Origin of the sequence: Rhizobium sp. TRM95796 (genome assembly GCF_025779995.1) — a bacterium.
In the GTDB taxonomy this organism is placed as follows: domain Bacteria; phylum Pseudomonadota; class Alphaproteobacteria; order Rhizobiales; family Rhizobiaceae; genus Rhizobium_E.
In genome coordinates this window covers 229233-286570 of record NZ_JAOXHE010000004.1, presented here as the reverse complement: position 1 = coordinate 286570, position 57338 = coordinate 229233, and the positions used below count along the sequence as shown (strand labels likewise).

At 63.5% G+C, this 57338-nt stretch carries 48 protein-coding genes and 1 tRNA gene (1 of these 49 only partly in view); 26 read left to right on the top strand and 23 right to left on the bottom strand.

Features of this window, described 5'->3' with window-relative positions; all coding sequences use genetic code 11:
* The first annotated feature begins 97 nt into the window (after positions 1 to 97).
* The 5 genes from OCK01_RS10060 to OCK01_RS10040 are packed head-to-tail and all read left to right on the top strand — an operon-like array spanning position 98 to position 3859.
* Positions 98 to 526 (top strand): lysozyme inhibitor LprI family protein, encoded by a 429-nt coding sequence (locus OCK01_RS10060; RefSeq protein ID WP_263823808.1) that lies wholly within the window; start codon positions 98 to 100, stop codon positions 524 to 526.
* 16 nt (positions 527 to 542) lie between these two features.
* Complete coding sequence (locus tag OCK01_RS10055) at positions 543 to 1172, top strand: Urease operon accessory protein (RefSeq protein ID WP_263824022.1); 630 nt, start codon at positions 543 to 545, stop codon at positions 1170 to 1172.
* A 4-nt stretch (positions 1173 to 1176) separates the two neighbouring features.
* Positions 1177 to 2889 carry an urease subunit alpha gene (ureC, locus tag OCK01_RS10050; protein ID WP_263823807.1) on the top strand — a complete coding sequence of 571 codons (1713 nt, stop codon included), beginning with the start codon at positions 1177 to 1179 and terminating at the stop codon, positions 2887 to 2889.
* A 56-nt stretch (positions 2890 to 2945) separates the two neighbouring features.
* Complete coding sequence (locus OCK01_RS10045; protein ID WP_263823806.1) at positions 2946 to 3188, top strand: hypothetical protein; 243 nt, start codon at positions 2946 to 2948, stop codon at positions 3186 to 3188.
* Positions 3185 to 3859, top strand: coding sequence for a TIGR02117 family protein (locus OCK01_RS10040; protein WP_412178993.1), 675 nt, complete (start codon positions 3185 to 3187; stop codon positions 3857 to 3859). The genes OCK01_RS10045 and OCK01_RS10040 overlap by 4 nt, the downstream gene beginning before the upstream one ends.
* Before the next feature lie 18 nt (positions 3860 to 3877).
* Here the strand turns inward: OCK01_RS10040 and OCK01_RS10035 are convergent, their stop codons facing one another.
* Entirely contained in the window at positions 3878 to 5677 is a 1800-nt protein-coding gene (locus OCK01_RS10035) for a glycosyltransferase (protein WP_263823804.1), read from the bottom strand.
* A 183-nt stretch (positions 5678 to 5860) separates the two neighbouring features.
* On the opposite strand from OCK01_RS10035, the gene OCK01_RS10030 reads away from it, so the two are divergent.
* The 6 genes from OCK01_RS10030 to ureG all read left to right on the top strand — a co-directional run bounded on the left by OCK01_RS10030 (position 5861) and on the right by ureG (position 9657).
* Positions 5861 to 6718 (top strand): transporter substrate-binding domain-containing protein, encoded by an 858-nt coding sequence (locus OCK01_RS10030; protein WP_263823803.1) that lies wholly within the window; start codon positions 5861 to 5863, stop codon positions 6716 to 6718.
* Positions 6719 to 6866: 148 nt separating this feature from the next.
* On the top strand, positions 6867 to 7406 hold the full coding sequence (locus OCK01_RS10025; RefSeq protein WP_182828386.1) for a peroxiredoxin: 540 nt from the start codon (positions 6867 to 6869) through the stop codon (positions 7404 to 7406).
* A gap of 142 nt (positions 7407 to 7548) precedes the next feature.
* Entirely contained in the window at positions 7549 to 7845 is a 297-nt protein-coding gene (locus OCK01_RS10020; protein ID WP_263823802.1) for a putative quinol monooxygenase, read from the top strand.
* 1 nt (position 7846) lies between these two features.
* Positions 7847 to 8308 (top strand): urease accessory protein UreE, encoded by a 462-nt coding sequence (locus OCK01_RS10015; RefSeq protein WP_182828384.1) that lies wholly within the window; start codon positions 7847 to 7849, stop codon positions 8306 to 8308.
* Positions 8298 to 8969, top strand: a complete 672-nt coding sequence (locus OCK01_RS10010) for an urease accessory protein UreF (RefSeq protein WP_263823801.1) — start codon at positions 8298 to 8300, stop codon at positions 8967 to 8969. Before OCK01_RS10015 ends, OCK01_RS10010 begins: the two co-directional genes overlap by 11 nt.
* A 70-nt stretch (positions 8970 to 9039) precedes the next feature.
* Positions 9040 to 9657, top strand: coding sequence for an urease accessory protein UreG (gene ureG, locus OCK01_RS10005; protein WP_263823800.1), 618 nt, complete (start codon positions 9040 to 9042; stop codon positions 9655 to 9657).
* A 50-nt stretch (positions 9658 to 9707) separates the two neighbouring features.
* On the opposite strand, the gene OCK01_RS10000 is transcribed toward ureG, so the two are convergent.
* From OCK01_RS10000 to galU, 4 genes are all read right to left on the bottom strand, one after another.
* Complete coding sequence (locus tag OCK01_RS10000) at positions 9708 to 9914, bottom strand: hypothetical protein (RefSeq protein ID WP_263823799.1); 207 nt, start codon at positions 9912 to 9914, stop codon at positions 9708 to 9710.
* A 159-nt stretch (positions 9915 to 10073) separates the two neighbouring features.
* Positions 10074 to 10211 (bottom strand): hypothetical protein, encoded by a 138-nt coding sequence (locus OCK01_RS09995; protein ID WP_182828382.1) that lies wholly within the window; start codon positions 10209 to 10211, stop codon positions 10074 to 10076.
* Entirely contained in the window at positions 10208 to 10816 is a 609-nt protein-coding gene (locus OCK01_RS09990) for an RBBP9/YdeN family alpha/beta hydrolase (RefSeq protein WP_263823798.1), read from the bottom strand. The genes OCK01_RS09995 and OCK01_RS09990 overlap by 4 nt, the downstream gene beginning before the upstream one ends.
* Positions 10817 to 10963: 147 nt before the next feature.
* The gene (gene galU, locus OCK01_RS09985) at positions 10964 to 11851 is read right to left on the bottom strand and encodes a UTP--glucose-1-phosphate uridylyltransferase GalU (protein WP_263823797.1); all 888 of its coding nucleotides are present in this window, start codon (positions 11849 to 11851) and stop codon (positions 10964 to 10966) included.
* Positions 11852 to 12022: 171 nt separating this feature from the next.
* On the opposite strand from galU, the gene OCK01_RS09980 reads away from it, so the two are divergent.
* The gene (locus OCK01_RS09980) at positions 12023 to 13261 is read left to right on the top strand and encodes a lytic murein transglycosylase (RefSeq protein WP_412178992.1); all 1239 of its coding nucleotides are present in this window, start codon (positions 12023 to 12025) and stop codon (positions 13259 to 13261) included.
* A gap of 76 nt (positions 13262 to 13337) precedes the next feature.
* Positions 13338 to 14522, top strand: coding sequence for a DUF459 domain-containing protein (locus OCK01_RS09975; RefSeq protein WP_263823796.1), 1185 nt, complete (start codon positions 13338 to 13340; stop codon positions 14520 to 14522).
* 37 nt (positions 14523 to 14559) lie between these two features.
* Here OCK01_RS09975 and OCK01_RS09970 read toward each other — a convergent pair whose 3' ends face one another.
* Genes OCK01_RS09970 through gltB form a run of 4 tightly spaced genes read right to left on the bottom strand, consistent with a single transcriptional unit; the run spans position 14560 to position 21502 of the window.
* Complete coding sequence (locus OCK01_RS09970) at positions 14560 to 16014, bottom strand: glutamate synthase subunit beta (RefSeq protein WP_182828378.1); 1455 nt, start codon at positions 16012 to 16014, stop codon at positions 14560 to 14562.
* A 39-nt stretch (positions 16015 to 16053) separates the two neighbouring features.
* Entirely contained in the window at positions 16054 to 16452 is a 399-nt protein-coding gene (locus OCK01_RS09965) for a type II toxin-antitoxin system VapC family toxin (RefSeq protein WP_263823795.1), read from the bottom strand.
* Positions 16449 to 16718 (bottom strand): antitoxin, encoded by a 270-nt coding sequence (locus OCK01_RS09960; protein WP_182828376.1) that lies wholly within the window; start codon positions 16716 to 16718, stop codon positions 16449 to 16451. The genes OCK01_RS09965 and OCK01_RS09960 overlap by 4 nt, the downstream gene beginning before the upstream one ends.
* A gap of 59 nt (positions 16719 to 16777) precedes the next feature.
* Complete coding sequence (gene gltB, locus OCK01_RS09955) at positions 16778 to 21502, bottom strand: glutamate synthase large subunit (RefSeq protein ID WP_263823794.1); 4725 nt, start codon at positions 21500 to 21502, stop codon at positions 16778 to 16780.
* Positions 21503 to 21925: 423 nt separating this feature from the next.
* Here gltB and OCK01_RS09950 point away from each other — a divergent pair, with 423 nt between their 5' ends.
* Positions 21926 to 22981 carry a threonine aldolase family protein gene (locus OCK01_RS09950; RefSeq protein ID WP_263823793.1) on the top strand — a complete coding sequence of 352 codons (1056 nt, stop codon included), beginning with the start codon at positions 21926 to 21928 and terminating at the stop codon, positions 22979 to 22981.
* Positions 22982 to 23065: 84 nt separating this feature from the next.
* On the opposite strand, the gene OCK01_RS09945 is transcribed toward OCK01_RS09950, so the two are convergent.
* Complete coding sequence (locus tag OCK01_RS09945) at positions 23066 to 23536, bottom strand: Hsp20 family protein (RefSeq protein ID WP_182828374.1); 471 nt, start codon at positions 23534 to 23536, stop codon at positions 23066 to 23068.
* A 394-nt stretch (positions 23537 to 23930) separates the two neighbouring features.
* On the opposite strand from OCK01_RS09945, the gene OCK01_RS09940 reads away from it, so the two are divergent.
* Positions 23931 to 24896, top strand: a complete 966-nt coding sequence (locus OCK01_RS09940; RefSeq protein WP_263823792.1) for an alpha/beta fold hydrolase — start codon at positions 23931 to 23933, stop codon at positions 24894 to 24896.
* Positions 24897 to 25016: 120 nt separating this feature from the next.
* Here the strand turns inward: OCK01_RS09940 and OCK01_RS26545 are convergent, their stop codons facing one another.
* The 3 genes from OCK01_RS26545 to OCK01_RS09930 form a co-directional block, all read right to left on the bottom strand.
* Entirely contained in the window at positions 25017 to 25412 is a 396-nt protein-coding gene (locus tag OCK01_RS26545; protein WP_412178991.1) for a type II toxin-antitoxin system PemK/MazF family toxin, read from the bottom strand.
* A 91-nt stretch (positions 25413 to 25503) separates the two neighbouring features.
* The gene (gene hisN, locus OCK01_RS09935) at positions 25504 to 26277 is read right to left on the bottom strand and encodes a histidinol-phosphatase (protein ID WP_263823791.1); all 774 of its coding nucleotides are present in this window, start codon (positions 26275 to 26277) and stop codon (positions 25504 to 25506) included.
* Between the two features lie 279 nt (positions 26278 to 26556).
* Positions 26557 to 27441 (bottom strand): N-formylglutamate amidohydrolase, encoded by an 885-nt coding sequence (locus OCK01_RS09930; RefSeq protein ID WP_182828371.1) that lies wholly within the window; start codon positions 27439 to 27441, stop codon positions 26557 to 26559.
* A gap of 244 nt (positions 27442 to 27685) precedes the next feature.
* On the opposite strand from OCK01_RS09930, the gene cpdR1 reads away from it, so the two are divergent.
* From cpdR1 to OCK01_RS09915, 3 genes are all read left to right on the top strand, one after another.
* Entirely contained in the window at positions 27686 to 28051 is a 366-nt protein-coding gene (cpdR1, locus tag OCK01_RS09925) for a response regulator CpdR1 (protein ID WP_182828370.1), read from the top strand.
* 331 nt (positions 28052 to 28382) lie between these two features.
* On the top strand, positions 28383 to 28850 hold the full coding sequence (locus OCK01_RS09920) for a YccF family protein (protein ID WP_182828369.1): 468 nt from the start codon (positions 28383 to 28385) through the stop codon (positions 28848 to 28850).
* A gap of 105 nt (positions 28851 to 28955) precedes the next feature.
* A tRNA-Val gene (locus OCK01_RS09915) sits at positions 28956 to 29030 on the top strand.
* A 185-nt stretch (positions 29031 to 29215) separates the two neighbouring features.
* Here the strand turns inward: OCK01_RS09915 and OCK01_RS09910 are convergent.
* The gene (locus OCK01_RS09910; RefSeq protein ID WP_263823790.1) at positions 29216 to 30142 is read right to left on the bottom strand and encodes a 1-phosphofructokinase family hexose kinase; all 927 of its coding nucleotides are present in this window, start codon (positions 30140 to 30142) and stop codon (positions 29216 to 29218) included.
* 351 nt (positions 30143 to 30493) lie between these two features.
* On the opposite strand from OCK01_RS09910, the gene OCK01_RS09905 reads away from it, so the two are divergent.
* Positions 30494 to 35953 (top strand): alpha-2-macroglobulin family protein, encoded by a 5460-nt coding sequence (locus OCK01_RS09905; RefSeq protein ID WP_263824020.1) that lies wholly within the window; start codon positions 30494 to 30496, stop codon positions 35951 to 35953.
* Between the two features lie 66 nt (positions 35954 to 36019).
* The gene (pbpC, locus tag OCK01_RS09900) at positions 36020 to 38041 is read left to right on the top strand and encodes a penicillin-binding protein 1C (protein WP_263824019.1); all 2022 of its coding nucleotides are present in this window, start codon (positions 36020 to 36022) and stop codon (positions 38039 to 38041) included.
* Between the two features lie 923 nt (positions 38042 to 38964).
* Here pbpC and OCK01_RS09895 read toward each other — a convergent pair.
* Positions 38965 to 40053, bottom strand: coding sequence for a putative zinc-binding metallopeptidase (locus tag OCK01_RS09895; protein WP_263823789.1), 1089 nt, complete (start codon positions 40051 to 40053; stop codon positions 38965 to 38967).
* A gap of 9 nt (positions 40054 to 40062) precedes the next feature.
* Positions 40063 to 41157: an AI-2E family transporter gene (locus OCK01_RS09890; protein WP_182828366.1), complete on the bottom strand. Its 1095-nt coding sequence runs from the start codon at positions 41155 to 41157 to the stop codon at positions 40063 to 40065.
* 173 nt (positions 41158 to 41330) lie between these two features.
* Between OCK01_RS09890 and OCK01_RS09885 the strand changes: the two genes are divergently transcribed.
* From OCK01_RS09885 to OCK01_RS09875, 3 genes are all read left to right on the top strand, one after another.
* Positions 41331 to 42320, top strand: a complete 990-nt coding sequence (locus tag OCK01_RS09885; protein WP_263823788.1) for an MBL fold metallo-hydrolase — start codon at positions 41331 to 41333, stop codon at positions 42318 to 42320.
* Positions 42321 to 42484: 164 nt separating this feature from the next.
* Complete coding sequence (locus OCK01_RS09880; RefSeq protein ID WP_246697409.1) at positions 42485 to 42811, top strand: nucleotidyltransferase domain-containing protein; 327 nt, start codon at positions 42485 to 42487, stop codon at positions 42809 to 42811.
* Positions 42792 to 43289, top strand: a complete 498-nt coding sequence (locus OCK01_RS09875; protein ID WP_263823787.1) for a hypothetical protein — start codon at positions 42792 to 42794, stop codon at positions 43287 to 43289. The genes OCK01_RS09880 and OCK01_RS09875 overlap by 20 nt, the downstream gene beginning before the upstream one ends.
* Positions 43290 to 43400: 111 nt before the next feature.
* Here the strand turns inward: OCK01_RS09875 and OCK01_RS09870 are convergent, their stop codons facing one another.
* Genes OCK01_RS09870 through OCK01_RS09850 form a run of 5 tightly spaced genes read right to left on the bottom strand, consistent with a single transcriptional unit; the run spans position 43401 to position 49314 of the window.
* Complete coding sequence (locus tag OCK01_RS09870; RefSeq protein ID WP_263823786.1) at positions 43401 to 45611, bottom strand: FAD-dependent oxidoreductase; 2211 nt, start codon at positions 45609 to 45611, stop codon at positions 43401 to 43403.
* A 15-nt stretch (positions 45612 to 45626) separates the two neighbouring features.
* Positions 45627 to 46835: an acetyl-CoA C-acetyltransferase gene (locus OCK01_RS09865; RefSeq protein WP_263823785.1), complete on the bottom strand. Its 1209-nt coding sequence runs from the start codon at positions 46833 to 46835 to the stop codon at positions 45627 to 45629.
* A gap of 43 nt (positions 46836 to 46878) precedes the next feature.
* Positions 46879 to 47208 carry a type II toxin-antitoxin system PemK/MazF family toxin gene (locus OCK01_RS09860; protein WP_263823784.1) on the bottom strand — a complete coding sequence of 110 codons (330 nt, stop codon included), beginning with the start codon at positions 47206 to 47208 and terminating at the stop codon, positions 46879 to 46881.
* Positions 47208 to 47465 (bottom strand): AbrB/MazE/SpoVT family DNA-binding domain-containing protein, encoded by a 258-nt coding sequence (locus OCK01_RS09855; RefSeq protein WP_263823783.1) that lies wholly within the window; start codon positions 47463 to 47465, stop codon positions 47208 to 47210. Before OCK01_RS09855 ends, OCK01_RS09860 begins: the two co-directional genes overlap by 1 nt.
* Before the next feature lie 55 nt (positions 47466 to 47520).
* Positions 47521 to 49314 carry an acyl-CoA dehydrogenase C-terminal domain-containing protein gene (locus tag OCK01_RS09850; RefSeq protein WP_263823782.1) on the bottom strand — a complete coding sequence of 598 codons (1794 nt, stop codon included), beginning with the start codon at positions 49312 to 49314 and terminating at the stop codon, positions 47521 to 47523.
* A 504-nt stretch (positions 49315 to 49818) separates the two neighbouring features.
* On the opposite strand from OCK01_RS09850, the gene OCK01_RS09845 reads away from it, so the two are divergent.
* The 3 genes from OCK01_RS09845 (at position 49819) to OCK01_RS09835 (ending at position 55498) form a co-directional block, all read left to right on the top strand.
* On the top strand, positions 49819 to 53574 hold the full coding sequence (locus tag OCK01_RS09845; RefSeq protein ID WP_263823781.1) for a peptidoglycan-binding protein: 3756 nt from the start codon (positions 49819 to 49821) through the stop codon (positions 53572 to 53574).
* Positions 53575 to 53780: 206 nt separating this feature from the next.
* The gene (locus OCK01_RS09840; protein WP_182828357.1) at positions 53781 to 54704 is read left to right on the top strand and encodes a sulfite exporter TauE/SafE family protein; all 924 of its coding nucleotides are present in this window, start codon (positions 53781 to 53783) and stop codon (positions 54702 to 54704) included.
* Complete coding sequence (locus tag OCK01_RS09835) at positions 54701 to 55498, top strand: TIGR02186 family protein (RefSeq protein WP_263823780.1); 798 nt, start codon at positions 54701 to 54703, stop codon at positions 55496 to 55498. Before OCK01_RS09840 ends, OCK01_RS09835 begins: the two co-directional genes overlap by 4 nt.
* Before the next feature lie 4 nt (positions 55499 to 55502).
* On the opposite strand, the gene pdeM is transcribed toward OCK01_RS09835, so the two are convergent.
* Entirely contained in the window at positions 55503 to 56225 is a 723-nt protein-coding gene (pdeM, locus tag OCK01_RS09830) for a ligase-associated DNA damage response endonuclease PdeM (protein WP_263823779.1), read from the bottom strand.
* Between the two features lie 190 nt (positions 56226 to 56415).
* Positions 56416 to 57338, bottom strand: the 3' portion of a protein-coding gene (locus tag OCK01_RS09820) for a ligase-associated DNA damage response DEXH box helicase (RefSeq protein ID WP_263823778.1). The gene runs 1588 nt beyond the window's last position; the window shows 923 of its 2511 coding nt (coding positions 1589-2511); its start codon lies off the right edge, out of view; its stop codon occupies positions 56416 to 56418.

The following is a 57338-nucleotide window of genomic DNA, read 5'->3' as shown; positions in this document are numbered from 1 at the left end:
GGGCATGCGCCACGGTGACTGACCGAGTGTAGACTAAAGGTTTGGACAGAGGCGACCGTTCGACGCCAATGGATGAACAGGAATGGGAGGAAACAAAATGAAAATCACCACACTCATGGTGGCCGTCTCGAGCCTCTGGGCGGCAATGCCCGCTCTGGCGCAGGACGCGCCGGACGTGGATTGCGAGAACGCAGAGACGCAGATGGAGATGAATTTCTGCGCCGAGCAGGATTTCGACAAGGCCGACGCCGCGCTCAACAAAGCCTATAAGCGCGCCATGGCGTCGCAGAAGAAAGCGGACGCCGACGTCGAGGAAACCATGGGCGCGAACTCCGTCGGCGCGGTCGCCGCGCTCAAGAAAGCCCAACGCGCCTGGATTGATTATCGCGACGGCCATTGCGAAGGCGTAGGCTTCCAGGCCCGCGGCGGCACGATGGAGCCGATGCTGATGATGGGCTGCAAGGCCGAGCTTTCCACAGCCCGCGCCAAGGAACTGAACGAACTGGCGCAAGGCATGGGGAACTGAGATGACGCGGCGGGTGATGATCGTCGGCAATGCCGATCTCGGCGAGGGCGAACAGGCCCTAACCGAGACGGCGGACGTCGTCATCCGCTTCAATGATTGCCGTTCGGCCGGCCCTTCGGGTGGACGCACCGACATCGTCGCCGTCTGCAACACCGGCCGTCCGGGCAAGAAGATGCTGGAGGACCCCGCCTGGCGCGCCAACCCTTGCGTCGCAGCGGCCTCCGAGATCTGGAGCATACGGGACCCTGCGAAGTTCGAGAGCCTTAGGGCGCCGCTGGCGATCAGCCATCCCGAACTCGATGATTTTTGCGACGACTATACGGATGGTTTTGCGGCGTTTTGCGCGGCTTCCGGCAAGACCCATTACGTGCTGCCCGCCGCCACCCATGACCGGCTGGACGCCGAACTCTCAGCCTATGATCCGTCGCCCTATGTCACGCCCTCGACCGGCCTGATCGTCATCGCCGAATTTCTGGCGAGCCGCGCCGGCGCGGGCGACTCGATCCTGCTCATCGGTTTCGGCCATCAGGGCTGGGAATGGCACCCGTGGGACGCCGAACGCCAGTGGATCGACGCCCGCATCCGCGAAGGCTATCTCACCCGCTATCACGACACTTCCTCCCTCCGCATCGCCTCAGGAGCTTGACGCCATGTCCTTTAAAATGTCCCGCGCGGCTTACGCCTCCATGTTCGGTCCCACCACCGGCGACAAATTGCGCCTGGCCGACACCGAACTCTTCGTCGAGGTGGAGAAGGATTTCACCACCTATGGCGAAGAGGTGAAGTTCGGCGGCGGCAAGGTCATCCGCGACGGCATGGGCCAGAGCCAGGTGACGCGCGCCAACGGCGCGGTCGACACCGTCATCACCAATGTGCTGATCATCGATCACTGGGGCATCGTCAAGGCCGATGTCGGCCTGAAGGACGGCCGCATCGCCGCCATCGGCAAGGCCGGCAATCCCGACACGCAACCCGGCGTCGACATCATCGTCGGTCCCGGCACCGAGGCCATCGCCGGCGAGGGCAAGATCCTCACCGCCGGCGGCATGGACGCCCATATCCACTTCATCTGCCCGCAGCAGATCGAGGACGCGCTGATGAGCGGTCTGACCACCATGCTCGGCGGCGGCACTGGCCCGGCGCATGGCACGCTCGCCACCACCTGCACCCCTGGCCCCTGGCATATCCAGCGCATGATCGAGGCCGCCGACGCTTTCCCGATGAACCTGGCTTTCGCCGGCAAGGGCAACGCCTCGCTGCCCGCAGCGCTCGAGGAGATGATCCTCGCCGGCGCTTCGGCCCTGAAGCTGCACGAGGACTGGGGCACGACCCCCGGCGCGATCGATTGCTGCCTCTCCGTCGCCGACGACTATGACGTGCAGGTGATGATCCACACCGATACGCTGAACGAATCCGGCTTCGTCGAGGATTCGCTCGCCGCCATGAAGGGCCGCACCATCCACGCTTTCCACACCGAAGGCGCCGGCGGCGGTCACGCGCCTGATATCATCAAGGTCTGCGGCTCGCTCAACGTCATCCCCTCGTCGACCAACCCGACCCGGCCCTACACGATCAACACGCTGGCCGAACATCTGGACATGCTGATGGTCTGCCACCATCTCAGCCCGTCGATCCCGGAAGACATCGCCTTCGCCGAAAGCCGCATCCGCAAGGAGACCATTGCGGCCGAGGATATTCTCCACGACATGGGCGCCTTTTCGATCATCTCCTCCGACAGCCAGGCCATGGGCCGCGTCGGCGAAGTGGCGATCCGCACCTGGCAGACCGCCGACAAGATGAAGCGCCAACGGGGCGCGCTGCCGGAGGAAAAGGGTGACAACGACAATGTCCGCGTCAAGCGCTACATCGCCAAATACACCATCAACCCGGCCGTCGCCCATGGGCTGAGCCATGAGATCGGCTCGATCGAAGTCGGCAAGCGCGCCGACCTCGTGCTGTGGTCGCCGGCCTTCTTCGGCGTCAAGCCCGACATGGTGCTGCTCGGCGGCATGATCGCGGCAGCCCCGATGGGCGATCCGAACGCCTCGATCCCGACGCCGCAGCCGGTGCATTACCGCCATATGTTCGGCGCCTATGGCAAGGCCCGCACCAATTCGTCCGTGACCTTCGTCAGCCAGGCGGCGCTGGACGCCGGCGTGCAGGGCAGGATCGGAACGGCCAAGCAGATGGTCGCCGTCAGGAACACCCGCGGCGGCATCTCCAAGAAGTCGATGATCCACAACGATCTGACCCCGCATGTCGAGGTTGATCCCGAAACCTACGAAGTCCGCGCCGACGGCGTGCTCTTGACCTGCGAACCGGCGACCGTGCTGCCGATGGCGCAGCGCTATTTCCTGTTCTGAGTTGCAATTTCCGAGATCGCGCCTATCCTTTGGGGCGCGATCCAAGGGAGCCAGACATGGCGGAAGAGATCAACAATTTGGTTCTGGAGCATCTGCGGGCCATCCGCACGGACATACGCGACATAAAGGAAACGCTTTGGGATCATGGTCACCGGCTTGGGCGCCTTGAGATCAGCTTGGCCGGCATGAGGCGCGAACAGTCGGGCGACGCCGAAAACGTCGCGTTGATGGGGCTTCGGGTCGACCGTCTTGCCGAGGACGTCGAACGCATCAAGCATCGCCTTGAACTGGTCGATTGAAGACGACGGTGAGATTGTTTTTCCGGGCGTTGCTGAGCATCCTCGCATTTGTTGTGCTCGGCACGCTGATACCCAGACCACTTTTCACGTCGCCAGAGTTCGACCAGCCGCACACAACGATCCTCGTCCTCTCAAACCCGATCCACACCGACATCGCCATCCCGCTCGACGGGGCCATCCGCGCCCGGTTCGGCTTTGTCGAGACCGCCGGCGCGCCGATCTTCCATCCCGACGCCGCCTGGCTGATCCTCGGCTGGGGCGGTCGATCCTTCTATCTAGAGACGCCGGACTGGTCGGACCTCAAGCCTATGCCGGTCATCAGGGCGCTGACCGTGGATCGCGCCGTGATGCATGTCGGCGTGGCGCGGAGCTCGCTGTCGGCGGCTCCGGATGTTCGCGCCATTGCGCTCGACGCCGAGGGCTATGCGCGTCTTCTCGATCATATCGAGCAGAGCTTCACGCGAATAGACGGCCAGCCCATCGCCATCCCCGGCGCAGGCTACGGGCAGAGCGACGCCTTTTTCGAAGCCGACGGCTGGTTCAATGCGCTGGTCGGCTGCAACACCTGGACGGCGGCGGCGTTGCGCGCGGCCGGGGTCTCGACCGGCTGGTGGACGCCCTTGCCGCAATTGCTGACCCTCTCGCTCGACCTGCACAACCGGGAGCCCTGATCACCAAAATATCCGCCGTCACGTCTTGCCGCGCCGTACATCCGCTTTCGCCTCATGCGGCGTCTTCGCCCAGAAAAACGGTCGGTCGCGCAATTCCCGCATCGCCTTCCACGCGGCCCAGGACATCATCAGCCAATAGACCGGCACGAAGAAGCGCGCAGTCCCCAGCCGCCTGCGCTCCTCCTTGGGCATCGCGCCCCAGCCCATCAGCGTGAAGACCATGTAGGAGCCGAACAGATTGGCGAGGTCGATCGCAAACAACGCCTGCTCCCAATGCGAATAGGGCTCCGACGTCGCGACATGGGCGATGGAGGAGGCGACCAACAGCAACGTCAGCGGATGGGCGAGCGCCGAAAGAAGCTGTCCCGTCACCACCAGATGAAAGGCGAGAAAGCCTCGAAAGCCGAGATCGCGGTAGAGACGGGCGGGGTCGCGCATATGGGCGAGCCAGGTCTGCATCCAGCCCTTGTGCCAGCGGCTGCGCTGGTTGATCCAGACGCGCTGCCGGGTCGGCGCATCCTCGACGGTGGGCCGCGTCAGCATTTCCGTTGCATGGCCGGCGCGATGGAGCCGCATGCCGAGATCGGCGTCTTCGGTGACGTTGTAGGGGTCCCAGCCGCCCACCGCCCTCAAGACGTCGGTGCGAAAATGATTTGACGTTCCTCCGAGCGGCAGCGGCAGGCCACGCTCGGCGAGAAACGGCAGCAGTCGACGAAACAGCGCCGAATATTCGAGCGCGAACAATGCGGGCAGCGCCCCCTCCCCGCCATTGCCGATCACCAGAGGCGACTGGAAGCAGGCGGTCCGAGGCGCGGCGCGAAAATGATGCCAGGCTTCGATCAACTGGTCGGCATGGGGCCGGTCTTCGGCGTCATAGATCACCAGGAATTCGCCTCGGGCTTCGATCAGGCCGTAATTCAGCGCTTTCGGCTTGGTGCGCGGGCCGATGTCGGGGACGACGACCACCTCATATTCGGGACCGAGATCGATCGCTCTCAACGCCGTTATCGTCGCGTCGTCCCGCTCCTCGCAGAGCAGTTTGATGTCGAGCCGTGATCGCGGCCAGTTCAGCCCGTTCAACCGCTCGATCAACTGCCCGACGACGGCGGCTTCGTCATAAAGGGCGGCGAGAACGGTATAGACGGGCGTCGGTCCGGGATCGGCCGGGAAGTTCTGTCGGCGATTGAGCGGCGCGCCGGCCTTCAGCGCCGCCAGCCGCAGCAGGAGCATGATGCAGAACAGCATCGAGAACAGGAGATGCAGACCGTAGGCCGTGCTCACGGGATGGACGGCCAGCATGACGAAGACAAGCGCCAGAAGAATGGCAGCCGCGACCTTCTGGCCTTTCGACAGCACTTCATGGGCGCTGATGTCCGGATGAGCCCGCGCCAGACCGAAGGCAGCCTGCTCCGCCCGCCGCAGACGCCCGGTCTCGCGCACCGCCGCCCGTAGGGCGCTGGGCGTGGTGACCGCAAACTGCTCCCTCAATCTCGGCGCGCGCTCGAACTGCGCTCTTTCTTCGAAGAGGCGCAACAGTTCCGGCACGATCACGGTGAGCGGCGATCCATCGGGTCTGCGGCAACGGATGATGCGCGGCCGGGTCAGTTGCGTGTCGATCGCCGCACAATCGGCCAGCAAGGCAGGCGGGACATTGTCCATGAACGGCAGGCCGAGCCCGCGCGCCAGAGCGCCGTAATAGGCGTCTTCCCGCACCCGCCCGTCCGACAGAAGTTCCTGCTCCAGTGTCGCCCCGCTCAACGTCGCTCGCCTTTCGAGTTCGTCGAGCCATGGCTTGGAAAGGCCGAGCTTTGCAAGCACCGCTCTTTCTTTCGCGAGATGAGCTTTTGCGAAATCCGGCGGGTTTCCCGCTTCCGGCGGATGCGGCTTCGGCTTGTCGTGTCTTCGCCGGCGCCAATGCTCGAAATGAAACCGTTCCCCGTCCAGCATGACTCTGATACATCCGATGAAAGAGAAAATTCGATATAAAACGGATCCATCATAATGAAGCCTGGGGTTGTGTCACGTTGTTTTTTGCTGCTGGCCGCTCTCGCTGTCGGCGCGCCGAACTCCGCGCCGGCCGCGCCTCCGGCCGGTCAGGGCATGCTCTATCCGTTCGACCCGCGCGAAAAAGTCGCCAAACCCGATCTCCGCGCCATTCCCCGCCTGCGGTTTCTGACAACCGTGGATTTTCCGCCCTTCAACTTTATCGACCAGTCGGGCAAGTTGTCGGGTTTCCACGTCGATCTCGCCCGCGAAATCTGCGCTGCGCTGGACATGATGGAGCGGTGTCAGATCGAAGCGGCGCCCTATGCGGAACTCGTCACCCGCCTCGACAAGGGTGAAGGAGAGGTCGCCGTCGCCGGCGCCCGCATTACGCCGGACTTGCGCGACAGCCATGAATTCAGCCGTGTCTATCTGCGCCTGCCGGCGCGTTTCGCCGCCCGTCGCGCCGATGCAGGCCCGCAGCGCGCGCCCGCCGATCTCGGCGATCGTCCGGTCGGCGTATTGAAGGGCTCTGCGCATGAGGCCATGGCCAAGGCCTTCTTCCCGACCCTGTCGCTCGTCGGCTTTGCAGATCGCCCGACCATGCTGGCGGCTCTGCGCAAGGGAGAGGTCAAGGCCGTGTTCGGCGATGCGCTGCAACTGTCCTTCTGGCTGGACTCCAAGGACGCAGACAATTGCTGCGATTTTCTCGGCGGCCCGTATTACTCCTCGCATTTCCTCGGCGAAGGCATGGCGGCGATGACCGCTCCCGCCAATCCGGTGGTGGCCCAGGCTCTCGATCACGCCTTGATCGCCATCGCCCGCAATGGTCGCCTGGCCGATCTCTACCTCAGGTATTTTCCGAAGGGCTTATAAGCCAGCCATGTATCAGACGCAAAGCAGGCATGCGACGTCCCGCCGCGCTGTATTTTATGCTGCATTGCGGCATAAAATTCCTTAGTGTGAAAAACACAAGAATTGAGCGGCGGCGGCTGCGCCGCGCCGGACCTGACGGAGACTGCATATGATCGGCAAGAAAGTTCCAAACGTCACCTTCCGCACCCGCGTGCGCGACGACTCCATCGGCGGACCTAATCCGTTCCGCTGGGAAGACAAGACCAGCGCCGACTATTTCAAGGGTAAGCGCGTGGTTCTGTTCTCGCTGCCGGGCGCGTTCACCCCGACCTGCTCCACCTATCAGCTGCCGGATTTCGAAAAGCTCTATCCCGATTTCCAGGCCGAAGGCGTCGACGAGATCTACTGCATCTCGGTCAACGACGCTTTCGTCATGAACGCCTGGGGCAAGAGCCAGGGCGTGGCCAACATCAAGCTCATTCCGGACGGTTCGGGCGATTTTACACGCAAGATGGGCATGCTGGTCGCCAAGGACAATCTCGGCTTCGGCATGCGCTCCTGGCGCTACGGCGCCGTGATCAATGACGGCGTGGTCGAGCAATGGTTCGAGGAGGAAGGCTTTTCCGACAATTGCGAAACCGATCCCTACGGCGTCTCTTCGCCGCAGAACATCCTCGAAAACCTGCGCGGTCTGAGGCAGGCCGCCTGATCGACCGTCAAGGTCGTCGTCCTGCGAGTATCACCCCGGAAATCCTTGCGATTTCCGGGGTGTTTTTATGGGGCAAAGCAGGCGAAAGACATTGCGCCGCGATGGAAAATCGCTTCAGATGCGGTCACGCAGGAGAGAATGAATGATCTACGTCATCGCTGTACTCGAGACCGAACCGTCCGAAACCGCCCGCGTGATCGCGGCCGCCGAACCGTTGATCGCGGCCACCCAGGCCGAAGCCGGTTGCGTCTCCTATGAGCTCCACGCCGATGTCCGCAAGCCGAGCCGGCTGGTCTTCGTCGAGACCTGGGAGAGCCGCGATCATCTCGAGGCGCATTTCAAGACGCCCCATATCGCCGCCTTCGGAGCCGCCATCTCGGGCGCGGTGTTGAAGCAGCGGCTGGAGATTATCGACGCGGCCGATGTGGAGGTGAGCTGACATGCCCTACCGCTCCACCCGCGTCTCCAAGGAAGCAGAAGCCGGAGATCCCGTCGGCCTGGTCGTTCTGACCCATGACGAACGGCATCTGCGCCGTAAGCTCCTGCATCTCACCAATGGCGACGTGATCATGCTCGATCTCAAGGAGCCCGTGGTGCTGGACCATGGCGACCTGCTGATGATCGATGGCGGAGACGGTTTCGTCGAAGTCGTCGCTGCGGACGAGAAACTTCTCGAGGTCAAGGCGCGCGACGCGCTCCACCAAATGCAGATCGCCTGGCATCTCGGCAACCGTCACCTCGCCGCGCAAATCGAATCCGACCGTATCCTGATCGAGCGCGATCATGTCATCAAGGCGATGCTCGAAGGGCTCGACGCCGCGGTGACCGAAGTCGTCGAGCCGTTCAGCCCCGTTCATGGCGCCTATCACGGTCATGGCGGACATGGGCATCATGGCCACTGAGACCTCGTCGCGCGCGCTCATCCGGCTGATGGCATGGCTGTCGCCGGCTTTTCCCGTCGGCGGCTTCGCCTATTCGGGCGGCTTGGAAAGCGCGGTTCACGATGGCGCAGCGAACGATCCCGCGGCGCTTCGGCAATGGTTCGAAACGCTTCTCACGCGGGGCGCCTGGCGCAATGACGGGGTGCTGCTCGCAGAAGGCTGGCGGAGCGTCGACGATCCCGAAAGGCTCGCCGCCGTCGCGGCGCTGGCGGAAGCCTTGGCGGGCTCGGCGGAGCGACATCTCGAGGTCCTCACCATCGGCGAGGCTTTCGCCGCCGCCGCCGCCGCATGGCCGCATCCCGCGCTCGACAGCCTCGGAAGCCGCCCCCCCTATAGCGTCGCCGTGGGCGTCGTCGCTTCGGCGCAGGCGATTCCGCTCGAAAGCTGCCTTGCCGCCTTCTACCATGCGCTTCTCTCGCAGGGCGTTTCCGCAGCCATCCGCTTCGGCGTCATCGGGCAGCGCCAGGGCGTCGCGCTTCTCGCCGAACTGGAGGAAACGATCCTGATCGCCGCCCGGCAAACCGCTTGCTCGACCCTGGACGACCTGGGCTCGGCTGCGATTGGCGCGGACATTGCTTCGCTTCGCCACGAGACCCAACACACGAGACTGTTCCGTTCCTGATAGCCGTCCACGCCCGCCGTGAAGAAACCGCGAGCAGGGCGCGGCTGAAGACTGAAGAAGGATTTTGAAGATGACGTCGAGAAACGGTCCCTTGCGAATCGGCATCGGCGGACCCGTGGGGTCCGGCAAGACCGCGTTGACCGAAAAGCTCTGCAAGGCCATGCGCGAGGAGTTTTCCGTCGCCGTGGTCACCAACGACATTTATACGCGGGAAGACGCCGACGCGCTGGTGCGGATGCAGGCTTTGCCGTCGGAGCGCATCGTGGGCGTCGAGACCGGCGGCTGCCCGCACACCGCCATCCGTGAGGACGCGTCGATCAATCTCGCGGCCATCGCCGATCTCAATCGCCGCTTTCCCGACTTGGACATCGTGTTCATCGAATCCGGCGGCGACAATCTCGCCGCCACCTTTTCCCCGGATCTGGCCGACCTCACCATTTATGTAATTTCGGTTTGCCAGGGGGAGGAGATCCCCCGCAAGGGCGGACCCGGCATCACGAAGTCGGATCTGCTGTTGATCAACAAGAAGGATCTCGCGCCCTATGTCGGCGCCGATCTCGACGTCATGGAAAAAGATGCGACGCGCATGCGCGCCGGCAAACCCTTCGTTTTTTCGGACCTCAAACGTGGAGACGGGGTCGACGACATCATCGGATATGTCAAACGGTACGGCGGACTGGCGGCCTGAGGCGCCGCTTCCCGATCATGGGCCGGGCGACCGCCCGGCTCAGCATGCGCTCACTCGAACCAGTCGTCGTGACGAATGCTCTCAATCAATTCCTGGCGCTCGGCTTTGTCGAGTTTGCGAATGCTTCGCTTTTTCTTGCGCATGCGTTCGGCCATGGGATAACGGTGGCTCTTCACTGCAGAGCGTGAGGCCGGTTCGGCGCCGAGTTGCACGGCGATGCCGGAGAAGAAATTCCAACTGGCGTTCAACGTGGACATGATGGCCTCCTTGGCCAACAACGCGATCGTCTTTCCCTCCTACACGACCGCAGTTAATATTTAAGGCGCTTCTTTGTTTCAATGCTAGAATTGGGGCAAAGTTCCGACGCTTCAAGCGGCATCTGCCTCTTTTTCGCCCGCCCGGGCCTCACGATTTCGTCAGATGAAACCGAACAGCACGATGGCGACAAACACGAACGCCGCGAGCGTCGATGCGGCCATCACCGTTTTTTCAACGGCCGACGCGGCGGAAAAGGCGCGCATCGGCCTCTGGGCGGACTTGCTGGCGATCGTCATGAAGGACTCCTGAGATAGGCCGATGAAATGTGTGAAGGGGCGGCGGCGAAGGTTTGGGCGATCCTGCGGCCATCGCTGTTTTCCAAACGATGCGCCAGCCTGTAGCCGGCCGGCCAGCGACCATGACCGCTGTCGATATTGACATGCCCCGCATGGCCGAGATCGACAAAGCCGCCGTTCAGCCGCTCGGACAGCGCCTTTGCATCCGCGAACCGCATATAGGGATCGTTGCGGCTGCCCACGACGAGAGTCGGAAAAGCGGCTCCGGCGCATGGCAGCGCGGCTGCGCCGACGGCGCCGGGGTGGAGGCTGCGCACCCGATCCGGATCGCAGGGCGCGACCAGAAGCGCTGCGCCGACCTTGGACGCGGCGGGCCGACCCGCGAGATTGGCCGCAACCAGAGCGCCGAAACTATGCGCCACCAGCGTCGCGCCGGGGTGTTCGTAAATCGCCCGCTCCAGCCTGACCAGCCATTCGCCGAGATCGGGCCGAGCCCAATTGCGCTGCTCGACCAGCACCGCATCCGCATCGTCCTCGAGCCAGTGCTGCTGCCAATGGCCGGGACCGGAACCGTTCATGCCGGGAATGATCAATCGGGTCGACATCGCTTCTTCGCCTCGCCGCTCCATGCGACGACAGAAGATTGCCATAGCGCAAAGCCGAACCGAAGAAAAGATATTCTATAATTTCTATAGGAAATAAAAATCGAAAACCGCAGCGCGCCGAAGCGCGCCGCAGAAAGCGCAAAGACCTTACTTCAGCGCCGCCACCAAAGCCTTGAGATCGGCCTCGACGAGCGGCCGGATGTCGTCTCGCGACAAGGCGAAAGCGATGTTGGCCATGATGAACCCGTCCTTGGCGCCGGTGTCGTAGGTGGCGCCCCTATAGTGATAGCCGGTGAACGACTGCTGCTTCACGAGCTTGAGCATGCCGTCGGTCAACTGGATTTCGTTTCCGGCGCCGCGCTCCTGGGTTTCGAGAATCTCGAAGATCTCGGGCTGCAGGATGTAGCGGCCGTTGATGAAGAAGTTGGAAGGCTGCGTCCCCGGCGCGGGCTTTTCCACCATATCGGTGATGCGGAAACCTTCGCCGACCGCCTCGCCCGTGGCCACGATGCCGTAGCGATGGGCGAGTTCCGGCGCGCATTCCTCCACAGCGATCACATTGCCGCCGGCGACCTCATAGAGCTCCATCATGCCCTTGAGGCAGCCTTTCTCCGATTTCATGATCATGTCGGGCAAAAGAAGCGCAAAAGGCTCCTGTCCGACGATGTCGCGCGCGCACCAAACGGCATGGCCCAGACCCAGGGGCTCCTGCTGGCGCGTGAAGCTGGCCGTTCCGGCCTTGGGAAGGATGGATTCGAGCAGCGAAAGCTCGGCCTTCTTGTTGCGCGCCTTCAACGTCGCTTCCAGTTCGTACTGGATGTCGAAATAGTCTTCGATCACGCCCTTGCCGCGGCCCGTGACGAAGACGAAGTGTTCGACCCCGGCCTCGATCGCCTCGTCCACGACATATTGGATCACCGGCTTGTCGACCACAGTCATCATTTCCTTGGGCACCGCCTTGGTGGCCGGAAGAAAACGCGTGCCGAGGCCGGCGACCGGAAAAACAGCCTTCTTTACTCTGGCGTGACCCACCACTGATCTCCATCTCTAGGTTCTGGATTGTGTGCGATATTTGAACGCATTTTTCCGAGGTTGCTACTTTTTTTTAAAGAAGTGACGAGAGGCGCGGCTGATGGTAAAGAATTTGTTGACCACAGCTCTGTATTTTGTCGCATTAACCGGCAGCGCCGGTGTCCAGGAACATGAATGAACCGGATGATTGCCATGAAGCATAGAGAGATCCTCGCCCGTATCCGCAGTTTCGCCCCGGCGCTCGCCGTGATGGGAGCGCTGTTTGCTGGTCCAGCTCACGCAGACAAAGGCTTCGTCAACTGGATCAACAACTTCTATCCAGTCGCGGCCGAAGCCGGCATCAGCCGGGACACCTACGTGCGCGCCTTCCGCGGCGTGAGCGAACCCGATCCCACCGTCATCGAAAAAGCCAATTATCAGCCCGAATTCAAGCACCGAATCTGGGAGTATCTCGACAGCCGGGTCAATCCCTACACGGCCGGCATCGGGCGCGACATGCTGAGAAAGCACGGTCGCACTTTGGCGGCGGTCGAGAAACATTTCGGGGTGGATCGTCATATCCTGCTGGCGATCTGGTCCATGGAGAGCAATTACGGCGCGGTTCTCGAAAAACCCGACAGATTGCATAATGTTCCGCGCGCGCTGGCGAGCCTCGCCTATATCGACAAGAAGCGCGCGAAATTCGCGCGCACGCAGTTGATCGCGGCTCTGAAGATCCTGCAGCGCGGCGACGTCGCGCCCGAGGGCCTGACCGGCTCCTGGGCGGGCGCCATGGGCCACACCCAGTTCATTCCGACCAGCTATCTGCTCTATGGCTACGACGCCGACGGCAATGGCCGCCGCGACATCTGGAATTCGATCCCCGACGCGCTCGCGACGTCGGCAAATCTGCTCGCCAAGAATGGATGGCAGCAGGGCAAGACCTGGGGTTACGAAGTCGTGGCGCCGGCCGGCGCCGACAATTATATCGGCCGCACCAAGACGCTCGGCGAGTGGCAGAAACTCGGTTTCCTGCGTCCGAACGGCAAAGGCTTCAAGTTCGGCAAGGACCGCGCCACGCTGAAAATGCCGGCTGGAGCCAATGGCCCCGCATTTCTGATGACCAAGAACTTCTTCGTCATCAAGAAGTACAACGCCGCCGATTCCTACGCGCTCGCCGTCGGCATGCTGGCCGACGAGATCGCCGGCTATGGCGGTCTGCAGCAGAACTGGCCACGCCCGGCCGGCACGCTCGACGTCAAGCAGAAGTTCGAACTGCAGGAGCGCATGAAGGCGCTCGGCTATTACGACGGCGCCATCGACGGGAATTTCGGGTCGGGCTCCAAGGCCGCCATCTCCGCGATCCAGTCGCAGCTCGGCATGCAGCCGGATGGCAAACCGTCCGAAGCGCTTCTCAACGCCTTGCGCCGCTGACGGGCCTCGCATACATCTGAGGAGGGAAGCCGGGCCCAGCCCGGCTTTCGCATTTCCGCCGGCAAGGGAGACGCCGATGGCCGCACAAAGCCACACTCAATCCGGAGCGTCCAGCGTCAAGCGCCTGATCGTGCTGGTTCTCGCGCTCCTGATGATCCCCCTGTCCGATTTCGCGATGTCGGCCGCTCAGGCGCAGGAGTTTCGCCAACGGCGGTCCATCCTCGACGTCATTCTCGGTCGGCCGCAGGCGCGCCAGCGTGATGTCGAACGACCCCAACGTGTCCGTCCCCGCCGCAACGCCTCCAAGAAACGCAACGTCCAATCGGTGAAAACCGCACCCGCGGCGGTGCTCGCGAAGAAGGACGACGCCCGGAAGATCGTGGTGATCGGCGATTTCATGGCGTCCGGACTCGCCGACGGCCTCGCCGCTGCTTTCGCCCAGGATCCGACGATCAGTGTGGTCAAGGAGACCGACGGCGCATCGGGCCTGGTCCGCACGGATCATCTCGACTGGCCGAAAACGCTTCTCGAGAAGATCGACAAGCACAAGCCTTCGTTGATCGTCATCATGCTCGGCTCGAACGATCGCCAGGAAATCCGCACCGGCGGCGTCACCGAGAGATTTCGTTCCGAGGGGTGGGACCGCGAATATCAGCGCCGGGTCGACGACCTCGCAGCCACAGCGACCCGCGCCGGCATCCCGTTCATCTGGACCGGCCTGCCCTCCTTTCAGTCATCCTCCCTGAGCGCCGACGCCGCCACGCTCAACAATGTCTACCGCACAAGAATGGAAGCGGTCGGTGGAACCTTCATCGACATCTGGGACGGTTTTGCCGACGAGAGCGGCAAATTCATCGCCACCGGTTCCGACATCAACGGCCAGCCGGTCCGACTGCGCGGCTCCGACGGAGTGAGCCTCACCAAGGCGGGCAAGCGCAAGATGGCGTTCTACCTCGAAAAGGACATCATCCGCCTGCTCGGCGGCGACGCCATGTCCACGCTCGTCCGCCTGGACGCCACCGGCCTGCCGCTCGACGCCGCACCGAAGACGGAACTTCACGAGATTACCGCTTTGCCTCCGATCAGCCTTTCGGATCCGGATCTGGATGGTTCGACGGAACTGCTCGATCAGACGCTTCTGCCTCAAACGGCCGGCAAGACGCCGCGCGATCTTCTGATCGAAAGAGGCGAGACGGCCCCCGCCCCGGCAGGTCGCGTCGACGATTATCGCTGGCCTGCGAACGCAAAGCCCGCGGGCTGAGCCGCGGGCTTCAAATCTTCCGAAGTGTTACGCTTTGTCAGCGCGGCAGCGTCGTGGCGCCCATCAGAGCCTCGTCGATGGCGCGGGCCGCCTGACGGCCCTCGCGGATCGCCCAGACCACCAGCGACTGGCCACGGCGCACATCGCCCGCCGTCCAGAACTTGTCGACCGAAGTCTTGTAGCTCTTGTCGTCGGCCACCACGTTGGTCGAGCCGCGCCGATCGGTGTTGAGCGTCAGCTTCTCGCCGAGATCGGCGATCACGCCATTCATATAGGGTCCGCGGAAACCGATGGCGATGAAGGCGAGATCGGCCTTGATGATGAACTCCGTGCCGGCGATCGGCTTGCGGCGCTCGTCGACCTGGCAGCATTTGACGCCGGTCAGAATGCCATCTTCGCCGACGAATTCCAGCGTCGCGACCTGGAATTCGCGGATCGCGCCTTCGGCCTGCGAAGAGGAGGTGCGCATCTTGGTCGCCCAATAGGGCCAGACCGCGAGCTTGTCTTCCTTCTCGGGCGGCATCGGGCGGATGTCGAGCTGGGACACCTTCACCGCGCCCTGACGGAACGCAGTGCCGACGCAGTCCGACGCCGTGTCGCCGCCGCCGACGACCACGACATGCTTGCCGCCGGCCAGGATCGGCGCGGACGGCCAGCCGACGCTGTCGATATTCTCGCGGCCGACGCGACGGTTCTGCTGCACCAGATAGGGCATCGCGTCATGCACGCCATGCAGGTCGACGCCGGGAATGCCGGCGTCGCGCGGGGTTTCCGAGCCGCCGCAATAGAGAACCGCGTCATACTTCGCGAGCAGTTCTTCCACCTTGACGTCGACGCCGACATTGACGCCGCACTGGAAGGTCACGCCCTCGCCCTTCATCTGCTCGACGCGGCGATCGATGAAGTTCTTTTCCATCTTGAAGTCGGGAATGCCATAGCGCAGCAGGCCGCCGGGCTTGGTTTCCCGCTCGTAGACGGTCACGTCATGGCCGGCGCGAGCAAGCTGCTGCGCCGCCGCCATGCCGGCAGGGCCTGAACCGATGACGGCGACGGTCTTGTTGGTCTTGGTGGTGGCCGGCTGCGGCACGATATAGCCCATTTCATAGGCCTTGTCGGCGATCGCCTGTTCCACGGTCTTGATCGCCACGGGCGCGTCTTCGAGATTCAGCGTGCAGGCCTCCTCGCAGGGAGCGGGGCAGACGCGGCCGGTGAATTCCGGGAAGTTGTTGGTGGAATGGAGGTTGCGGATCGCCTCTTCCCACTTGTTGTTGAACACCAGATCGTTCCAGTCTGGGATCTGGTTATGCACCGGACAGCCGGTCGGGCCATGGCAGAAGGGAATGCCGCAATCCATGCAGCGGGCGGCCTGTTTCTCCACTTCCGGATCCGACATCGGAATGGTGAATTCGCGGAAATGGCGAATGCGGTCCGAAGCCGGCTGATACTTGCCGACCTGTCTGTCGATCTCGAGAAAACCCGTAACCTTGCCCATCTTCCCTTGCCTGCCCTCTTCTCGCCGTTCTCCGGCTCGTTACCTGACCCAATTCTCTAGCTTCAATCCCGGCACCCGGGAAAATTCTCTCTCATTGTCCGTCACCAGCACCGCATCCAGCGCCAGCGCATGCGCCGCGATCCAGAGATCGTTCGGCCCGATGTTTTGCCCCTGGCGAAGCGCATGGCGTATTTCAGCGTAATGCGAAGCGGTGGCCTCATCGAGAGGCCACACGACTATAGCCCCCAGCAGAGCCTCCAGAGCCGCCTTTTTGCGAAAACCGGGATTCCCGCGAAGGCCGAACAAGAGCTCTCCCTTAACGACGATACTCGTCCCGATCTCCTCTTGCGCATGCCGCTCCAAAGCCTCCGACGCTATACCCTTTGGATTTCGAATGGCGTCTGAGATCACATTCGTATCCAGAAGATAGCGCATCACAGATCCACGTCGTCCAATTCAGCAAGACCCTCATCACCCGGATCGCCCGGAAAATCCTCGATCGGCCCAATATGCCGCAACCAATCCAGGACTTCGATCAGCGTCTTCTTCCGTTCGACCGGACTGAGATGGACCACGCCATCTCCATCCTTCCAGATCGTCACTTTGTCGGTATCGAACTCGTACTCCTTCGGAATTCGCACCGCCTGGCTCCGACCGTTGCGGAATACGCTGATTTCCTTCTTTACGTGCCCTTGGTCGTCCATAAGAGCCTCCATAGCCGTCATATGCCAATGTCATATCACAGCTATGGCCGGCCGCCAACTTACTCGGCGGCCTCCTGCGTCTGCATCCGCTCCATGTCCTCCAGCGCGCGGCGATATTCGACCGGCATCACCTTGCGGAATTTCGGACGGTAGTCGGCCCAGTTGTCGAGGATCGCCTTGGCGCGGGTCGAGCCGGTATAATGGGCATGGTTGGAGATCAGCTGGAACAGCCGCTCCTCGTCATGCCGCGTCATGTCGCCGGAGACGTCGACCATACCCTTATGCGCGATGTCGCCGCCATGGTGATGCAGCTTTTCGAGCAGTTCGTCCTCTTCCGGCACCGGCTGCAATTCGACCATGGCCATGTTGCAGCGGCGGGCGAAATCGCCGCTCTCGTCGAGCACATAGGCAACGCCGCCGGACATGCCGGCCGCGAAGTTGCGGCCCGTCTCGCCGATGACCACGACCACGCCGCCGGTCATATATTCGCAGCCATGGTCGCCCACGCCTTCGACGACGGCGATCGCGCCCGAATTGCGCACGGCGAAGCGTTCGCCGGCCACGCCGCGAAAATAGCTCTCGCCGGCGATGGCGCCATACATCACGGTGTTGCCGACGATGATGGAGTCTTCAGCCACGATCTTCGAGTTCTGCGGCGGCCTGACGATGATGCGGCCGCCCGAGAGGCCCTTGCCGACATAATCGTTGCCGTCGCCTTCGAGCTCGAAGGTCACGCCGCGCGCCAAAAAGGCCGCAAAACTCTGCCCGGCCGTGCCCTTCAGCCTGACCGTGATCGTATCGTCCTTGAGGCCTTTGTGACCGAAGCGCTTGGCGACCTCTCCCGACAGCATGGCGCCGGCGGATCGGTCGACATTCTTGATCTCCGCGTCGATCACCACCGGCTGGCGGCTTTCGAGCGCGGGCTTGGCGGCTTCGATCAGCTTGCGATCGAGGATGTCGTCGATCGGATGCTTCTGGCGCGATGTCCAGCGCGTTTCCTCTTCGGCGGCCTCGACCTTGTGGAAGATCTTGGAGAAGTCCAGACCCTCCGCCTTCCAATGGCTGATGGCCGCATCCTTGGCGAGATATTCGCTGTGGCCGATGATCTCGTTCATGCTGCGGAAGCCCATCGAGGCCAGGATCTGGCGGACATCGTTGGCGATGAAGAAGAAATAGTTGATCACATGCTCGGGCGCGCCCTTGAAGCGCTTGCGCAGCACCGGATCCTGGGTGGCGACGCCAACCGGACAGGTGTTGAGATGGCATTTGCGCATCATGATGCAGCCGGCGGCGATCAGCGGCGCAGTGGAGAAGCCGAATTCGTCGGCGCCGAGCAGCGCCCCGATGATCACGTCGCGGCCAGTCTTGAGGCCGCCGTCGACCTGCAGCGCCACGCGAGAGCGCAAGCCGTTCAGCACCAGCGTCTGCTGGGTCTCGGCCAGACCGATTTCCCAGGGGCTGCCGGCATGCTTGAGCGAGGTGAGCGGAGACGCGCCCGTGCCGCCGTCATAACCAGACACGGTGATATGATCGGCGCGCGCCTTGGCGACGCCGGCCGCGACCGTGCCCACGCCCACTTCCGACACCAGCTTGACCGAGATGTCGGAGGTCGGGTTGACGTTCTTGAGATCGTAGATCAGCTGCGCCAGATCCTCGATCGAATAGATGTCGTGATGCGGCGGCGGCGAGATCAGGCCGACCCCCGGCGTCGAGTGACGGGTCTTGGCGATGGTCGCGTCGACCTTGTGGCCGGGCAGCTGGCCGCCTTCGCCGGGCTTGGCGCCCTGCGCGACCTTGATCTGCAGCATGTCGGCGTTGACGAGATATTCCGTCGTCACCCCGAAGCGGCCCGAAGCGATCTGCTTGATCGCCGAACGCTCCAGCGGCAGCGTGCCGTCCGCCTTGGGCAGATAGCGCTCGGCTTCCTCGCCGCCTTCGCCGGTGTTGGACTTGCCGCCGATCCTGTTCATGGCGATCGCCAGCGTCGTATGCGCCTCGCGGCTGATCGAGCCGAAGGACATGGCGCCGGTGGCGAAGCGCTTGACGATGTCGGCCGCGGGCTCGACCTCGGAGATATCGATCGGTTGACGGCCGAGTTCGGTCGCCGACTTGATCGAGAACAGCCCACGGATGGCGTTCATCCGCACCGAGGATTCGTTCACCAGGCGGGCGAATTCCTGATAGCGGTCTTCGGCGTTTCCGCGCACGGCGTGCTGAAGTTCGGCCACCACGTCGGGCGTCCAGGCATGGCTTTCGCCGCGCATGCGATAGGCGTATTCGCCGCCGATATCGAGCGAGGCGGCAAGGACAGGATCGCGACCGAAGGCCGACTGGTGACGATTGAAGGTTTCGCGCGCCACTTCCTTGAGGCCGACGCCCTCGATCTGGGTCGCGGTGCCGAAGAAGAACTTCTCGACGAAATCCGAGGCCAGGCCGACGGCGTCGAAGATCTGCGCGCCGCAATAGGACTGGTAGGTCGAGATGCCCATCTTGGACATGACCTTGAGGATGCCCTTACCCACGGCCTTGATATAGCGATAGACGACTTCGTCCTCGGAGACTTCCTTGGGGAATTCGCCGCGCTTGTGCATGTCGATCAGCGTGTCGAAGGCGAGATAAGGGTTGATGGCTTCCGCGCCATAGCCCGCCAGGCAGCAGAAGTGATGCACTTCGCGCGGCTCGCCCGATTCCACCACGATGCCCACCGAGGTGCGCAGGCCCTTGCGGATGAGATGGTTGTGCACCGCCGCCGTCGCCAGAAGCGCCGGGATCGCCACGCGGTCGGGGCCGACCTGACGGTCGGACAGCACGATGATGTTGTAGCCGCTCTTCACCGCCGTTTCGGCGCGGTCGCACAGCCGCTCCAGCATTTCCGGCATGGCTTCTGCGCCGCGTTCGACGTCATAGGTGAAGTCGAGCGTCTTGGTGTCGAAGCGGTCTTCGGTATGGCCGATCGAGCGGATCTTTTCGAGATCGCCGTTTGTCAGGATCGGCTGGCGCACTTCCAGACGCTTGGCGCGCGAGGCGCCGGCGTGATCGAGAATGTTCGGGCGCGGGCCGATGAACGACACCAGGCTCATCACCAGTTCCTCGCGGATCGGGTCGATCGGCGGGTTGGTGACCTGGGCGAAGTTCTGCTTGAAATAGGTGTAGAGCAGCTTGGCCTTGTCGGACATGGCCGAGATCGGCGTATCCGTGCCCATCGAGCCCACGGCTTCCTGACCGGTGGTCGCCATCGGCGACATCAGGATCTTGGTGTCCTCGATCGTATAGCCGAAGGCCTGCTGGCGATCGAGCAGCGACACGTCGCGGCGCAGCGCGCGCGGCTCCACCGGATCGAGATCTTCGAGGATCAGCTGGCTGCGGTCGAGCCAATCCTTGTAGGGATGCGCGCCGGCGATGCTGGCCTTCATGTCCTCGTCGGAAATGATCTGGCCCTTTTCCATGTCGATCAGCAGCATCTTTCCGGGCTGCAGACGCCACTTCTTGACGATCAGCTCTTCATCGACGGGCAGCACGCCGGCTTCCGAGGCCATGATGACGCGGTCGTCGGAGGTGACGACATAGCGGGCCGGGCGCAGGCCGTTGCGGTCGAGCGTCGCGCCGATCTGACGGCCGTCGGTGAAGGCCACGGCGGCGGGGCCGTCCCACGGCTCCATGAGCGCCGCGTGATATTCGTAGAACGCCTTGCGCTCGGGGCTCATCAACTGGTTGCCGGCCCAGGCTTCGGGGATCAGCATCATCACGGCATGCGCCAGCGAATAGCCGCCGCGCACGAGGAATTCGAGCGCGTTGTCGAAGCAGGCGGTGTCCGACTGCCCCTCATAGGAAATCGGCCAGAGCTTGGAGATGTCGTCGCCATAGAGCGGCGAGGACACCGACGCCTGGCGCGCCGCCATCCAGTTCACATTGCCGCGCAGCGTGTTGATTTCACCGTTATGGGCGACCATGCGATAGGGATGCGCGAGCTTCCAGGACGGGAAGGTGTTGGTGGAGAAGCGCTGATGCACGAGCGCGACGGCCGATTCGAAGCGCGGATCGGCGAGGTCCTTGTAGTAGGCGCCCACCTGATAGGCGAGGAACATGCCCTTGTAGACCACGGTCGTGGTCGACAGCGACACGATGTAGAAGCCGTTGTCGACGCCCTGCGTCTCGGCATAGATGCGGTTGGAGATGACCTTGCGCAGCGTAAACAGGCGGCGTTCGAACTCGGCGTTGTCGGCCACGCCTTCGCCCGCGCCGATGAACACCTGCACATGGAAGGGTTCGGTGGCGGCGATCGCCGGGGCCTTGGACAGCGACGAATTATCCACGGGCACTTCGCGATAGCCGATCAGCGTCTGGCCTTCGGCGGCGACGACCTCGTTGATGACGCTCTTGATGTGTTCGCGCAGTTCGGCGTCCTGCGGCATGAACAGGAAGCCGACGGCATACTGGCCGGCCGACGGCAGCGTCACGCCCTGGGCCGCCATCTCCTCGCGGAAGAAGCGGTCGGGGATCTGCACGAGAATGCCCGCGCCGTCGCCCATCAGGGGATCGGCGCCGACGGCGCCGCGATGGGTGAGGTTTTCGAGCATGAACAGGCCGTCGCGCACGATCTGGTGCGACTTGACGCCCTTGAGATGACAGGTGAAGCCGACGCCGCAGGCGTCGTGTTCGTTGCGCGGATCGTAAAGGCCTTGTTTCTTCGGCAGACCCATAGCGTGAGAGGGCGTTTTCAGCGCAGCATCGGCCGAAAGACCGGTGAGCTGTCCGAATGCATGCGATGGCGTATGGTCCGTCATCTTCTTTCCTCCTGCCATGGGCCCGTCCCGGCGCCCGCGTGATCTCGCTGAGAGCGCGCAAGACAGCGCGCTGACGCGAATGATGAATGTCTTCGCATTTTCCTGTACGAGCTGCAATTCCCGGGCCAGTTCGACCCCGCGTCCACGCAGCTGCCGGCTTCTGCCCCTGGCCGCTTTCCCCGGCGGATCAGGAGGCTGGACCGCTTGTTTAAAGACCGTGTGACGGGCCTTCAGGATCCATGCAGCAAAATAGGACAGCATGACTGTCCTAATTCCCTTATCCTATGGCAGAAAGGCGTTTTCACCGCAAGGGGCGAGGCCCAAAAAATGGTTCGATTTGGCGATCCGCCTCTTGCAAAATCAAATTCGCCACATTCATGTCTGCCGCACAACATATCCGAACAAACGCAAAAGGTGGATTTCTTGATTTTCGCTTCCGACAACTGGGCCGGCGCGCATCCCGCCATCGCCGCCAGCCTCTCCGCAGCAGCCGACGCCTATCACGCGCCCTATGGAACGAGTGAGATCGACGACCGGGCCGCCGCCGCCCTCTCGGCGCTTTTCGAGCGCGAGGTGGCGGTGTTTTTCGTCGCGACGGGCACCGCCGCCAATTCTCTGGCGCTCGCGTCCCTCGCCCGTCCCGCCGGCGTGATGTTCTGCCACAGCGAAGCCCATGTCATTCACCATGAAGGCGGGGCCGTGGAGCTGCAAACCGGTGGCGGCAAGCTGGTTCCGGTTCCGAGCGCTCCCGGCGCGCATGGCAAGATCGACCCGGATTCGCTGCGCCGCGCCATGGCGCTGTTTCCGGACGACGACGTTCATGTGGGTGAAAAGACCGCGCTTTCCCTCACCCAGACCACCGAAGCCGGCACGGTCTACAGCCTCGATGAAATCAAGGCCTTGAGCGCGATCGCCCGGGAAGCCGGACTCAAGACCCATATGGATGGCGCGCGCTTTTCCAATGCGGTTGCCGCGCTCGGCTGCACGCCGGCGGAGATGACCTGGAAGGCGGGCGTCGACATCCTGTCGCTGGGCGGCACCAAGAATGGCTGCTGGTGCGCCGAAGCGGTGATCTTCTTCAATCCCGACGACGCCCGCGCCATGCCGCGGCTGCGCAAGCGCGGCGCCAATCTCTTCTCGAAATCGGCCTTCGTCGCGGCCCAGTTCGAGGCCTGGCTGAAGAATGACCTGTGGATAGACCTTGCCCGCCATGCCAACGCGATGACGCAAAGGCTGTCCGACGCCGCCCAAATGTCCGCACAAACGCGAATCGCTTGGCCGACTCAGGGCAACCAGATCTTCCTGATCATGACCGACGAGAAGGCCGAGGCGTTGCGCCGGGCCGGCGCCCGCTTCTACGATTGGGAAACCCCACGTGGCATGGAGGCGGCGCTCGCCCCAGACGAGAAGATCCGCCGCTTCATCGCCAGTTTCGCCACGCGCGAAGAGGATGTGGCGGCCATCGCCGCCCTGCTCTGAGACCAATGAAAAGCCCCGCCGCGACAGTCGCGACGGGGCTGGACCACTGCGCCCTCGGGGCGCCTCGATTTTAGGCAGCGAGATTTAGCCGTTGATGACCTGGGCCTCGATGGCCTTGGGCGCTTCGGCGCCCGCCGGAGCTGCGATCTCGATCCGGCGCGGCTTCATCGCCTCCGGGATCTCGCGGACGAGGTCGATATGCAGCAGGCCGTTCTTCAGATGCGCGGCGCGAACTTCGACATGATCGGCGAGCTGGAAGCGGCGCTCGAAAGCGCGCTTGGCGATGCCGCGATAAAGGAGTTCGGAGCCTTCGGTCTTGTCGTCGGACTTTTCGCCCTTCACCGACAGAAGATGCTGGTTGAGCTCGATCGACAATTCGCTCTCGTCGAAGCCGGCGACCGCCATCGAGATCCGATAGGCGTTCTCGCCCGTCTTCTCGATATTATAGGGAGGATAGGTCGGCTGCTCCGGCTGCGACAGGCTGTCGAGCATCGTGAAGACGCGGTCGAAACCGACGGTGGAGCGATAGAGCGGAGAGAAATCGAAGTGACGCATGGTGTCCTCCTTGAGAGCAACGTTTGCGATTGTGTCGTTCAGGCGTCCGGTCCGTTCCTCGGCCCCGCGCGCCCGGTTCGGGGACCCGTCATCGGCGTCCCGCAGGGCTTAGGTGGGAGAGCTTTTCTCCGCTTTCAAGACCCGGCATACGCGAGCCGAAAACATGAATGACGGATGAACGGGGAGTTCGGCGCGCGTTCACCCGGGGCGGCGTAAGAACATGGCCATGGGAGCATCCCTCCCGTGACCGGAGCGATGACGTCCCTTCCGCTCCGGTCGACTTCCAGCCGGAGCCGCCCCTGTCCCCATCCAGCGGTCTCCGGCCTTTTTTTGTTTGCCGCCGCAGCCGTGCGAATCGTGCTAGCGTCGCACCACAATCGCATTTCCGGACGCCATGCCCCCAGTTCTCCGCGCCACGCCTGACAATCTTCCGCCCGACAATCACGTCGCCGGCTTCTTCGACAGTTTCGACGGCGTGAAGCTGCGCTACGCGATCTTCCGCTCCACCCAGTCTCCCTCGGCGGGAACCGTCATCCTGCTGCACGGCCGCAACGAAACGATCGAAAAATACTACGAAACCATCCGCGATCTCACCGAAGCCGGTCTCTGGGTCGCCACCTTCGATTGGCGCGGCCAGGGCGGCTCGCCGCGGCTGCATCCGCAGGCGCGCAAGGGACATCTGCGCCGCTTCGGCGATCTCGAACGCGATCTCGACGCCTTCATCGAGAAAGTCGTGCTTCCCGACGCCAAGATGCCCTTCTTCATTGTCGCGCATTCGATGGGCGCGCTCGTGGCGCTCAGGGCCGCGCCCTGGCTCTCCAATCGCATCGATCGCATGGCGCTCTGCGCGCCGTTCGTGGGCGCCGCGGGCATCGGCATCCCCAATGGCCTGTTGAAAGTCCTCGCAAACGCCGCCCACTACACCGGTTTGGGCGCGGTGCAGTTTTCCAAGGACGTGCTGGAACGGCCGTTCGACGGCAATGTGCTGACGTCGGATCCGGTCCGCTATCGCCGCAACCGCGCCATCCATGACGAGCATCCCGACCTGTTCATCGGCCCGCCCACCGCGAGCTGGATCGCCTCTATGATCCGCGCGATCGAAACGGTCACCCGCATGGAGCATCTTCACCGCATCGAGATCCCGACGCTGGTGATCGCGCCCAGCGCCGACAAGATCGTGCCCTACCCATATTTCGAGGCGCTGTCGCAATGCTTCCGCGCCGGCAAGCTGGTGACGATCCCCGGCGCCGCCCATGAACTGCTGCAGGAGCGCGACATCTTCCGCGACCAGACGCTCGCCGCCATCAAGGCCTTCATTCCCGGCTCGGACGCCGATCCGCTGATCTATTCGGGGGACTGAGAAACGAATAAGGGGGTGCATTTCTGCTCCCCCAGTAGTTCCCTTTCGGGAAGCGGACACCGTTTCCGGGCCGTATGTGAGCTTAATATAGTAAGTTGTCGTGTCCTTTTCAAGAACAAGTCAGGTGCTGGGTCTTGGTAGCCAATCGAGAACCATCTTCAGCACCTCGTTGAATTCCTCCTCCGGCAAGCGAGGAATTCCGCTCTTATCTGGCACCAACCGGCTGATGGCTACAGTTGTGGGCTTGTCACAAATTGCCCAACCAATCCTCCCATCAATTGTCGTCTTGAAGAGGGTTGCTTTCCTCGGATCTTGATCTTGCAAAGAGGAGCAAGGGACAACAACAACGGTGCCGAAGAGCGTATTCCGAAAGGATAGAATTATGACCGGCCTTCGCTTCCAAAATTCCGGAAGTTGGGCGTCTTTAGGGAAATCACACCAATACAACTGTCGGACTTTCGGGGCCGACTTTAGCCGCGGCTGAACTCTCGGAGGCTTTTCGTGCTCCTCAACCATTAAAAACCCCTGGCAAAGCGTCGCCAGAGATTAATGCCTAAGCACGAAGTTACAACCCGTGGATGCGCGTACTACGAAGATATGATTTCGCTCACGCGTTCAGTATTTCCAGCGCCTCGCGATGCAGCGCCTCCGTGGCCGCAGCCACGATATAGCCGCCCATTTCCGGCCGCCCGCCCTGCCAGTCGGTCATCACGCCGCCAGCCTGCTCGATCACCGGAATAATGCCGCCGACGTCATAAGGCTTCAGCGCGCATTCGACGACGAGATCGACATGGCCCGCGGCGAGCAGCGCATAGGCGTAGCAATCGACGCCATAACGGAACAGCCGCGCCTTTTTCTCGATCGCGCGATAGACCGTCTCGTCGCGGCCTTCGAACAGATGCGGCGAGGTGGTGAACAGCTTGGCGTCTTCGATGCGGGTGCAGCCGCTGGTGCGGATCACCCGCTCGCCGTCGGGACCGCGATAGAAGGATTTCTCGCCGTCGGCGAAATAGCGTTCGCCGGTGAAGGGCTGGTCGATCAGCCCCATCACGGCGCGACCCTTGTGATAGAGGCCGACCAGCGTGCCCCAGACGGGAACGCCGGAGATGAAGGCGCGCGTGCCGTCGATCGGGTCGATCACCCAGACATAATCGCGATCGAGGCCGACCGAACCGTGCTCCTCGCCGAGAATGCCGTGATCGGGAAATTCCGCCTCGATGAGCCCGCGAATGGCGGCTTCGGCCGCCTGGTCGCCTTCGGTGACAGGATCGTAATGCTGCCCGCCCTTGTCGACCACCGATAGGCCGGACCGGAATCGCGGCAGAGTTTCAGCCCGCGCGGCGTCGGCGAGGCGGTCGAAAAAGGCGCGGTCGGGCGTCATCACTCACTCCTGTCGGGGAATTATCAACGGATCATCGGGCTTGTGCGCGACAAAGGCATGAAAAATCAAGCCGCTCGATTCCTGAGGCAATAAAATTTCCGCAGATGCAAATTATGTCATTTTTCGTTCATCATTTCTGTTGACTTTTTTGCGCTGCAGCAGTTATCTTTTTCTTACAGTCCTTACCGGCTGTAAATGCCCTCCTTGGGTGTTTCCTCCCTAGACTTGACCGCGCTCACAGCGCGGTTTTTTTTGAGCCCTGGACGTGATGGAGCAATGTCACTCCGCAGCGTAAGCCGTGGAAACCTGGGGAACGCTGACTTCCGTCGCGAGATTTTCGAGAAACTGCCGCATCGCTCCGGCCACCTTTGCGAAGTCTGGACGCTTCTCCAAAGTCGTCTCGTCGATATACAGCGAGCGGTTGATTTCGATCTGCAGCGCATGCAGGCCGCGCGCCGGCCGGCCGTAATGTTCGGTGATGAAGCCGCCGGCATAGGGTTTGTTCCGCACTGCGGCAAAACCGAGATCCTCGAGCAGCTTCAGCGCCAGCCGAGACAGCTCGGACGAGGCGGAGGTGCCGTAGCGGTCGCCGATGATCACGTCGGGCCGCATGCCGCTGCCGGTGATGCGGATATTGCCCGGCATAGAATGGCAGTCGATCAGGATGGCGCGGCCGAAACGCGCATGCGTGCGGGCTATCAGCCGGCGCAACGCCGTATGATAGGGCTTGTAGATATGCTCCACGCGATCGAGCGCCGTGTTCACCGGCAGTTTCCGTCCATAGATCTCCATGTTTTCCGCGACGATTTTCGGCACCGTGCCCAGCCCGCCGGCCACGCGCACCGACGCCGTGTTGGCGTAAGGCGGCAGCGGCCCGTCGAACATGCGCGGGTCGAGCTCGTAGGGCTCACGGTTCACGTCGACATAGGCTCGCGGAAAATGCGCTTTCAGCATCGGCGCGCCGAGCGACACCCCGCCCGAAAACAATTCGTCGACGAAGTGATCCTCCGAGCGGCGCAGGCTCAGAGTGTCGAGGCGTGAACCTTCCACGAATGCGCGCGGATAGATGCGGCCGCTATGGGGAGAATTGAGGACGAGCGGAATCTGATGGTCGTCAGGCTCCCGGATCTCGAATAATTCCCCCTCCCGAAAATCCCATACCATGCGAAAAATCGGCCCTCGACCCAAATCATCATTCTGTCATGTTGCCAGCGCCGACGGGACAAGTCCAGCCGCAGCGCCAAGTCCTCGTCGAACCGGCGGCAAAATCGCGTCATCCACAGGCGCGGCGCGCCGATTTGACAAAGACCCGTGAAAGGCGAAACATTCACGGGATTTTTACTCCGGCGCCCCTAGAGTCCGGGTAGAAAAAGCGTTCGAGTTTGAGTGACAACGGGTACACAAAAATATGAGCCAGAAAATCCTTCTCGCCGAAGACGACAACGACATGCGCCGTTTTCTGGTGAAGGCGCTGGAGAAAGCCGGTTACAAGGTGATCTCCTACGACAACGGCGCCAGCGCCTATGACCGTCTTCGGGAAGAACCCTTCTCGCTGCTTCTGACCGACATCGTGATGCCGGAGATGGACGGCATCGAATTGGCGCGCCGCGCCACCGAACTCGACCCCGATCTCAAGGTCATGTTCATCACCGGCTTCGCCGCCGTGGCGCTCAATCCGGACTCCAACGCCCCCAAGGACGCCAAGGTCCTGTCCAAGCCCTTCCACCTTCGCGACCTCGTCGACGAGGTCAACAAGATGCTGACGGCCGCCTGAGGGTTTCGTCGCAAGAATTCACGGATGCGGATAAAGGCTGTCGTCGCGCGAAGACTATGCGGCCCATGCAACGAAACTGCGTGGACGCGTCGCTCGGCGGTATAGACCCTATGTTGCGATTGCAGGCCGATCGTGCTCGCAAGAGTTCGATCCCCCAATGTGCGCCGTGTACCGGCCACGACCAGTTATTCCGATCTGAGCAGGCCGCCTTTGAAATGAGGCGGCTTTTTCGGTTTGGCGATATTTGAATTCGACACGAACCCGACGCTTTGGCGCTTGCCTGCCCCTATGAGGTTGACCTAGAACGCAGCCTCAACCTCTGGGGGATGAAATGAGATTTGCCGGAAACGTGATCTGGTTTGTATTTGGCGGCGCGGTGACAGCGCTCATTTGGCTCGTTGGCGCGTTGGTCTTCGCCATATCGATTGTTGGGCTGCCCTTGACCCGCGCCGCGATTGAAATGGCCAAACTGTCGGCATGGCCATTCGGCAAAGACGTGGTTCATATCCGCGATCTCGACAACAAGACGCTTTCCACGGGAACGGCGATAACGGGCGCGATCGGCTTCCTGTTCAACGTCATTTGGGCGTGTACGTTTGGACTGGCTCTTTTCCTCGCTTATGTGCTGCACGGCATCGTCTATTGCATGACCATCATCGGGATTCCGTTCGGATTGCAGTGCTTCAAACTGGCGGCGATCTCGCTTTGGCCCGTGGGCCGGCGGGTCGTCACCTTGGAGCTGGCGAAAGCGGTGCGGGAAGACAAGGCTGCAAGAGTGCTGGCGGCCTATAGGGCTTGAACCAAGAGGAAGGCCGCCTGAGGGTTTCGTCGCAAAGAATTCACAGGATCCGAAAAAAGCTATTGACGCGCAAAGGGTACTGTGGTCTATGCGCCGACATCGGATGGGCGTGTAGCTCAGCGGGAGAGCACTACGTTGACATCGTAGGGGTCACAAGTTCGATCCTTGTCACGCCCACCATCCTTATTACTGAAAACGTTGAGAAGCCCGCCCTGTGCGGGCTTCTCCGTTTCCGGGCCCAGGTTCAAAAAAGCCAAGAGCCTGGGCTGCAGCGGCTTCAGGCATCCGCATGTTTCTCGACGTCGGATCCGCAATCTCCCAACTTTTCTTCCGCCGGACGGGTCGAGACGAATCCGACAGCCGAATCACGTCGTCGTCGTGATTCGCTTCATCAGTGATTCGATGTCGCCCTTGCTGCAGAGATCGGTTCCCGACGTCATCGCCGTCGCCGCGCCGGCGGCGATCGCCCAGCGAAACGCCTCGCCTGCATCTTTTTTTTCCGACAACGCCCAGACGAAAGCGCCCACGAAGGAATCGCCCGACCCGACCGCCGAGCGCACCTCCACCTTAGGGCTCGCGAGCCGGAGCGCGCCTTCGGGACCGGCCAGGATGGCGCCCTCCGCGCCGAGCGTCACCGCCACATAGCGGGCGCGGCCTTTGCCCACAAGTTCCAGCGCCGCGGCCTCGGCGTCGGCTCTTTCCAGCCTGGCGCCCATCAGCCCCTCCATTTCACTGAGGCTCGGCTTGACGAAGAAGACCGGCTCGCCCGAAAGGCCCGCCGCGAGCGCCGGGCCGGACGTGTCGAGCACGAACCGGCTGCCGTTCCCACCGGCGATCGCGGCCATGCGCGCATAAGTGTCCACGGGCGCTCCCGGCGGCAGGCTGCCGCTCGCCACGATGAACGCGTCTCTCACCGTTTCGAGCCTTTGCAATGCCGAGAGCGCTTCGTGTTCGCTGAGCGGGTCGCCCTCGGGCACGAAGCGGTATTCGAGCCCCGTCTCCTCCTCATGCACCATCGTCGCGATGCGGGTCGGGCTTTTGACATGCACAAGGTCGAGAGGGATCGGCAACCGCCCCAATGCATCTTCGAGCAGAGCGCCGGTCGCTCCGCCGGACAGGATCATCAATTCGGGCGCGCCGCCGAGCTCCAGCACGACGCGGGCGACATTGACGCCGCCGCCGCCGGGATGGAGACGCTGATTTCGCGTCCGGACCTTGTGGGTCGGCACGACGCGGATCGCGTCGCTCGACACGTCGAGTGTGGGATTGAGGGCGATGGCGAAAATGCGCATGCGGCGCTCCTGAAGAGGCGTTGATGAAAGCTGACACGATCCCTGCGCCTGCAGTCTGGCGGGGACGGGCCACAGGCTTCCTTGATTCTGGTCAAGACGAACGGGGCATTACCGCTCCCGATCAATTATTTTTGGGTGGGCCGGCGAATATATTAGAACCGTTGGCCGTCTGTGCTACGAAAGATCGGAAACTGTCGACGAGGGGGACGACGACGATCTGCCTGTTTCGGATGAGCCGCGACTGAAAAGCCTGCGCAATCCTGATCGGCCCGTCACATCTCTCCCTTCGAACTCGACTGACTGACCGCCTCGAACACTGCGCCCCCTCCAGGGCTCTTGATGGGAGAATAGATCGTGACCCGCGCGCTTCTCTGGACGTCCCTTCTCATGTCAACGCTCCTCGTCGCGCCTGCGCCGTCCATGGCGGCGGAAACGCGAGAGGTGGTCACCGTCAAGGACGCCGACTATTTCGGCTTCGACCTTCGCACCGTGCAGAACGTCTCGCTGGACGAATGCAAGCAGGTCTGCGTCGACGACGAGCAATGCAAGGCCTTCACCTTCAACACCAGAGCCAAATGGTGCTTCCTGAAGTCCGATTTCAAGAAGATGAACGCGTTTCCCGGCGCGGTGGCCGGCAAGATCGTCGTGACCGAGACCCAGGCGCAAAGCGAGCCCGATCTCGGCGCGGCGCCCAAGATGCCGTTCATCACCACCCAGCAGGAAAACGACGCCGCTCGCCAGAAGGAGCAACTGGCCGTGGCCGAGGGCCAGTCGGGCCTGAGCGTCGAGGCGCTTCTGGTGATCGCACGCCAAGATGCGGCGAACGGCGTCTATCCGCACGCCATGGCCACCTTCAAGAGCGCGCTCATCCAGCAGCCCGACAATATCGATCTCTGGCTCGAAATGGCCGGGATCGCCGGCCGCTCCAATCAGGACTGGTCGGTCAATGCCGACGGCCTGTCGGCCTCGGTCAACGCCTACCAACTGAGCCGCACCCGCACCCAACGCGCCCAGGCGCTCGCAGCCCTCGCCAAGGCCTATGAAAACAACCAGCTGTTCCGCGACGGCATCAATGCGCTGAAGGCCAGCCTCGCGCTCGTCGAGGATCCCGCCGTCAAGCTGGCGCTCGCCGATTATATCGAGCGTTACGGCTTCCGCGTCACCGGCAACACCACCGACGCCGACAGCGCCGATCCGCGCGCCTGCGTTCAGTTTTCCGAGCCTCTGGTCAAGGCGGGCGTCGACTACACGTCCTTCGTCACTCTCAATGGCGCGGCGCCCAAATCCGTCGACGCCAAGGGGTTGGAAATCTGCGTCGGCGATCTCAAGCATGGCGAGCGCTACAAGCTGGCGCTGCGCCAGGGATTGCCGTCCTCGGTCGAGGAAGCGCTGCGCCAGCAGGTCGATCTCGACATCTATGTCCGCGACCGCGCCCCGACCGTCCGCTTCACCGGCGACAGTTTCGTGCTGCCCTCTACCGCCCGCCGCGGCATTCCGATCGTCTCGATCAACACCGACAGCGCCCAGCTGAAGCTCTACCGGATCGGCGACCGCAACATCGCCTCGATCCTCTACAATTCCCAATTCCTGACCCAGGTGGACGGCTACCGCGCCTCTCAGATCGAGAGCGAACAGGGCCAGCTGGTCTGGAGCGGCGACATCGTCATCGCTCCCGAGCTCAACAAGGAAGTCGTCACCTCCTTCCCGGTCGACGAGGCGATCCCCGAACGCAAGCCCGGCGTCTATGTGCTGACCGCGACCGCCAGCCAGGCGCAGACCAACGACTGGGACAGCAAGGCCACCCAATGGTTCGTGGTCTCCGACACCGGCCTGACCACCTATGCCGGAACCGACGGGCTGCATGTCTTCGCCCGCTCGCTGGCCTCCGCCAAGCCGCTGGCCGGCGTGACCCTCAATCTGCTCGCCCGCAACAATGAAGTGCTGGGCAGCGCCACCACCGACGCGCAGGGCCAAGCCGTGTTCTCCGCCGGCCTGATGCGCGGCTCCGCCGCCATGGCCCCGGCCATTCTGACCGCCCAGAACGGCGCCGGCGACTATGTCTTCCTCGACATGACCCGCGCCGGCTTCGACCTTTCCGACCGCGGCGTCACCGGCCGCACCGCGCCCGGCGCCGTCGACGTGCTGACCTGGACCGAACGCGGCATCTACCGCGCCGGCGAAACCGTGCATCTCGCCTCGCTGGCCCGCGACATCGAAGGCAAGGCGATCGAGAAACTGCCGCTGACCTTCATCGTCGCCCGCCCCGACGGCGTCGAGGACCGGCGCCTGGTGGAAACCGGCGGCGCGCTGGGCGGCTACGCCGTCGACCTGCCGATGCTGGAGACCGCGATGCGCGGCGCCTGGACGGTGCGCGTCCATACCGACCCGAACCAGCCGTCGATCCGCGAGCAGACTTTCCTGGTCGAGGATTTCACGCCCGACCGGATCGAATTCGACATGACCACCGCCGACAAGGCGATCGAGCCCGGCAAGCCCGTCACCGTCGATATCGACGGCCGCTATCTCTATGGCGCACCCGGCGCCGGCCTCGAGCTGGAAGGCGAGATTTCGCTGAAGCCGACCCGCACCAGCGAAGCCTTCCCGAAATACCAGTTCGGCCTCGCCGACGAGGAAGCGATCGACGAAAGCCGCAACACCCTGGAGGGTCTGCCTGTTCTCAACGAGCAGGGCAAGGCGGCGATCCCCGTGGATCTGCCGGCGCTGCCCTCGACCACCCAGTTCCTCGACGCCAAGATCAGCATTCGCATGCGCGAAGCCGGCGGCCGCGCCGTGGAGCGCAATCTGACGCTGCCGGTTCGGACCGGCGACGAGATGATCGGCGTCAAGCCGGAATTCGACGGCGAAGTGCCGGAAAATTCGCTGGCCAAGTTCCATGTCGTCTCGCTCGACCGCGACGGCCAGAAACAGGCGGCCACCGGCCTGATCTGGAAACTCGTGCAGATCGAGCGGAATTACCAATGGTATCGCGACGGCTCCGGCTGGCGCTATGAGCCTGTCACCAACACCAAGCAGGTCGCCAACGGCAAGCTCGACCTGACCGCCGAGGGCGGCGAGATCGGCGTGCCCGTGGCCTGGGGCCGCTATCGCCTCGAAATCGAAAGCGCCGCCGCCGAAGGACCCGCGAGCTCCGTCGAATTCGACGCCGGCTGGTTCGTGGCGGCGACATCGACCGAGACGCCCGACGGCCTCGAAATCGCGCTCGACAAGGAGAGCTACAAGGTCGGCGACACCGCCAAGCTGCGCGTCTCCTCGCGTTTCGCCGGCGAAGCGCTGGTCAATGTCGGCACCGAAAGCCTCGTGACCTCCATGACCGCCACGATCGGCAAGGACGGCGGCGAGATCGACATTCCCGTCACCGCCGAGATGGGCGCCGGCGCCTATGTGACCGCCACCCTCTTCCGCCCCGGCGACAGCAGCGAAAGCCGCATGCCCATGCGGGCCATCGGCGTCAAATGGCTGGCGGTGGACCCCGGCGATCGCAAGCTCGCCATGACCCTCGACGCGCCCGAAAAGACGCTGCCGCGCCAGCCGCTCGACATTTCCGTCGCCGTTCAGGGCGCCGGTATCGGCGAGGAGGCCTATGTCACGGTCGCCGCCGTCGATGTCGGCATTCTCAATCTCACCGGCTATGAGCCGCCCAACCCCGAAGACTGGTATTTCGGCCAGCGCCGCCTCGGCGTCGAAATTCGCGACCTCTATGGCCGGCTGATCGACGGCTCGCTCGGCGCGACCGGACGCCTGCGCACCGGCGGCGACGGCGCGGAAACCGCGCTGCAGGGCAAGCCGCCGACCGAAAAGCTGGTCGCCTTCTTCGCCGGCCCCGTGACGCTGGACGCCGACGGCAAAGCGAAGGTCAGCTTCGACATTCCGCAGTTCAACGGCACGGCCCGCGTGATGGCCGTGGCCTGGACCAAGACCGGCCTGGGTCACGCCAGCCGCGACGTGATCATTCGCGACCCCGTCGTGGTGACCGCCGCCATGCCGAAATTCCTCGCCCCCGGCGATCAGGCGGAACTCCGCCTCGACATCGCCAACACCGATGCGCCGGCTGGCGACTATACGCTCGACGTCGATGGCGGCGCGCTGGTCTCCGTCCTGTCCAAGGCGGATCAGGCGCCGATTTCGCTCGCATCAGGCGGCAAAGCTGATGTCACGCTGCCGATCACCGGCGGCGAGCCGGGAACCGGCCAGATCGACATCGCGCTCAATGGCCCCAATGGCGAACGCTTCACCCAGGCGCTCGATATCACCGTGCGGCCCTCGACACCGCCGATGACCGAAAGGCGCATGGTGCGGATCGAGCCGGGCCGGCAATTGCTGGTCGACGACCAGCTGCTCGCCAATTCGATCATGCAAGGCGCCTCCGTCTCGGTGAACCTGACCCGCAACCCGACATTCGACATCGCCTCGCTGCTGATGACGCTCGACCGCTACCCCTATGGCTGCGCCGAGCAGACCACCAGCCGGGCTCTGCCGCTGCTCTATCTCAGCGAGCTCTCCTCCGCCTCCGGCATCACCGACGACGGCGAGGTCAAGAAGCGGGTGCAGGACGCCATCCAGCGCGTTCTGTCCTACCAGTCGTCCTCCGGCAGCTTCGGCCTGTGGTCGCCCGGCTCCGGCGATTTCTGGCTCGATTCCTATGTGACCGACTTCCTGACCCGGGCCCGCGAACAGAAATTCGACGTGCCGGAACAGGCGCTGGCCACAGCCCTGGACAATCTCGAAAACCAGCTGGCCTACGACACCAATGTCGCCGACCGCGGCAATGAGATGGCCTATGCGCTCTATGTGCTGGCCCGCAACCGCAAGGCCGCGATCAGCGATCTGCGCTATTACGCCGACACGATGCTGGATCAGTTCCCGACCCAGCTCGCCAAGGCCCATATCGCCGCCGCACTCGCACTCTATGGCGATCATCAGCGCTCCGAGCGGATCTTCGCCGAAGTCGCCAATCTCTCGGCGGGTCTCACCACCGTCAACTGGGCCCGCTCCGACTATGGCTCCAACCTCCGCGACAGCGCCGCTATCCTGGCGCTGGCCGCCGAAAGCCGCCCGCAAAGCGCCATCACGCCCGCCATGACCGACCTTGTCGGCCGCGAATGGGGCCAAACCCGCTACACCTCGACCCAGGAGGAATCCTGGATGGTGCTAGCGGCCCGGGCTCTGAAGGAGCAGGACCAGTCGATCCGCGTCAGCGTCAACGGCGCGCTCAAGACCGGCGGCTGGCGCGACCGGCTGACCGGCGACGCGCTGACCGCCGAGCCGATCACGCTGCGCAACGAGGCCAACGAGCCGGTAACCGCGATGATCACCACCGTCGCCTCGCCGAAGGAGCCGATGCCGGCCGGCGGCGACGGCTTCGAGATCTCCCGCGCCTATTACACACTGGAGGGCGAGGAGGCCAATCCGAGCGAGGTCAAGCAGAACGAGCGCTATGTCGTGGTGCTCACGGTGAAGCAGGCCAATGACTGGACGAGCCGCATCATGGTCTCCGACATGCTGCCGGCCGGTTTCGAGATCGACAATCCCGGTCTCGTCAATTCCGCCTCGCTGTCCAATTTCGACTGGCTGCCCGAGACCCAGGCCGCCCATCTCGAATTCCGCTACGACCGCTTCCTGGCCGCTCTCGATCATGCCCCGGGCGACAGCAACGACTTCACGCTCGCCTATGTCGTCCGCGCCACCAATCCGGGCGTCTATGATCACCCGGCGGCGACGGTGGAGGATATGTATCGTCCGCAATTGTCCGCCCGCACCGCCGCGGGCCGGATGCAGGTCGTAAAGGACTGAGCCTTGGCCCGGACGGCAAAACTCTTCGGCGTGCTCGTCGCCCTCCAGGCTGCCCTGTCAGCCGGGATGGTCTACGGGCTCGCCGAGGCCGACCGGGCTTATCCCCCGCCGCTCGAGGCGGCGATGGAGCGCTCCCGCCAGGTTCTCGACCGCGACGGCCAGCTCTTGCGCGCCTTCACCACCAGCGGCGGCAAATGGCGGCTGCCGGTGACATCAGGCGATGTCGATCCGCATTATCTTCGGATGCTGGTGGCCTATGAGGACCAGCGGTTCGAAAAACATCGCGGCGTCGACCTCTGGGCGCTCGGCCGCGCCGCCGGCCAGCTCGCCGCCCATGGCCGCATCGTCTCGGGCGGCTCGACGCTCTCGATGCAGGTCGCCCGGCTGATCGAGCCGCGCAAGGACCGCTCGATCGCCGCCAAGCTGATCCAGATCGCCCGCGCCGCCCAGATCGAGCGGCGGCTGAGCAAGGCCGAGATCCTCGATCTCTATCTCAACCTCGCCCCCTTCGGCGGCAATCTCGAAGGCGTGCGCGCCGCAAGCCTCGCTTATTTCGGCAAGGAGCCCAAGCGGCTGACGGTGGCGCAGGCGGCCCTCCTCGTCGCGCTGCCGCAGTTGCCGGAGCGCAGGCGTCCCGATCGCTTTCCCGCCAATGCCGAGGCCGCCCGCGAACGGGTGCTGACCCGGCTCGCCGTGGCGACCGTGATCGGCGAAGGCGAGGCCGGACGCGCCCGCCTTGCGCCCATTCCCAAGAAGCGCCGGCAACTGCCGGCTTACGCCGCCCATCTCGCCGAAGCCGCCATCCGCAAGGACCCCCGCGCGCTCAGCCACCAGACGACGCTGAAGCGCGACGCCCAGGCGGCGCTGGAGATCGTGGCCCGCGACGCCGCCGAGCGGCTGGGGCCGAAGATCTCGGTGGCGCTGCTGCTGGCCGAAAGCCGCACCGGCGCCATCCTCGCAGAAGTCGGCTCAGCCGACTATTTCGAAGGCGCCCGCTCCGGCTGGATCGACATGACCCGGACGCTGCGCTCGCCGGGCTCGACGCTGAAGCCCTTCATCTATGGCCTCGCTTTCGAGCAGGGCATGATCGCCCAGCAGACGATCATCGAGGACCGGCCCGCCGATTTCTTCGGCTACCGGCCGAAGAATTTCGACATGAGCTATCAGGGCGACGTGACCATCCGCCAGGCGCTGCAGATGAGCCTCAACGTGCCCGCCGTGAAGCTTCTCGAAGCGGTCGGCCCGACGCGTTTGACCAGCCGTTTCCGCCGCGCCGGCGTCAATCCCAGGCTGCCGCAGGGCGAAGCGCCGGGACTGGCGATCGCGCTTGGCGGCGCGGGCGTCAGCCTGCGCGATCTCGTCCAGCTCTACGCCGCGCTCGCCAATCGCGGTTTTCCGGTCAAGCTCGGCGACGGCGTCCGCGAGGAGCCGGGCGTGATCGAGGCCGAACCGATCATGGACCCGATCGCCGCCTGGCAGGTGTCCGACGTCCTCTCGGGCATGCGGCCGCCGCTCGGCGCCATTCCCCGCGGCCTGGCCTATAAGACCGGCACCTCCTATGGCTATCGCGACGCCTGGACCATCGGCTATGACGGCAAATATGTGCTCGGCGTCTGGGTGGGCCGCGCCGACAATGCCGCCATTCCCGGCATTTCCGGCTTCCAGACTGCGGCCCCCATTCTGTTCGAGGCCTTCGCCAAGGCCAAACTCGCCCAGACGGCGCTGCCGCCGGCCCCAGCCGGCGCCTTCCGACTGAGCGAGGCGGAATTGCCCGCGAGCCTCAAGCGCTTTGCCCTGACCGGCAACGGCCTTGTCTCCTTCTCGGCCCGCGAGCCGGCGCCGAAAATCGTCTATCCGCCTGAAGGCGCGGAAGTCGACCTCGCGCTCGGCGGCGACGACGCCATGCCGCTGCAACTCAAGCTGCAAGGCGGCCGCCCGCCCTTCCGCTGGCTCGCCAATGGACGGCCAATGGACGGCTCCAGCCGCAAGCGCAATTACCAATGGCGCCCCGATGGCGCCGGCTATTCGACGCTGACGGTGATCGACGCGGTGGGGCGCGCCTCGACAGTGCGCGTCTTCGTGCGCTGACGCGCCAAAACGCTCCGCCGCGTCATACCGCCCGGAGTTGTCCGTCATTCTCTCGCTTCGCCCATGCGGGCTCGGCCGGGGCGCGAAGAACGCCTCGTTAAGTTAAATTTATAGTGACGCTCATCGCGACCCGCATTCGGCGGTTTGTGCCTCGAACTTGACGCTCGTCGCCGCAAGTCGAGCCTGCGGGTAATCCGCCTCTAAAGCGGGCCTTACTGTAACGTCCCTTTCGAGACGCCACCCTGGGGGGACGCTTTCACGCCCAAGGTCCCCAGTCTTCGGGGGTCGTCGCTTCTCGAAGCCCCGGAGAAAAGGATGCACGTCGTCCCCCTTCCCCCAGCGCCGGCCCCATCTCGCCGCGACGCCTCGCGGTGTAGCCGATGATGGGACGAGATGAGGATAAGGGGCGTGGGAAGGTGGGGGATGAAAATATTTTGGGAGGAGGATTTTTTGAGGAAGGCCCTCCCCCACCCCTCCCACAAGGGGAGGGGCTTAACTCGGGGCTGCCGCCGGCGCGCCACAGGTCAGCGCTGCGGACGAGAGGTCGCTTGGGTTTTGGAGGGTGAGGCAGCTTAAGCCCCTCCCCCTTGTGGGGAGGGGTTGGGGAGGGGTTTTCCTCCACTCTGCCGTCGTCCTCGGCCCTGGGCCGAGGATCTGAGCCAGCGAGCAAAATCAAAGCGTTGCAGGTGCTGGGGACAGGCCCGAGCATGACGGTGGTGAGGGTTCTGTTTGCGATTGACGGCGTGCTTCGCCCCTCACCCGGCTGCCGCCACTTTCTCCCCGCGCATGCGGGGAGAAAGGCGATGGTGAGCCGGCACTGCCACATCCCTTCTTCTCCCCGCATGCGCGGGGAGAAGGTCCCGGCAGGGGGATGAGGGTCGGTGCACGACATCCCTTCGAAAAAGAGGATAGGCCCTACCCTCTCACGCCGCTTCCTGATCCTGTTCCTTCTGCGCCGACACGATCAACCTCAGCACGAAATCGATCTTGGTGATGACCTTGCCGGTCAGCACGAACGGGTAGAAATCCGGCTGGCCCAGGCTGCGGTTGAGCGCGTTGATGGCCACGGTCAGCGGGATCCAGGAGGCCGTGACGGGGCGGATCGAGGTGGCCTTGTAGGGGTCGAAATGCGCACCGGGCTTGGGGCCCGCGCCGGGCAGGAACTCGATTTCGGGCGAGATGCCATAGACCATCGCTGTTTCCAGCCCATCAACCATATGGAAGCAATGCGCCCAGGTCTCGGCGAAGTCTTCCCAGGGATGGGCGGAGGCATAGGCCGAGATGTAATTTTCCTGCCAGTCGGCGGGCGCGCCTTCGGCGTAATGGCGCTGCAACGCCTCGCCGTAATCTTCGGTGGGATCGCCGAACAGCGCCTTGAAGCGATTGAGGCGATCACCGTCCTTGACCAGCAGATCCCAGTAGAAATGACCGACCTCATGGCGGAAATGGCCGATCAGCGTGCGATAGGGCTCGCCCATCGACGTCCGGCGCTTTTCGCGTTCGGCATCGTCGGCTTCGGCGATGTTGATGGAAATGAGACCGTTGGCGTGGCCGGTCATCACCGGCTCGACCGTCCCGTCCGGGGCGACGACATCGGCGAGAAACTCGAAAGCGAGGCCATGCTCCGGATCGTCCGCGCGCGACGGGATCGGCAATTCGAACCGGGTGAGCGAATAGAACAGATGTCGCTTGGCCTGCTCGATCTTTTGCCAGCGCTCGAGATTATCCGCGACGGAAAGATCGGGGATAGTGAGATTATAGCGGCAGGCGAGGCAAAAATTGTCGCCGCTCTCTGCGTCGACGAGCCAGTTGCAGGCGGCGTTCTCCGCATTGTCGCAGGTGATGAACAAGCGGCCCGGCGCGGCGATGGCGCGCAAGGCGTCGCCTTCAGGTTCGAGCGCCGACATCTCGGCGAGATCGGCGATATAGCCGACCTTCAAGCCGCATTTCAGGCAGACGCTGTTGTTGAAATGCAGCGTGTTGCCGCAATTCTGGCATTTGAAGATTTTCATGGGCGGACCTCAAACGGTGCTGACTCGATCGCGCATCTTGATGGTGTTGCGCATGAAGGCATAGAGGATGAGAAGGGAGGGAACCGCGATGAAGCCGCCGACGGGGCCCCACAGCCAGATCCAGAAGGCCAGCGCCAGGAACACCAGGAACGGGTTCATGGTCATGGTGACGCCGAGCACCTGGGTGGTGACGAATTGCGATTCAATGAAATGCAGGCCGAGATAGATGGCCGGCGGCGTGAGAATGTCGACGCCGCCATGCCGGGTGGCGAGGCTGATGCAGACCAGCAGGATGGCCATCATCGCCGGGCCGACATAGACGACATAATTGAGCACGGCGGCGAGCACGCCCCAAAGCAACGGCGACGGCATGCCAACCAGCCAGAGACAGAAGGCGACGGCGCAACCGAGACCGATATTGACCAGCGTGATCGTCATCAGATAGCGCGAGATCAAGAGTTCCGTATCGCGAAAGAAATGCGCGATGCGCCAGCGGACTCGACGCGAGATGCAGAGCTTCAACACGGCGACGCGGAACTGGTCGCGGGTGGCGACGAAGAAATAGATGCTGGCGAAAAACAACAGCAGCTCGGCGATGATGGTGGGGCCGAGCGTGACCACGCTTTCGACTGCGCCGCCGCCCTGATCGACCTTGACCATGACGCCGCCTGTTTCGCCCATCGCCGAACCCAACTGCTTCTGCATGGCCTGGAAGGACGAGATCATGTCTTTCCAGTCGGCGATATGCAGCTTGAGGCTTTCCCAGATCAGCGGCGCCTTGTCGACCCAGGCCGACAGCGGCATGGCGAGCGCGCCGACGAGAATGACGACCAGCGCGATGAACAGGATGACGATGGCGAGACCCGAGACCCAGGCCGGCATTCCGCGTCGCTCGATCGCCTTGGCGACCGGGGAGAACATCAGGCCGATCACCACGCCGAGCAGGATCGGCGCGAGGATGACCTCGGCGTAATCCAGCGCCGCGACGCCGACGATCAGCGCAATGAGGATTTGCGCGATCCGCGCGCCGATGACCGACGCCTGGTCTATGCCCGACTGCGGAGCAAGCCGGATAGTCTTGAGTTGAAAGCCGCGTGCGCGCATGAGTGAGCCGATCCCCGATACCGCCCCGTCAACGGGGCTGACGGCGTTTGGTTCCGGAAAGACGCGGCGAATTCCGGGTGTCCTCCGGACCGTTCACGAAGCTGTGAGACGAATGTGACCGATCTTTTCCGGCGGTTGCGCGTAAACCTGTCGGCCAACCAGGGAGAAAAGCCATGACGATCCTGACCCTATCGCGTCGCAGTCTGTTCGCCACCGCCGCAACCGGGGCGATCGCCGCTCCGGCGATCCTGACGACGTCGCTTCTCGACCCGGCCACCGCGGCCGCCCAGGAAACGCCGGCGAAGCAACCGCATTTCCATTCGTTCAAATTCGGCGCCATGGACGTCACCGTCATCAGCGACGGAACGCGCGCCGCCGACAAGCCGAACGAGACCTTCGGCACCAACCAGAAGCCGGAAGACGTGGCGGCGCTGCTGACCGCCAATTTCCTGCCGACCGACACATTCGTCAACGGCTTCTCGCCGGTGCTGGTGAAGAACGGTTCGGACCTCATCCTGTTCGACACCGGCATGGGCGAAGGCGGGCGCGAATGGGGTGCCGGCCAGCTGCGCGCCGGCATCCAGGCGGCGGGCTACAAGCCCGAGGACGTGACGCTGGTGGTAATCACCCATATGCATGGCGACCATATCAGCGGGCTGATGGAAGGCGACAAGCCGGCTTTCGCAAATGCCCGCTATGTGTTCGGCGAGGCGGAATACGCCTTCTGGAAGGACCCTGCCCGCATGGGCACGCCGGCGGAAGGCGGCCATAAAGGCGTGATGAAAAACATCGCGCCGCTGGCCGAAAAGGCCACCTTCGTCAAGGACAACGCCGATGTGGCGCCGGGCGTGACCGGCATGGCCGCCTTCGGCCATTCGCCGGGGCATATGATCTACCGCCTCGAAAGCGAGGGCCAGAGCCTGATCCTGACCGCCGACACCGCCAACCACTTCGTGCTGTCGCTGCAGCGGCCGGACTGGGAAGTGAAGTTCGACATGGACAAGGCCAAGGCGGCCGAGACCCGCAAGCGGGTGTTCGACATGGTCGCCACCGATCGGCTGGCCTTTATCGGCTATCACATGCCGTTCCCGGCGGTAGGATATGTCGAGAAGCAGGGCGAAGGTTATCGATACACGCCGGCGACCTATCAGTTCGCGCTCTGAGCTTTATCGATGGAGATCGGCGGGGAGAGTGATCGTCTCGCCGGTCTCGCGGCTATGTGTCGTGTTCACAGCGCCGCCCAGTACGCGGAATATTCTACGCAAGCGGCAAAAGTTGACTCGCTTGCCGGACAGGCCAATAATCCCCGGGCAAGCAGAGGCGGGTCATGAACGTTGCGGTTTTGTCCGATATGGATCTTGGTGCGAGGAGAGCGTCAGCAGTATCCTTGACGAAGCGGCTTGTCGCGCGTCTGGCTGACATCGGAGTCGACGCAAAAATCTTCGGTTCGCTCTCGTCAGGCAAATTCAACGTGCAGTCCGACATCGACCTGCTGGTGACTACATGCCCGCGCCACCTCAAATACAAGATCGAAGGACTTGTGGAGGACGGCCTGCCCGGCTTCCGCTTCGATGTTGTCTATCTCGACGAAATCCCCGCGCATCGGCGCCACCGTTTCCTGGAGACCGTGACCGATGCAGGCGATCTTCGTTGATCTGGACAACGACATCAGGGAAATTGCCGCCGAGGCGGAGATGCTGGGCCTGGCGCTGACTACCTATAAATTGACGAAGAATGACCTTGCGCCGCATATGCGCTGGCTGGCTGTCAGCGGCCTCGCTTCGGGGATAGAGAAGCTTTACTCTGGATGCGAACGCGTCATGTCGGCTATCGCCTCGAAGATTGACGGAAATGCGGTGGCGCGTGATGACGGCTGGCACACGACGCTGCTTCGACGGATGCACAATGCATATCCGGGCGTTCGCGATCGCGTGCTTACAGATGACACCTACCGCGCACTGGACGGATTGCGGGCGTTTCGGCATCGGCAGAGGAATTCCTATGGGCTCTCGCTCGATCCGGAGATCGTGGAAGAGCGCGTCAGCGAAGCTCTTGAAGCCTTTGCAATGTTCCAGGAAGAAATGCGTCGACTGACGTCCCGTCTTGATCCCGGCGCTGGAGAGGCGGATTGATGAGGCATCGGAACCAGCGCTGAGAAGGAAAAGCAGAACTGACAGCAGACCCTCGGGACAAGCCCGAGGGAGACGGCGCCGAGAAGGGTTCAGCCCCCGGCGCCGCAACTCTCACGCCGCCTGCTTCACCAGCTTCGGATTGAAGCGGCTGTAGAAGCTTTCACCCTTGGCGGCCATGTCCAGCAGCAGGGGCGTCGGCTTGAAGTGGTCGCCATAGGAGGCGGCCAGCTTTTCGCACAACGCCACGAAGGTTTTCACGCCCATGCCGTCGATATAGCTGAGCGTGCCGCCCGTATAGGGCGCGAAGCCGAAGCCGAGGATGGAGCCGACATCGGCTTCGCGCGGATCGGTGACGACGCCCTCTTCCATGGTGCGCGCCGCTTCCAGCGCGATGGTGGCGAGGAGACGGTCCTTGATCGTCTTGACGTCAACTTCTTCGGCCTTCTTCTGCGGATAGAAGTCCTTGAGGCCCGGCCAGAGCGACTTCTTGGCGGGCTTGGCGGGATAGTCGTAGAAGCCCCGGCCGTTCTTGCGGCCGCGACGGTCGAGATCGTTGACCATCTTGTCGATCAGCGTCATGTGCTCGGGCTTGACGGAAGTCTCGCCCAAATCGGCGATCGAGGCCTTCATGATCTTCTGGCTCAAGTCGACGGCGACTTCGTCGTTGAGCGACAGCGGACCGACCGGCATGCCGGCGGCCTTGGCGATGTTTTCGATCATCACCGCCGGCACGCCTTCGATCAGCATGTCATAGGCTTCGTTGATGTAGCGGAAAACGCAGCGATTGACATAGAAGCCGCGCGTGTCGTTGACGACGATCGGCGTCTTGCGGATAGCGGCGACATAATCGAGCGCGGCGGCGAGCGCCTTGTCGCCGGTCTTTTCGCCGAGGATGACTTCCACCAGCATCATCTTCTCGACCGGCGAGAAGAAATGCACGCCGATGAACTGGTCGGGGCGCTTGGAATTTTCCGCAAGCCCGGTGATCGGCAGCGTCGAGGTGTTGGAGGCGAAGATCGAGCTTTCCGGCAGGACAGCTTCGACCTGTTCGATCACAGCCTTCTTGACGCTGCGATCCTCGAACACCGCTTCGATGACGAGACCGGCGTCGGACAGCTGGTTGTAGTCGGAGGTCGCGGTGATCAGCGACAACAGTTTTTCGCCCTCTTCCTTGGTCGACTTGCCCTTGGAAATCGCGCCCTTGATCAGCTCTTCCGAATGGGCCTTGCCCTTGTCGGCGGCGGCCTGGTCGCGGTCGATCAGCACCACGGGAATGCCGGCGCGCGCCGTGACATAGGCGATGGAAGCGCCCATGAAGCCTGCGCCGACCACGCCGATCTTGGAGAATTTCGTGGCGGGAACGCCTGCCGGACGCCGCGCGCCCTTGCCGAGCTCCTGCATCGACACGAACAGCGAGCGGACCATGGAGCGGGCCGAGACATTGTTGAGGATCTGGGTGAAATAGCGCAGCTCGACTTTGAGCGCGAGGTCGAAGGGCAGTTGTAGGCCCTCATAGACGCATTTCACGATCGCTTCGGCGCCCGGATAATTCATATGCGTTTCCCGGCGCAGAATGGCGTTGGCGGCCGAGAACAGCTGCACGCCCTGCGGCGACCAGATGGTTCCGCCCGGCGCCTTGAAGCCCTTTTTGTCCCAGGGCGCGACGGGATCGAGGCGGTTCTTGATCAACGTCTTGGCCGCTTCGATCAGTCTGTCGGGATCGACCACCTCGTTGACCAGGCCGAGCGCCTTGGCGCGCGAGGCTGTCAGGTCCGAACCCGTGGTCATGATCTGTAGCGCATCCTGGGTGTTGATTAGGCGCGGCAGGCGCTGGGTGCCGCCGGCGCCCGGGAAGATGCCGACTTTGACTTCCGGAAGCGCGATCTTGACCGATTTGGCGTTGGAGGCGACGCGGGCGTGGCAGGACATGGCCAGTTCCGTGGCGCCGCCCATGCAGGTTCCGTTGATGGCGGCAACCCAGGGCTTGCCGCAGGTTTCGATCCGGCGCCAGAGACCGCTCATGCGGCCGGCGGCGTCGAAGAGTTTTTGCGCGGCGGCTGCAGGATCGGCGGCTTTCGCCTCTTCCAGCATCGAGAACATGCCCTCGATCATGGTGAGATCGGCGCCGCCGGAGAAGGCGGATTTGCCGGAGGCGAAGACGACGCCCTCGACCTTTTCGTCATTCACGACGGCGGCGAGGATCGCCTCGATCTCGTCCATCACCTCAAGCGTGAAGACGTTCATGCTGCGGCCGGGCATGTCCCAGGTGACGAGCGCTACGCCATCGACGTCGATGTCGAGGGTGAAATTCTTGTAAGTCATCTCTCTCTCCCAGTCTCAGACGCGCTCGATGATCGTGGCCGTGCCCATGCCGGCGCCGATGCACAGCGTCACCAGCGCGGTGCCCAGGCCGCGGCGCTCCAGCTCGTCGAGCACGGTGCCAAAAATCATCGCGCCGGTGGCGCCGAGCGGATGGCCGAGCGCGATGGCGCCGCCATTGACGTTGATCTTGTCATGCGGAATGTCGAAGGCCTGCATGTAGCGGAGCACCACGGCGGCGAAGGCTTCGTTGAGTTCGAAGAGATCAATGTCGCCGATGGTCATGCCGGCGCGCTTGAGCAGCTTTTCGGTGACGTCGACGGGGCCGGTCAGCATGATCGCCGGCTCGGAGCCGATATTGGCGAAGGTGCGGATGCGGGCGCGCGGCTTCAGCCCCATCGCTTCGCCGCCAGCCTTGGAGCCGAGCAGGACGGCGCCCGCGCCATCGACGATCCCTGAGGAATTGCCGGCATGGTGGACATAGTTGATCCGCTCGACATCGGGATGGGCATCGATGGCGACGGCGTCGAAGCCGCCCATTTCGCCCATCATCTGGAAGGACGGTTGCAGCTGGCCGAGCGACTGCATGTCGGTCGTGGGCCGCATATGCTCATCGCGGTCGAGAATGGTCAGCCCATTGACGTCCTTCACCGGCACGACCGAGCGCGAGAAATAACCTTCAGCCCAGGAATGGCCGGCGCGCTTCTGGCTCTCCACGGCATAGGCGTCGACGTCGTCGCGGCTGAAGCCATATTTGGTGGCGATAAGATCGGCCGAAACGCCCTGCGGCATGAAATAGCCGGGAATGGCCACCGAGGGATCGACAGGCCAGGAGCCGCCGGCCATGCCCATGCCGACGCGGCTCATGGATTCTACGCCGCCGGCGATGACGATGTCATCGGCGCCGAACGCGATTTTCGAAGCAGCGAGATTGATGGCGTCGAGACCCGAGGCGCAGAAGCGCGAGATCTGGATACCGGGAGCCTTGAAATCATAGCCAGCCTCGAAGGCGGCGGAACGCGGGATCACCGCGCCCGCTTCCATCACCGGATCGACGCAGCCGAAAATGATGTCGTCCACCGTGGATGTGTCGAGCCCGTTGCGGTCGCGCAGCGCGGCAAGCGTATGCGCCGCAAGCCGGGGCGTCGGCACCTCATGCAGGGCGCCGTCCTTCTTGCCGCGGCCGCGCGGCGTCCGGACATGGTCAAAGACAAAGGCTTCGGTCATTTCGTCTTTCCTCCCTTTCGGCCGATCGCGATCGGCCTGGAACTTATTCAAAAAATGTCGACACGCGCGCCAGGACATCATCGACGATGAAGTCGGGCGCTTTTTCGGAAAACTTGCCGCCCCGCGCCCGGATGTCGAGCGCGCGGATCTGATGACACAACACCACGCCGACAGCATTCGTGCCGGTGCCGGACAGCGGCACTGTGAAGCCCTGGTAACGGGCGAATTCGCCGCCGACAGTGATCGGCGCGACGATGGGAGCGCCTAGCTGGTTAAACGACTTTGGCGTCAGCACGAGTACATAGCGCGGATTGGCCTGTTCCCGGCCTTTGACCGGATTGAGATCGACATGCCAGATGTCGCCCCGCTCCATCACAACACCTCGCGACCCATCGGCGGCGCATCGAGCCAAGCTTGTTCTTCCTCGCTGAGCGGCGCATCCGGATCGCATTGGGCGACGAGTTCGTCGAGACTATAGCGCGGCCGCGGTCTGGGGATCGCGACCAGACGACCATCCTCTACGGAGAGATCGAGCTTGGCGTTGGGGGCAAGCCCCAACATCTCCAGAAGCGGCTTGGGGATCGCCATCATCACGGAGCCGCCTACGGTTCTCAACGTCGAAGTCGCCATGGATCTCTCCCTCGAAAGTTATATCACGGTATAACTTTCTCGCTCCTTTCGCAAATCAGAACGCCGCCGCATCCAGCGCCATGACGCTGTCGGCGCCGGCTTCGATGCGGGCCTTGCGGAACGCCGTTTCCGGCATCATCCGCTCCATGAAGAAGCGCGCCGTGATCAACTTGTTGGCCAGGAACTCGGCGCGGGCGTCGCCGGCGTCGAGGAGCTCCTGCGCCGCCTTGGCCTGACGTCCCCACATATAGCCGAGAATGACGAGGCCGAAGAGGTGCATATAATCGGTCGCGCCGGCGCCGGCATTGTCGGGCTTGGCTATGGCGTTGCTCATGAACCACATGGTGGCGGCCTGCAGATCGTTCAAGCCTTTCTTGATCGCCTTGGTGAAAGGCGCCAGTTTTTCATTGGCGCGGTTCTCTTCGCAGAAATCGCCGATTTCCTTGAACACGGCCATCACCGCGCGGCCGCCATTGGCGGCGAGCTTGCGGCCAACGAGGTCCATGGCCTGAACGCCGTTTGCGCCTTCATAGATCATGGCGATGCGGGCGTCGCGGACATACTGGCTCATGCCGTATTCTTCGATATAGCCGTGGCCGCCGAACATCTGCTGGGCGGCGACCGCATTGTCGAAGCCGCGATCGGTCATCACGCCCTTGAGAACCGGGGTCATGATCGACAGGATGTCGTCGGCGTTCTGCCGCGCGGCGGCGTCTTCCGAACGGTGCGCGATATCGGACTGCAGCGCCGAATAGAGCGCGAAGGCGCGACCGGCCTCGTTGATCGACTTGATCTGCATCAGCGTTCGACGAACATCCGGATGGACGATGATCGGATCGGCCTTCTTCTCCGGCGCCTTGGGGCCGGTGAGCGAGCGGCCCTGGATGCGGTCGCGGGCATATTGGGCGGCCGACTGATAGGCGGCTTCCGAGATCGACAGGCCCTGCAGGCCGACGCCGAGACGCGCCTCGTTCATCATCACGAACATGGCGGCCAGACCGCGATTTTCCTGGCCGATCAGATAGCCGGTCGCCTCGTCATGGTTCATGACGCAGGTGGCGTTGGCGTGGATGCCCATCTTGTGCTCGATCGCGCCACAGCTGACGCCGTTGCGCGCGCCGAGCGAGCCATCCTCGTTGACGAGGAATTTCGGCACGATGAACAGCGAAATGCCCTTGGTGCCTTCAGGCGCGCCTTCGATGCGGGCGAGCACCAGATGGATGATGTTGTCGGACATGTCGTGTTCGCCGGCGGAGATGAAGATCTTCTGGCCGGAAATCTTATAGGAGCCGTCACCTTTCGGCACGGCCTTGGTGCGCAAGAGGCCGAGATCGGTGCCGCAATGCGGCTCGGTCAAATTCATCGTGCCGGTCCAGACGCCCTCGACCATTTTCGGCAGATAGGTCTCTTTCTGGGCATCCGAGCCATGCACGAGGATCGCCGCGATCGCGCCGTTGGTGAGGCCGGGATACATGGCGAAGGCCATGTTGGCCGACGACATATATTCGCCGACGGCGGTGTGCAGCACATAAGGCAGGTTCTGGCCGCCATAGGCTTCCGGAACGGAGAGGCCGATCCAGCCGCCCTGGCAATAGGCGTCATAGGCGGCCTTGAAGCCCTTGGGCGGCGTCACCGAACCATCGTCGTGGCGGATGCAGCCTTCCTGATCGCCGGAGAGATTGAGCGGAAACAGAATTTCCTCGGCCACCTTGGCGGCTTCGGCGACGATGGCGTCGACGACATCGGGCGACGCCTCGGAAAAGCCGGGAAGATTGTTGAACTTCTGGATCCCCAGGACATCGTTGAGCACGAACAATGTGTCGTCGACCGGAGCCTTGTAAACGGGCATGAACGCCTCCTCGCCTTCGCCGTAAATCGATCTGGATAGCACTACTACAAAATTTTGACGTTTGCGTAAACGTCAAATATTACCCTGCCGGGGAATTCCGGCGCCTGTCCCTTCAGGTTTTACGATTGTCCCCTGTCGAGCGGCAGATCGCATCGGCGGAGCGCCTGGCGACAATAAACTGGTTAATGATCGGTAAAAGATCCGATTTGCAGGCCTGTTGCGCAATCATAACCGGATGATCGTTACGACTTCGTGCAAAGTCGCCGTTTTCCAGACTTCGTTACGCTGCGGAATGCGCAAATTAACCGTTTGTTTACCCTGTTTAACTATCCATGCATCTTAGTTAAGGACGATGAGATTGCGTCTATGCGCGATGCAGGCGGAAAGCCCGAGGAAAGCCTCAGACGCTATCGTGGAGCGCTTGGGCCTTCGCCCGCCCGAGCCGACAAAAGAGACGCGATCGGTCGACCTGAATTCCGGCCCGGACGTCGAGCGAGCTGACACATGAACGGATCACGATCACAGTATTCTAGCTATGGCGGCAAGCCCTCGTTCGATCAGTTGAGCAAGACGATCGAAGGGCTGGAGGCGCGTATCCAGGGCCTGGTGGCTGAAAAGCGCCCGCCCGGCCGTCCGGCCTATATGGATCCCGGCTCGGTCGACGAAATTCTCGAACGCCAGCGCATGCTGTCGTCGGTTCGCGAGCGGGTCGCCGCCGCAGACCGGACGCTGCGCGCCGATCCCGAGCGCGGCAGGCCGGAACGGCGCGAACGCCCGGAGCGGCGCGACGATCATGAGCCGCGACGCGACGTTCCCCGCTCACGCGATGTCGCCCCTGCGCCTGTAGCCTATGCGCAACCGCCGCAGCAGCATCACGACGCGCTCGCCGATATCGCCGCGACGCTCGAAGCCCTGCGCGGCGAACTGCGCCAGGGCATGAGCCACAACAATCTCGACGCGATCCGCGACGAAATCCGCGGCCTGAAGGGCGTCGCCGCTGGCGGCGTCGGCGCGAGCGAGCTCGTGCGCAACGAAATCCTCAAGCTCAACGACACGGTTCGCCGGATCGGCGAGAAGGAACAGGCTCCTCGCCTCGACGACCTCATCGCCGAGATCGAGGACCTCCGCAGCATGGCGACCGGGCTGGCGCGCGAGGACAGCATCCGCCGGCTCGACGACAAATGGAGCCGCGCCGAAGAGATCTGGGATTACACCGCCCGCAAGGTCGACGAACTGGACCAGCAGTCGCTGCGCGAAGAACTGGTGCAGATCGCCTGGCGCATCGACGGCATCAAGAACGGTCTCGGCGAAGTCAACGCCGCTCCCGCCATCCGCTCCCTGGAAGACAAGCTGATCACGCTGGCGGATGCGGTGGAATCCGTCGGCCGCAGCGTCGAAGCCAAGAACGAACTCGGCGACCAGTTCGAAGGGCTCGACCGGCGGCTGGACGAAATCAGTCGCGCCATCGCGGTCAGCGTCCGCCAGGCCGACAACGGCCGCGACCATGCCGCGCTGCAGTCGGTCGAGCGGCGCATCGCCGAACTCGGCCTGCATATCGACGCGCTGCATCGCCAGAACGAGGAATCGGGCCTCGCCCAGCGCATCGAATTCCTCACGCAACGGATCGAGGATCTCGCCGTCGACGAGGAGACGCAGAAGCTGGAGCGGCGCATCGCCGAACTCTCCGGCCTGATCGAGCGCAGTCTCGACGATCGCGGCGGCGCAGACGTGACCGGGCATCTCGCCGATCTCTCGCGCAAGATCGATCGCCTCGGCGACAACGACCCCGCGCCGCTGATCGACCGTCTGGACCGGTTGGCTCGCCGGATCGACGATCTCGACCGCCCGGCCGAGCCGATGTCCGTCATGGCGCCGGACTTCAGTCATCTGGAACATCGTTTGTCAGACATCGCCGCGCGCCTGGAAGAGTCCGCCGCTGCGCCTCCGTCGGATGCGCGCGCCCTTGCCAATCTCGAGCAACAGATCGCCTCGCTGTCGTCGCTGCTCAGCCAGCCGTCTCAGGCCCATGCCGCGCCGGAAGAACTGACGCGCAGCATGGCGGTGATCGAGGATTACATCGCCACCAGCGACGAATTCATCGTGGAAGCCGCCCGGCAGGCCGCCGAAGCGGTGGTGGAGGCCTATGCCCGCGCCGGAACCCATGCGCAGGGCGTAGCCGGCGTCGATCTCGCAGCCCTCACCGCGCTCACCGACGACCTCCGGGCGCTCGAAACCTATGCCCGCTCCAGCGAGGAGCGCACCGCGGAAACGTTCTCCGCCCTGCACCAGACGCTGACACAGATCGCCAGCCGGCTCGACGATATCAGCCTGGCGACCGAGCGGACGCGCCGCGAGGACGCCCCGGTCATGCCGCGCGCGACCGAACCGGTGTTCAAGCCGACCCCGTCCGCCGAAGAGGCTCCGGCGCCCCGCGCGCCCATGGCGACCGCGGAACCGGTGATCCCGCCGCGGTCGGCGCCGCGCCCGGTCGCGACCGTGGACGTGTTCGAGGACCATGACTTCGCCGCAGCGGCCGACGCCGCCGTGGCCCAGGACGCGCAGGCTCCCGGCGACGGCGCCGAACTCCGCGCCGAACCGGCCAAGGCCCGCCCCTCCAGCCTGATCGCCAGCCTCGCCGCCAAACTGAAACCCTCCAAGAAGAAATCGGACGCGCGTCTGACGATCGATCCGACCCCGGCTCTCGATCCCGCCGCCGCCGAGGTCGAGGAGGCCGATGACGGCCTGCTGATCGAGCCCGGCGGCGCTGCGCCCGACGTCCGCAAGATCATGGAGAAAGTCCGCGCCGGCCAGAAATCCGGTCGCGCCGCGGAAGCCGGTCCCGCCGACGTGATCGCCGCCGCCCGCCGCGCCGCCCAGGCAGCCGCCCGCGAAGCCGGCATGCAGCAGCCGCTCAAGACAGGCAAGGCGACGGCCAAGGCCTCTGCCAAGCCGTCGGTGAAAAAGGACGATGGCCAGGCGCGCCGTCCGCTGCTTCTTGCGGCAGGCGCAGTGCTGCTGCTCATGCTGTCCTATCCGCTGGTCTCCAACCTGATCAACAGCAAGGCCGAGCCCGAGCCGCAGGCGGTCTCCGCCCCCGTCGAGGACAAGACCAGCGACGCGGCCGAAACCCCTGTCCAGCCGACCATCGCCGAAAGCGCCGCGCCGGCGCAGGCGGAGACGGCGCCGGTCCAAACCGCCGACGCCTCCGGCGCCGAGCCGCCGCCCCTGCAGTCATCGTCCGACACCCAGCCGGACGAGATCCCGTCGAGCGCCGAACCTTCGGCCGCCATGGAGCCTGCAAGCGCTGAGACGGCTTCCGCCGCCGCGTCGACCGCGGACGCCGCGGCGCCCGCCGAGCCGGCCCCGGCCGCGGTCGAACAGCAGCAGATCGTCGCCGTGGAAACTCCCGCCGATCTCAAGCCCGCATCGCTGGTGGCCGCCGCCAAGAAGGCCGATCCGCTGGCCTTCTTCGAAATCGGCGCCCGCTACGCCGATGGCCGCGGCGTCGCCGCCGATCCCAAGATTGCGATGAACTGGTATCAGCGCGCCGCCGACGCCGGCTTCGCCCCGGCGCAATATCGCCTCGCCAGCATCTACGAGAAGGGTCTCGGCGTCGACCGCGACATCGCCAAGGCGCGCGCGCTCTACGCCCAGGCCGCAAGCCAGGGCAACACCAGCGCGATGCACAATCTGGCGGTTCTGAACGCCACCGGCGCCGAGGGCAAGCCGGATTTCGCCGAGGCCGCCCGCTGGTTCAAGGAGGCCGCCGAGCACAATGTGCGCGACAGCCAGTACAATCTCGCCATCCTCTATGCGCGCGGCAACGGCGTGCCGCAGGACCTCGGCCAGTCCTACAAGTGGTTCGCGGTGGCGGCCATGCAGGGCGACCAGGATGCCGCGCAGAAGCGCGACGAAGTGGCCAATGCGCTGGGCGCCGAGAAACTGAAGGCAGCCAAGGCCGAAGTCGACTTGTGGCGCGCCGCGCCGGTCAATGAGGACGCCAACAATCCCATCGTCCCCGACGACTGGATCGCCAAAGGCAACACCACGGCCAGCGTCGACATGAAGAAGGCGATCCGCAACATCCAGGCGATCCTCAACAACAACGGCTTCGACGCCGGCCCCGCCGATGGCGCGATCGGCAAGAAGACGGTCGAGGCGATCAAGGCCTTCCAGAAGAAGGTCGGCCAGGAGCCGACCGGCAAGATCGACGAGGCGCTGGTCAAGGAACTTCTCAAGCATAACAAGAAGCCGTCCTGAACCAAGTACAGACGCGCGAGGAAGTCCACTTAACCGGTGGAATCCATGGCGAAATGGTTAATTCATTATATCCGCGACGGGGCGCCCGTCGCGGTTGACACCGCCATTTTCGCGGCGCAACAGTTATTTAAAGCCAATCTGTAACACTCTTGAACAGGCCGGAGCGACCCGATCTGTCAAACTCCTTTTTTCCGCAAGGAGCGCGCGTGACCATCTATCTGCCGATCGCCGAACTGTCGGCCAATATCCTGATCATACTCGGCATGGGCGCCGCCGTGGGCTTCCTGTCGGGCATGTTCGGGGTTGGCGGCGGCTTCCTGATCACACCGCTGCTCATCTTCTACAACGTGCCGCCGGCGATCGCCGTCGCCACCGGCGCCAATCAGGTCGTGGCCTCCTCGATCTCTGGCGCCATCACCCATTTCCGGCGCGGCACCATCGACCTCAAGCTCGGCACCGTGCTGCTGCTCGGCGGCCTTCTGGGCGCGACGGTCGGCATCTGGATCTTCTCGGCCTTGCGGGCGCTGGGCCAGCTGGATCTGGTGATTTCGCTGCTTTACGTGGTTCTGCTCACCTCGGTGGGCGGGCTGATGATGTGGGAGAGCGTCAATGCTCTCAGGCGGGCCCGCCGCAACGAAACGGTGACGGTCAAGCGCGCCCAGCATAATTGGGTGCATCGCCTGCCTTTCAAGATGCGTTTCAAGAAATCGAAGATTTATCTCTCGGTGATCCCGGTGGCCGGTCTCGGCTTCGGCGTCGGCGTGCTGACCTCGGTGATGGGCGTGGGCGGCGGTTTCATCATGGTGCCGGCGATGATCTATCTGCTGCGCATCCCGACCAGCGTTGTGGTCGGCACGTCGCTGTTCCAGATCATCTTCGTCTCGACCTATTCGACCATCGTGCAGGCGGTGGCCAATCATACGGTCGACATCGTTCTCGCCTTCATCCTGATGCTGTCCGGGGTCGTGGCGGCGCAATACGGCGTCCGCGTCGGCCAGAAGCTGAAGGCCGAACAGTTGCGGGCGCTGCTCGCGCTCCTGATCCTCGCGGTCGGCATCCGCCTCGCCATCGACCTATTCCTGCCGCCGGCCGATCTCTATTCGATCGCGCGGACGGGGGCGGGACAATGAAGGCGGCGGCGCTCTTTCTGCTGTTGGCGCTTCTACCGGCGCCGGCGCTTTGCGAGCCCATCGGCGGGCCGCCGCGTCCCGTCGAGCGCGAGGCGATCAATATCGGCGTGTCCTCACGCGAAATCGCCATCGCGCCTGATTTCGCCGGCACGGACGTCACCGTGTTCGGCTCGCTCGAAAACGTCGATCCCTATCTTCTCGCGATCGGCGCCTACGACATCGTCGTCTCGCTCGAAGGCCCGCGCGATTTCGTGACGGTCCGCAAGAAGGACAGGGTGATGGGCGTTTGGATCAACCGCCATGCCGTGACCTTCGAACGCATGCCGGAATCGTTGTCGATGGCGTCGACGAAGGTCATCGCCGACATCGGCGCGCCTCTGGAACTCTACACCCACAATGTCGGGCTTCCGCGCGTCAGGGTGGTGCCTTCGACCTTTTCGGGCCGCGCCGAGGAACTCGCGGAATTTCGCGACGCCTTCCTGGGCCTGAAAGAGAAGGCGCGGCTCTACCAGACCAATCCGGGCGGCGTGTCTTTCGTGTCGTCATCGCTGTTCCAGGCGAATATCCATATTCCGGCCGATATCCCCAACGGCACGCATACAATCCGCGCCGTCGTGTTCAAGACCGGCCAGTATATCGCCGAGAAGGAACTAAGCCTGCATGTCCAGAAAACCGGCATCGAGCAGATGATCACCCGCGCCGCCGAGGAGGACCCGCTTTACTACGGAATTTTCGCGGTGTTTCTCGCGGCTTTGACGGGATGGACGGCGAGCGTGATGTTCCGGCGCGATTGAGGCCTTATCCGCGCAGAGCGTCATAGGCGAAGCTGTGAACCCGCCCCTGGCTCAACAGATGGGCGGTGAGCCTGCTTTTTTCAAACAGCCCCTTGAAGGCGCGGTGATCGAGATCGAGCCCGCCGGTCGTCACCCCGAAAGAGGGCATGATCAGCCGTCTGCCGTCGAGCGCGAAGCAGGGGCGGCGGACGCCGCGCGAGCGGCGCACCAGCGTGGCGGCCGGATGCAGATGACCGGCGACCTCGCCGGGATCGCAAGCCGCGCCCGGCTCATGCCGGAAGGTGAGGCCGGCGACATGCAGGCTGTCGGCCTGCAGGCCGGACAGGGGGCCGACGCCGTCGGGATCGTGATTGCCTGTAATCCAGATCCATTCGCGGCCGCGCATCAGGCTTTCGAGATAGCTGCGGAATTCCGGCGGCATCAGGTCCGCGCCGCGCCGGTCGTGGAAATTGTCGCCGAGCGAGACGACGATGCGCGGATCATGCCGGGCGATGACGATTTCCAGCAGCCTGAGCGTGGCGAGCGTGTCCCAGGGCGGCAGCATCTGGCCGCGACGGGCATAGGCTGCGCCTTTTTCGAGATGGAGATCCGAGACGCAGAGCAGACCGTGCTCGGGCAGCATGAGCGCGCCGAGCGGATCGAAGACGAGGCGCTGGCCGTTCAGTTCGGCTTCGCAAGGGGGGGCTTGGTTTTCGGAGGGTTGATGGTTTCTGGCGAAGCGGGTCATGCGGGGTTACCCCCCTCTGCCCTGCCGGGCATCTCCCCCTCAAGGGGGGAGATTGGCTGGCGGTTTGACCCTCGCCCAAATCTCGACGGCCACATTGCGTGCAGACGCTCTCCTCCTTCGATCTCCCCCCCTGAGGGGGAGATGCCCGGCAGGGCAGAGGGGGGTAGCCCCACGCTCGGATCAGTCCAATTCAATTCATCGCATCCCGTATCAATCGGTCCGAGGCCTCGGCCAGCAGCGCTTCATCGGCGGCGGAGCCGACGGACTCCTTGCCGACCTCCAGCATGATCGGCACGGCGAGCGGCGAGATTTGCTCGAGGCGCTTCAGCCGGATATGCCCCTTGATTCGCGCGAGCATATCGCCAAGTCGCTGAATGTCCAAAAGTCCCTGCGCGGCGTCCTGACGCGTCGCCTCCAGCAGGATGTGGTCTGGCTCGTGGCTGCGCAGCACGTCATAGATCAGGTCGGCCGAGACCGTGACCTGCCGTCCGCTCTTCTCCTTGCCGGGGTGGCGGCGTTCGATGAGGCCGGCGATGACGGCGCAATAGCGGAAGGTGCGCTTCAAGAGCCAGGTTTCGGTGAGCCAGGCTTCGAGATCGTCGCCCAGCATGTCCTCGTCGAACAGGTCGTGGATGGAAGGGCTGTGGCGGGCGAAATGCGCGCCCATATCTTCGAGCCCCCAGATGGCCAACGCGTAATCGGTGGCGACGAAGCCGAGCGGCTTGGCGCCGGCGCGATCCAGCCGGCGGGTCAGCAACATGCCGAGCGTCTGGTGCGCAAGTCTGCCTTCAAAGGGATAGGCGACCATGTAGAAGCGATTGCCGCGCGGAAAGGTCTCGATCAGCAATTCGTCGCGCCGCGGCAGCACCGATTTCTCCGCCTGGATGGACAGCCAGTCGCGCACCTGATCGGGCAGATCCTTGCGCTTGTCGGGATCGTCGAGCATGGCGCGCACGCTCTCGGCCAGATAGGTCGACAGCGGAAACTTGCCGCCGGCATAGGCCGGGATTTTCGGATCCTGCGAAAAAGCGTCGGAGACGAGACATTCGTTTTCGCGGATACCCTCGAAGCGCAGCACCTTGCCGGAAAACAGGAATGTGTCGCCGGCCGAGA

Excerpts from the sequence above, each read along its gene's own strand:
- OCK01_RS10060 (WP_263823808.1), top strand. The coding sequence starts at position 98 with ATGAAAATCACCACACTCATGGTGGCCGTCTCGAGCCTCTGGGCGGCA.
- OCK01_RS10055 (WP_263824022.1), top strand. The coding sequence starts at position 543 with ATGATCGTCGGCAATGCCGATCTCGGCGAGGGCGAACAGGCCCTAACC.
- ureC (WP_263823807.1), top strand. The coding sequence starts at position 1,177 with ATGTCCTTTAAAATGTCCCGCGCGGCTTACGCCTCCATGTTCGGTCCC.
- OCK01_RS10045 (WP_263823806.1), top strand. The coding sequence starts at position 2,946 with ATGGCGGAAGAGATCAACAATTTGGTTCTGGAGCATCTGCGGGCCATC.
- OCK01_RS10030 (WP_263823803.1), top strand. The coding sequence starts at position 5,861 with ATGAAGCCTGGGGTTGTGTCACGTTGTTTTTTGCTGCTGGCCGCTCTC.
- OCK01_RS10025 (WP_182828386.1), top strand. The coding sequence starts at position 6,867 with ATGATCGGCAAGAAAGTTCCAAACGTCACCTTCCGCACCCGCGTGCGC.
- OCK01_RS10020 (WP_263823802.1), top strand. The coding sequence starts at position 7,549 with ATGATCTACGTCATCGCTGTACTCGAGACCGAACCGTCCGAAACCGCC.
- OCK01_RS10015 (WP_182828384.1), top strand. The coding sequence starts at position 7,847 with ATGCCCTACCGCTCCACCCGCGTCTCCAAGGAAGCAGAAGCCGGAGAT.
- OCK01_RS10010 (WP_263823801.1), top strand. The coding sequence starts at position 8,298 with ATGGCCACTGAGACCTCGTCGCGCGCGCTCATCCGGCTGATGGCATGG.
- ureG (WP_263823800.1), top strand. The coding sequence starts at position 9,040 with ATGACGTCGAGAAACGGTCCCTTGCGAATCGGCATCGGCGGACCCGTG.
- OCK01_RS10000 (WP_263823799.1), bottom strand. The coding sequence starts at position 9,914 with ATGTCCACGTTGAACGCCAGTTGGAATTTCTTCTCCGGCATCGCCGTG.
- OCK01_RS09995 (WP_182828382.1), bottom strand. The coding sequence starts at position 10,211 with ATGACGATCGCCAGCAAGTCCGCCCAGAGGCCGATGCGCGCCTTTTCC.
- OCK01_RS09990 (WP_263823798.1), bottom strand. The coding sequence starts at position 10,816 with ATGTCGACCCGATTGATCATTCCCGGCATGAACGGTTCCGGTCCCGGC.
- OCK01_RS09980 (WP_412178992.1), top strand. The coding sequence starts at position 12,023 with ATGAACCGGATGATTGCCATGAAGCATAGAGAGATCCTCGCCCGTATC.
- OCK01_RS09975 (WP_263823796.1), top strand. The coding sequence starts at position 13,338 with ATGGCCGCACAAAGCCACACTCAATCCGGAGCGTCCAGCGTCAAGCGC.
- OCK01_RS09970 (WP_182828378.1), bottom strand. The coding sequence starts at position 16,014 with ATGGGCAAGGTTACGGGTTTTCTCGAGATCGACAGACAGGTCGGCAAG.
- OCK01_RS09960 (WP_182828376.1), bottom strand. The coding sequence starts at position 16,718 with ATGGACGACCAAGGGCACGTAAAGAAGGAAATCAGCGTATTCCGCAAC.
- gltB (WP_263823794.1), bottom strand. The coding sequence starts at position 21,502 with ATGACGGACCATACGCCATCGCATGCATTCGGACAGCTCACCGGTCTT.
- OCK01_RS09945 (WP_182828374.1), bottom strand. The coding sequence starts at position 23,536 with ATGCGTCACTTCGATTTCTCTCCGCTCTATCGCTCCACCGTCGGTTTC.
- OCK01_RS09940 (WP_263823792.1), top strand. The coding sequence starts at position 23,931 with ATGCCCCCAGTTCTCCGCGCCACGCCTGACAATCTTCCGCCCGACAAT.
- OCK01_RS26545 (WP_412178991.1), bottom strand. The coding sequence starts at position 25,412 with ATGGTTGAGGAGCACGAAAAGCCTCCGAGAGTTCAGCCGCGGCTAAAG.
- hisN (WP_263823791.1), bottom strand. The coding sequence starts at position 26,277 with ATGACGCCCGACCGCGCCTTTTTCGACCGCCTCGCCGACGCCGCGCGG.
- OCK01_RS09930 (WP_182828371.1), bottom strand. The coding sequence starts at position 27,441 with ATGGTATGGGATTTTCGGGAGGGGGAATTATTCGAGATCCGGGAGCCT.
- cpdR1 (WP_182828370.1), top strand. The coding sequence starts at position 27,686 with ATGAGCCAGAAAATCCTTCTCGCCGAAGACGACAACGACATGCGCCGT.
- OCK01_RS09920 (WP_182828369.1), top strand. The coding sequence starts at position 28,383 with ATGAGATTTGCCGGAAACGTGATCTGGTTTGTATTTGGCGGCGCGGTG.
- OCK01_RS09910 (WP_263823790.1), bottom strand. The coding sequence starts at position 30,142 with ATGCGCATTTTCGCCATCGCCCTCAATCCCACACTCGACGTGTCGAGC.
- pbpC (WP_263824019.1), top strand. The coding sequence starts at position 36,020 with ATGGTCTACGGGCTCGCCGAGGCCGACCGGGCTTATCCCCCGCCGCTC.
- OCK01_RS09895 (WP_263823789.1), bottom strand. The coding sequence starts at position 40,053 with ATGAAAATCTTCAAATGCCAGAATTGCGGCAACACGCTGCATTTCAAC.
- OCK01_RS09890 (WP_182828366.1), bottom strand. The coding sequence starts at position 41,157 with ATGCGCGCACGCGGCTTTCAACTCAAGACTATCCGGCTTGCTCCGCAG.
- OCK01_RS09885 (WP_263823788.1), top strand. The coding sequence starts at position 41,331 with ATGACGATCCTGACCCTATCGCGTCGCAGTCTGTTCGCCACCGCCGCA.
- OCK01_RS09880 (WP_246697409.1), top strand. The coding sequence starts at position 42,485 with ATGAACGTTGCGGTTTTGTCCGATATGGATCTTGGTGCGAGGAGAGCG.
- OCK01_RS09875 (WP_263823787.1), top strand. The coding sequence starts at position 42,792 with ATGCAGGCGATCTTCGTTGATCTGGACAACGACATCAGGGAAATTGCC.
- OCK01_RS09870 (WP_263823786.1), bottom strand. The coding sequence starts at position 45,611 with ATGACTTACAAGAATTTCACCCTCGACATCGACGTCGATGGCGTAGCG.
- OCK01_RS09865 (WP_263823785.1), bottom strand. The coding sequence starts at position 46,835 with ATGACCGAAGCCTTTGTCTTTGACCATGTCCGGACGCCGCGCGGCCGC.
- OCK01_RS09860 (WP_263823784.1), bottom strand. The coding sequence starts at position 47,208 with ATGGAGCGGGGCGACATCTGGCATGTCGATCTCAATCCGGTCAAAGGC.
- OCK01_RS09855 (WP_263823783.1), bottom strand. The coding sequence starts at position 47,465 with ATGGCGACTTCGACGTTGAGAACCGTAGGCGGCTCCGTGATGATGGCG.
- OCK01_RS09850 (WP_263823782.1), bottom strand. The coding sequence starts at position 49,314 with ATGCCCGTTTACAAGGCTCCGGTCGACGACACATTGTTCGTGCTCAAC.
- OCK01_RS09845 (WP_263823781.1), top strand. The coding sequence starts at position 49,819 with ATGAACGGATCACGATCACAGTATTCTAGCTATGGCGGCAAGCCCTCG.
- OCK01_RS09835 (WP_263823780.1), top strand. The coding sequence starts at position 54,701 with ATGAAGGCGGCGGCGCTCTTTCTGCTGTTGGCGCTTCTACCGGCGCCG.
- pdeM (WP_263823779.1), bottom strand. The coding sequence starts at position 56,225 with ATGACCCGCTTCGCCAGAAACCATCAACCCTCCGAAAACCAAGCCCCC.